The organism is Brucella sp. NBRC 113783, assembly GCF_040372265.1.
Taxonomy (GTDB): Bacteria; Pseudomonadota; Alphaproteobacteria; order Rhizobiales; family Rhizobiaceae; genus Brucella; species Brucella teleogrylli.
Genome location: NZ_BAABRX010000002.1, coordinates 964524 through 1021237, shown reverse-complemented (window position 1 = coordinate 1021237; position 56714 = coordinate 964524). Strand labels below are relative to the sequence as shown.

The window sequence follows — 56714 nt, the reverse complement described above, 5'->3', positions numbered from 1 at the left end:
TCTGGCCGAGCAGGGTACAATCTCGCCAGCCGATATCGAGCTTCTGAATTTTGTCGAAACGGCGGACGAAGCCTGGGAGCAAATCAAGGATTTTTACAAGCTCTGATCGAAGGTTAGACAGAGTTTTAAGGCAAATAGAAGGCCCGATCTGTTTTCAGGTTGGGCCTTTTTGTAATGAAAGAATGCTGCCGTAGATGTGTATATTATTTAAAAGTAATTATAAATAATAATCATATGTTCTAATATGGAACAATTGATATTGCCGGAGTTAAAAATATATTTATAATAAAAATACATGGTTTTGTGAGGGGTATCATGTATTCTAATATTATAATTAAAAGATCTATTCCCGTAATATATCCTATTTTTATTTAAGAGGTCGCTATGAAAGCGATCCTTAAGAATGTTTCCGGGTTGCTGCTCGGGATGATGGTCTTTGTTTGCCCGGCGCATGCCGCTGATGTGAAACAATCGGGTCTGCCGCTTGATTTCGGTGCACTTGCTGGCGATGCCTTCGCCACTGCCGTATCTGCGAATGGGGCGGTCATAGCGGGCAGGGCGCAGACATCCGGTGGCATTTCGGCGGTATCGTGGGCCGGGGGGATCGCCACGCCGACCGTCCTTTCTGTGACGGGCGGCAGCAATTCCGTCGTCAATGCCGTCTCGGCGGATGGCACATTCATTATCGGGCGGGCGACGATTGGCGCTGCGCAACACGCTGTGTCGTGGGCGGATGGCGCGACAATGGCCACCGACCTTGGAACGCTGGGGGGCGATTTTTCAGATGCTGTTGCCTTGTCCGCTGACGGCAGCATCATTGTCGGCAATTCCACAACGTCTGCCGGCAAGAACCGGGCGGTGAAGTGGACGAACGGTGTAACATCTCCAGTCGATCTTGGAACGCTCAACAACAACACATCCTATGCCAAGGCCGTTTCCGCCGATGGGATGGTAATTGTCGGTTATGCGGAATATGCGCCCAATGTTTCTCATGCCGTGTCCTGGATGAACGGGGCGCTGACGCCGACCGATTTGGGAACGCTTGGTGGTGCAACGTCGACCGCAAATGTCGTATCTGCGAACGGGCGCGTCATCGCAGGACAGTCGGAGACGGGCAACGGAGAACTCCACGCCGCGTCATGGACTGATGGTGCCTTGTCGCCGTCTGATCTCGGCACGCTTGGCGGCTACTATTCTGATGTTCTCACCCTGTCAGCTGACGGTTCCGTGCTTGCGGGCGTATCCAACAATGAGTTCGGCGAATTCCGTGCGGTATCCTGGCGGAACGGCGCGACCACGCCGACCGATCTTGGCACGCTCGGCGGGTATTCATCCGACGTTGCGTCTATCTCGGCTGACGGTTCAATCATCGTCGGGTCTTCGACCACAAGGAAGGGCAATTCCCACGCGGTTTACTGGGCGAATGGCGCCACCGTACCAACCGATCTCGGCACACTTGGCGGTGTGTCGTCGACGGCCATGGCCATGTCGGCTGATGGCACGGTCGTGGTGGGCACCTCGACGCTGGCATCCGGAGTGTCGCATGCGGCAGTCTGGAAACTGCTGATTTCGTCTCCGCCGGTGACGACACCAAAGCCCGATCCAGACCCGGGCGAGACGGGGCCGCCGCCTGTTACCGGAACGCCAACACCGGAGCCGGGTTCGGGCGGAACCGAGCCGGAGACCCCGGGGTCGGAAACCGGGTCCGGCTCTCAACCGGGATCGCCGCCCGATGGGCAAAATCCTCCGCCACCAGTTATCGAAACGCCTGCGCCAGAGACCGGTGCGGGAAGTCCCGAACAGGAGGTCCCGGGTACAGGAACCGGGTCGCCGCCGCCGATACAATCGGTCGCCGTCGATGTGACCAACACGACGAAAACTGTTGCTGCGCTGGCCGGGGATACATTTTCGGTGATGGAATCGCAGCGTGGAAAACTGGGGCGGTTGCAGCGTTCTTGCGACGTCGCGAAGGCGGGAGAGAGCTGCTACTCGCTTTCAGCGGATATCGGACGTTCAGGCGAGACGACCGATGCACTCGGCTGGATTTCCATGGCGCATGCCTTTACCGATAATTTTCTGGCAGGCATCACTGTGGCGCACTCCTTCTGGCGCGATATGCCGGATAGTTTCGACCGGGATAATGACAATATTGGCGGCGGTTTCTATGCCCGCTGGCGTGCGCCGACGACGACGGGCCACTGGTATCTGCAAGGTTCCGTTGCCGCCAGTCGCTACGATGTCGAGCGCACGCGCCAGATGCTGGACTATACCGAGGCTGGCATGGGCGAGAGCACGATCAAAGGCTGGGGCGCGTCGCTGGAAGCCGGGCGGTCGCACGAACTCTCCAGCGGTTCCGTCTTCGGCTATTATGCCGGGCTGCGTCACAGCGATCTGAAGATGGACGATTATACGGAAACCAACGCTTATTTCCCGTTCACCTATTCGAATGTGAAGTCGCGCCGCACTGCGGTCTATCTCGGGGCAAACTATGCCATGCCGTTGAGCGACAAGGTGCGGTGGCTGATCAATGCAGAGATCGAACAAGACATCGCGCATGATGATCCGAGCGTGACGGCAAGTGCCGAATATATCGGGGCGCTCAGCTTCGATGCTGATGTGGCGCATACGCGTGGCAGCCTGTCGACCACTTTATCCTATGCGTTCAGCGAGGTTTTGAGTGTGGGCGTGACGCCTTATCTCGCGCGCACCGTAAACCGGGATATGGCCTATGGTGCGAACATCGATGTTACGGGCAGATTCTAACCGGGAGGCAGGGGCTATGCTTCCGCCTTTTCCGGAACGGGAGACCGGGCGTCCTCCTCTTCCTGATAGGGGCGAGGGTGATGAACGAGCGTGACCAGCACGACCGAGATGATCATCAAAAGATACCATGAGCCGAGCTTGCCGAGCGAAACCGGCACCCAGCCATTATGCTGGTTGGGGTAGAGCCAGGCCTTCGACCATGTGCCGATATTTTCCGCAAACCAGATGAAGAACGAGGTCAGCAGGAACGCGACGAGCAGAGGCATTTTGTGCCGAAAACGAAACACGCGATAATGCATGCTGGTGCGCCAGAACAAGGCGAATGTCAGCGCAAACAGCGGCCAGCGAATATCCCAGATGAAATGATGGGCGAAGAAATTGACGTAGATCGCGGCTGCCAGCACCAGCGTTGTCCAGAGCGGCGGATAATGGTTCAGTCTGATATCGAAGATACGGTTGATGCGCGCCATATAGGAGCCGACCGCCGCATACATGAAGCCTGAAAACAGCGGTACGCCGCCAATACGGAAGAAGTTTTCTTCAGGATAGACCCATGAACCCGCATGGGTCTTGAACACTTCCATCGCCGTGCCGACAACGTGGAAAATCAGGATGACCTTGGCTTCCTCCCATGCCTCCAGCTTGAAGACCAGCATGGCAAGCTGGATGGCGACAGCGGAAAGGAACAGAAAGTCATAGCGGGTGACGATATTGGCGATACCGCCGATGCCGCTTTCCGGCCAAAGCCAGCGGGTGAGGATGATAAGGCCGAGCATGGCACCGCCGAACAGGCATGCCCATGCCTGTTTCAGCCCGAAGACCAGAAATTCGATCAGCCCGTCGGTCAGGTGATTGCGCGGCAGCCGGTCGAGGACGCGGTGGGCCGCCGCATCGATTGATTTTTCGAGGCCGGTAAAATGCCTATCTGCCTGCAATAATTTGTTCCAGAAATTGGGTCAGGTTATCCGTCACATAATCGACCTGATCGGTAAATTCCGGGTCGCTTTCCCATATTTCCGAGAAGGTTGGCTCAAAATTGTTCGGCACCACCAGGACGGTTTTCATGCCAAGCGCTTTCGGCACGACGAGATTGCGCGCCAGATCCTCGAACATCACGGCCTTGCTGGCATTGATGCCGAAAGCGCCGAGGAAGCGGTCATAGGTGACGCGCTCGGGTTTTGGCATCAGCCCCGCAGCGACAATGTCGAAGATATCGTCGAAATTATCCAGAATGCCGAGCTGGCGCGCCGCGCGTTCCGCATGGCCGCGATCGCCATTGGTGAAGATGAAGCGACGGCCCGGCAGCGACTTGATCGCTTCGCCGAGCGCCGGATCGGGCTTCAGCCAGCTATAGTCGATATCGTGAACCTTTTGCAGAAAGTCGTCCGGGTCGATCTGGTGGCATTCCATCAGGCCTTTCAGCGTGGTGCCATAGTCGAGATAGAACTGTTTCTGGATGCGGCGAGCTTCCTCGCGTGGCAATTGCAGCAGGTTTTCGACATAGCTCGTCATCTTCACGTCGATCTGCGAGAATAGATTGGCGGCGTGGGGATAGAGCGTGTTGTCGAGGTCGAACACCCAGTCAGTGACGTGCTCAAAGGCTGGGGTGAAGGCCGAAGGATTGGAACTATTGGTCATGGGTCTTTATGGCACGATGAGCGTGCCGGCACCATGTTCGGTGAAGAGTTCCAGCAGGACGGAATGCGGCGTCTTGCCATTCAGGATGACAACGCCTTCCACGCCACGGCGGATTGCTTCGATGCAGGTTTCGACCTTCGGGATCATGCCACCGGAAATCGTGCCGTCCTTGATGAGCGCCTGCGCATCGGCAACGGAGAGTTCCTTGATCAGCTTCTTGTCCTTGTCCAGCACGCCGGGAACGTCGGTCAGGAACAGAAGACGGGTTGCGGCCAGCGCGCCTGCGATAGCGCCTGCAAAAGTGTCGGCATTGATGTTGTAGGTATGGCCGTCACGGCCCGGAGCGACCGGTGCGATGACCGGGATCATTTCGGAACGCGCCAGAAGATCGAGCAGGGTGCGGTCGACTTCCGCCGGCTCGCCGACAAAGCCCAGATCAAGCACTTTCTCGATATTGGAATCGGGGTCGATGACGGTCTTGTGCGCCTTCTGCGCGAAGACCATGTTACCGTCCTTGCCGCACAGGCCGATGGCCCATTCGCCTTCGGCATTGATCAGAGCGACGATTTCCTTGTTGATGGAACCGGCCAGAACCATTTCCACCACTTCGACGGTCTTTTCGTCGGTGACGCGCAGGCCGCCCTCAAAACGGGATTCGATGCCAAGCTTGGTTAGCATGGCCTGAATCTGTGGGCCGCCGCCATGCACCACAATCGGGTTGATGCCCGATTGCTTCAAAAGCGCGATATCGCGAGCAAAGGCCTTGCCGAGCTCCGGATTGCCCATGGCGTGGCCGCCATATTTCACGACGACATGCTTGTTCTCGTAGCGCTGCATATAGGGCAGGGCGGCGGAGAGGAGTTGTGCTTGCATTTCGGGATTATCAAGGGTCGTCATCGCGGGCTCCATGGCTGGCGACAGGGCAGAAGAGGCAGGCTTTTCTAGACCGGTTTTGATTCAAATGGAATCCGCGAAAACGGTCTCGCTGCTTATTTTTCACGAATAGTTTGCTGGAAACGGCTTCTTATGTATGTGCCTATGTTCTATCCAAAATATGATTTTATAGTTTCACGGTTCCATGAAGAAAGTTGTTTCGATGCGCCGGTTTATTTTGACCGCTGTGGGGTCACTCCTTGCCCTCAATGCCGCCCAGAATTTTGCGATGGCGGCATCCTCCACTCAAACCGTGGTCTTTGTTAGACACGGCGAAAAGCCGGAAAACGGGTTGGGCCAGCTAAGCTGCCGTGGACTGAATCGCGCGCTGAAACTGCCCGCGATCATCGCAAAACAGTTCGGCAAACCGGCTGCGATTTTCGCGCCCAATCCGTCGGAGGAGAAGGACGACAAGGGCGGAACCTATGCCTATGTGCGTCCGCTCGCCACGGTCGAACCGACCGCGATTTCGCTTGGCCTGCCGGTGGATACGCGCTTCGGTTTCGAAGATATCGACAAGCTGGAAGAAGCGCTGGAAGCGCCTGCCTATCGCAATGCAACTGTTCTGGTTGGCTGGGAGCATAAGCAGATCGTCAAGCTGGTGCGCGACATCGTCAAGGAGAACAGCGGCGACAAGCATAGCGTGCCCAAATGGTCGGGCGACGATTTTGACAGCATCTATGTGCTGCGCATTACCCGCGACGGGGCAAAGACCAATGTACAGTTCGAGCGCCGCAATCAGGGACTGAACAACCTGCCGGAAACCTGTCCTCTCTGAGGACAGGTCAGGCTGAAATCATGACTCTTTGATCACCAGAGCCACAGCTGCGCGCAAATCGTCGAGGCCGAGGCCCTTTTCCGACGAGGTGGCGATAATGCCGGGGAAGCAGGCTGCACGACGGAAGGTGAGCTTGTGCGTATCCGCCATCAGGCGCGGCACGCCTGCCGGTTTGATCTTGTCGATCTTGGTCAGCACAATCTGATAGGACACGGCGGCCTTGTCGAGAAGGTCAAGCACTTCGGCGTCGTTCTTCTTAATGCCGTGGCGCGCATCGATCAGCACATAGACGCGCTTCAGTGTGGTACGTCCGCGCAGATAGTCGAAAACGAGTCGCGTCCAGGCATCGACATGGGCTTTTGGCGCTTCGGCAAATCCGTAGCCCGGCATATCCACGAGGGCGAGCGGCGGCAGGTCGCCGTTTTCGCCGGAATAACCGTCCGGCACGAAATAGTTCAGTTCCTGCGTGCGGCCCGGCGTATTGGACGTGCGCGCAAGGCCCTTCTTGTTGACCAGAGCATTGATCAGCGATGACTTGCCGACATTGGAGCGTCCCGCAAAGGCGATCTCCACCGGACCTTCCGGCGGCAGGAATTGCATCGACGGCACGCCACGGATGAAGATCCATGACTTCTTGAACAGCGCACGGCCTTGCTCGACCAGTGCCGCCTGCGCCGCGCGGGTCGCATCTGCCGCTGCCTGAGCCGCATTGATTGCCGCCTGCTTCTTATCCTGCTCGCTCAATGTTCTTATCCTGGTCGCTTTATTCTGTCAGTGACACGCATCAATGGTATGGGCCGCATTGTCAACATGACGGCATAAAAAACCCCGCCTAAGCGGGGTTTTTCAGATTTTACTTTTTGGCCTCTTTCGGCTTTCGCTTGAAGAGGTCCCTCAGATTGTCCCAAAGCTCGATCTTGACGCCCTGACGCTTCATGATGATGCCCTGCTGGGTGATCGAGAGCAGGTTGTTCCATGCCCAGTAGATCACGAGACCAGCCGGGAACGAAGCCAGCATGAAGGTGAAGATAATCGGCATCCAGGTGAAGATCGCAGCCTGCGTCGGGTCTGGCGGCGTCGGGTTCATGCGCATCTGCAGGAACATTGTGATGCCCATCAGCAGCGGCCAGACGCCGATCATCAGGAAGTGCGGTACTGCGAAAGGCAGAAGGCCGAACAGGTTGAAGAGCGATGTCGGATCGGGCGCTGCAAGATCCTGAATCCAGCCAAAGAACGGCGCATGGCGCATTTCGATGGTGACGTAGAGAACCTTATACAAGGCGAAGAACACCGGAATCTGCACCAGCACCGGCCAGCAGCCTGCAAGCGGATTGATCTTCTCTTCCTTGTAGAGCCGCATCATTTCCTGCTGCTGCTTCATCTTGTCGTCCGCGTATTTCTCGCGGATTTCCGTCATCTTCGGCTGAACCAGCTTCATGCGCGCCATCGACTTGTACGACTTGTTGGCGAGCGGGAAGAACAGGCCCTTGAGCAGAACGGTGACAACCAGAATGGCGACGCCGAAATTGCCCGAGAACTTGTAGATCCAGTCGATGAGGTAGAACATCGGCTTGGTGATGAAGTAGAACCAGCCCCAGTCGATCAGCAGTTCGAACTGCTTGATGCTGAGCTGCTTTTCGTAAGCCTGAATCTGCGTGACGACCTTTGCACCGGCGAAGACCTGGTTCTTCAGCAAATGCGACTGGCCGGCCTCAATGGTCATCGGCGCGCCGAGGAAATCGGTCTGGTAGCGCGGGCGATCATTGGTGAAGTGCGAGAAGCGGCCGGTGAACTTTTCGTCCTGCGGCGGTACGAGCGTTGCAGCCCAATACTTGTCGGTGATGCCGAGCCAGCCGCCCATGACGTCCTTGAACGAGATGTCCTTGTCGTCTTCGACCTTGGAATATTTGATTTCCTGTAGGCCGTCCTGACCCATAACGCCGATCAGGCCTTCATGCAGAACATAGGTAGCGCTGGCATGTTCCGGCTGGTTGAAGCGGGTTACGCGGCCATAAGAGGCCAGCGAAATCGGTGCGCCGGTATTGTTTGTGATCGTGTCGTCAACGGAGAACATATAGGCGTCGTCAACCGAGATGACGCGCTTGAAGGTGATGTTCTTCTCGTTGGTATAGCTCAGCGTGACCGGCGTGGATGGAGTCAGCTTGTTGTTGCCTTCCACGGACCAGACCGTGTTCGGACCCGGAACCGGGCCGGTCGTGTCATTGCCGGTGAAGCCGAGCTCAACGAAATAGCCCTGCTTCAGCGCCGATGGCGCGAGCAGTTCGATATTCGGAGAATTGTTGTCGACGGTTTCGTGATAATTTTTGAGGAAGAGATCGTCGAGACGCGCGCCGGTCAGGTTGATCGAACCGCGCAGCGAAGGCGTGTCGATCTGAACGCGCTCAGTCTGAGCGATTGCGGCTTCGCGGGTCAGCGTGCCGCCTGCGGCTGCCACATCACCATGGCCGGGAATTGTGCCCGAAGCGGCTGGCGCCTGTGGCGTATCGCCCGCACCGTTGCCTGCCTGGCCACCCTGGGCTGCCTGCTGGGCCTGCCGCTGCTGCTCCTCAATGCGTGCCTGCTCCCGCTGGGCTTCCGTTTTCGGACCCAGATAAAACACTTGCCACAGCGTCAGTATGAGGATGGACAGGGCAATGGTGATGAAGAAATTGCGTTTATTTTCCATTGACGGGTCCTGATTCCGGTCTTTCCGTTCGGCGTTTCCCTTCGCCTTTCCGCTCGCCCTTCGCCTTGATGCGGCGGGTGAGTTCATCGGTCAGTCGCGAAAAGGGCGCAGTGAGAGCTTGCTCGCGCGCTACGATCACATAGTCGGTCGAAGGCGCCATGTCACGCCCTGCGTGACAACGTACCGCTTCTCTCAGCCTGCGGCGGATGCGATTTCGTATCACGGCGTTGCCGTTCTTCTTGGTGACGGTGAAGCCGGCGCGGGGCTTGTCGCCAATTTTGGCGGCTGCCGATTCCTCTTCCGTCCGCACGCTGACTTCGAGAAGAAACAGCGGGCCACGCCGCTTTTCACCGTTCCTTAAAGCCAAAAACTCCGCTCTCTTACGAAGGCGGAGTATTTGTTTCGGCTTTTTCATATCTTTATTCACCGCGCAGCTGCGCGGGCAAAGATTAAGCGGAAAGCCGCTTACGGCCGCGCGAACGGCGAGCGGCGAGAACCTTGCGGCCGCCGGTGGTAGCCATGCGTGCACGGAAACCGTGACGACGCTTGCGGACGATCTTGGATGGCTGATAAGTGCGCTTCATTTTTTTAATACCGCGGTGTGCGGCCCTTCTTAATTCTGTTTTTCAGTGGAACATGATCTGGCCCGAAACCGGTTACCCTTATTCGGGATCATGCTCTATTGAACAGGAGCTGGTTCTTTTCCCTGCGGCGGACAGCATAAACCATCCGTAGACCCGCGCGGGCGAACGTGACGCGGCTTATAGGGGGAGGGGCCTCAAGAGTCAATCCGCAGATGCGATCAAAGCTGTGCTTCGATAGAAGCTTTGTCGATGATCGACCAGACCCCTTTAATCAGTCCATTGTCAAAGGTGTAAAAGACGTTTTCGGCGAACTGGATTTTGCGGCCATTGACCGGCAAGCCGAGAAAGACGCCAACGGGCGTGCAATCGAAAGCCAGACGGGCTGCAACTGTCGGTGGTTCGCAGACCAGCAGGTCTATACTGAATTGGAGATCGGGGATCGCCTTGAAATCCTGCTCCAACATGGCGCGATAGCCCGCCAGTCCGAAAGCTCTGCCATTATGCGAGACCGCCTGATGGACAAAGTGGCCGAGATTTTCCCAGTCCTGTCCGTTCAGGCAGGCGATGTAATCGCGGTAGATGTCGGCAAGCGGCTTCTCCATGGTCGGTCCTCCTGTTTTCGAATTTAAGCGATCACGCATGGCAACGCCATTGCCAAACGGCACTTGGGCTTCCATAAGAGAGCGCACATTTTTTCCAATGCGGAACACTTTCCGCAGCAGCATTCAGAGGAGTTCACCATGAGCATCCGTCGCATCGGAGTTGGTCCACGCATGAGCCAGGCCGTGGTCCACGGCAACACCGTTTATCTCGCCGGTCAAGTGGGTGTGCCCGGCGCCAGCGTGACCGATCAGACCAAGGCCGTTCTGGCCGAAGTGGACCGCCTGCTCAAGGAAGCCGGTTCGGACAAGTCGAAGATTCTTCAGGCGATCATCTGGCTCGCCGACATGAAGGATTTCGCCGAAATGAACGCTGTCTGGGATGCCTGGGTCGATCCGGCCAACACGCCAGCTCGTGCAACCGGTGAAGCAGCCCTTGCAACGCCGGACTACAAGGTCGAAATCATCATCACCGCTGCGATCTGATCCCAGCGCGAATGCTTGAGAAAGCCCCGCTGCGAAGCGGGGTTTTTTATTCGCGGATGCGTTGCGAGAAGCCGTCGCGTCCGCCTGCCTGCGCTTTTGCGTCGATGGATGCGCGCTGGCGTATTTCTTCCAGCGAACCGCCATTCTCGATCCAGCCATTGTCGAAAAGATAGCCGGGCAGAAAGCCTGACAGCAGAATGCGATAGTCGAACGGGAATGTTGGATCGAGCAGCCGCGCCATGTCGAAGATCATGGTCGTGCAGTTGGTGGTCAGCGTGTTGTAGAATTCCGCCTTTGCGGCCAGCTGGTTGCCGCGCTCGACATAGGACAGGAACAATTGTCTGGCCGGGCCGGGCGGCAGTTTGACCTGATAGCGGTAGACGTCTTCCTTGCGGATATTGGTGCGCAGATAGATGATGTCCCGTTCCTCGGCGGCGATCATCGCCAGCTCGAATTCCCGGAAAAAGCCGCCAATAGACGAGAAGACCTCATGATGCTCGCGGCGGATTTCGCCGGAGAAGACCACATGACGCCCATCCGCAAAGCCGAATGAAAGCAGCGTGTGAGCGATGGCCGGGCTCGACCAGTAGGACAGGTAGATATCAACCGAAGTAATCTTGCTGAGATCGTAGGTTTCGTCTTTCCAATTTTCGGTAAAGTCTTCCGTCGTGCGCCATTCGAAATCGCGAACATTGGTGAGCGTGACGATATCGCCATCCACCTTGCCGGTAACGATGCGCGCGACGTCCGGCGCCCACATGCGGTCGAGGGAAGGGCGGATGGTCGTCCACCAGCCGAGGATGATGAGCGCGAGGAGGCAGAAGAACAGCCGTTTGCGCCAGCAGGAGAAGCGCCTTTCCCCGGCTATGGTCCAGAGGGTGAAGAGCAACCACAGCGCGATGATCGCCTGGCGAACAACGCTGCCGAAGGGCAACTGATACCACATCGCCAAACTCGCCCAGATCGCAAAGATAAGAGCGAAAAGGATGAAGATAAACTTGCCTGCGATGCGAACGGGCGCCGATTTCAAAATAGACGTCATGGGCCTCAGTGCTCGCCAGTTGTGGTAATCAATGTGGAATTGGCGGCGATACTGACATGATTTGCGGCGCAATGTCATTGCTTATCCAAAAAATGGATAAATTTAGTTCAGTACATTGGAATCTGTAAAAAGAAGCTCTTCTATTAGCCGTTACTTCTTTAAGGCGACAGCCTCTCCACGCGGGCGCGGCGCGGATGTCTTTCGATTGCGCCTGTAGGGACGCACCAGCCGCCACAGCAGCAGCGCTGCGACGATGGCGGCATAGATGATCGGCTCTGCGGGCCAGCTTTTCACGGATAGGATGAAATGGATCGCACCGCCTGCAATGGCCACATAGACGAGCTTGTGCAGGCTGGTCCAGCGGCGTCCGAGCCGACGGATCGACCAGTTGTTGGAGGTCAGCGCCAAAGGCACAAGCAGCACGAGACTGATCATGCCGATGGTGATGAAGGGGCGGCGGAGAATATCGGCGATGATAACCGGAAAATTCAGCGCCTGATCGAGCACCATATAGGTCGCGAAATGCATAAGCGCATAATAGAAGGCGAGAAGACCGAGCGCCCGGCGATAGCGCAGCAGGCTGATGCCGGTCAGGTCGCGGATCGGGGTGACGAGCAATGTCAGGATCAGCAAGCGCAGCGCCCAGAGACCGAGCGTATGTTCGAACGTCTTGACCGGATCGGCACCAAGGCCGCCGGTCGCGCCGAGATAGAAGGTCCAGACAGCCGGAACAAACCCCGCCGCATAGAGCAGCCAGACCTTCCAGCCATCAGTCTGGCGACGCGTCGGCTTTTTCGCGCCCCCTTCGGTTGCACCCATTCTCTCGGCTGCCATGTCAGTAATTCGCCTTCAGGTCCATGCCGGTATAAAGCGACGCGACTTCGTCCGCATAGCCGTTGAAGGGCAGGGTCGGGCGGCGGCTGGAAGCGAAGAAACTGTCCTCGCCGATGCGCCGTTCTGTCGCCTGGCTCCAGCGGGGATGATCGACCGCCGGGTTCACATTGGCATAGAAGCCATATTCATTGGCGGCCTGCTGCTGCCACGAGGTGGGCGGCTGCTTCTCGACAAAGGAGATACGGGTAATGGCCTTGATGCCTTTGAAACCATATTTCCACGGCACCACGAGCCGGATCGGCGCGCCATTGGCGTTGGGAAGCGTCTCGCCGTAAAGGCCAACCGCCAGGATGGTCAGCGGATGCCGGGCTTCGTCCAGTCGTAACCCTTCGACATAGGGCCAGTCCAGCACCTGAAACAGCCCCTTCTGGCCGGGCATTTCCTCCGGGCGCACGACACCGGTGAAGGCGATATATTTGGCAGAGCCGAGTGGCTCCACCTGTGACAGCAGGCTTGCCAGCGGAAAGCCGATCCACGGGATTACCATCGACCACGCCTCGACACAGCGCATACGATAGATGCGCTCTTCCAGCGGCATCTTGTCGATCAACTCGCGCATGTCGAATTCTTTCGGCTGCTTCACCAGCCCATCGATGGTCAGCTTCCAGGGCAGCGGCTTGTAATCGCTGGAATTGGCGGCTGGGTCGCTCTTGTCTGTGCCGAATTCATAGAAATTATTGTAGCTGGTGACATCGGCCTTCGGGGTCAGCTTTTCATCGACCTTATAGGCGGATGCGACAGCCTTGAGCGGGTCTGCAAAAGCCGACGACGCAAAACCTGCGGTAGCGAGCGCGCCGAGGCCCGCCATAAACTGCCGACGGTGCAGATAGAGGTTCTTCGGTGTCACCGCATCATAAGTGAGACGGGCATGCGAAAGACGGCTGAATTTAAAGCTGCTCATGGGCGTTGATCTCTTTCTCCCGCATAATAGCTGATTTTCTCGCCAAACACGTCAAAAGCAAGGAGTTTTCATCGCTTCGGTGTGGCTCACGCTTTAGTGATGGCGAATAAGTCTCGCAATGGAGATGTAACAGAATTGTAACAGGTCGTAATTTTTCGTGCATTTCGCCACATTCCTGCTAAATCTCTGCTGTTAAGAGAGTTCCATTCGCCGCGAAGGCCGTGCTCAATCGCCTTGTTGAGGGGCCGCTTTCAAACCTTCGTTAACGTCTCGTTGGCTATGTAGAGATCATGGTAAAGAAGATGTTTATTGCCGCTTTGGCGGCTGCGCTTATGGTATCGACCGGCTCGGCTTTTGCTGAGGGGCAGCCTGTGGCTGTTTCCACGAAAGGTCAGGGCAAGGCACTGAGCGGTATTGCCGCTTCAATGAAAGAAGAAGAAGGCGCCCCGAAGCTCGGCGAAGGCGTCACCATGCGCGAGAAGAAGATGGATACGGAAATTACGCCGGAACAGAATTTCTCCCGCAGCAGGCAGTTCATCCACCGCTTCTATACGCCGGAAAAAGCGTCCAACGAACTGGTTATCCTGCTGCACGGTTCGGGCGGCAATGAAACCAGCCTTGTCCCGCTGGCGTCGAAAATCTGGCCGCGCGCGACACTGCTCGGCATTCGTGGTCGTGTCATGCAGGACGGCGGCACGCGCTGGTACAAGCGCATCACGCCGGTCAAGTTCGACCAGAAGGATATCAAGCTCGAAGCCAATGCCTTCGTGACGTTCCTGACGCGGCTTGCCGACGACAAGGACCTCGACCTTACGCACGCGACTTTCGTGGGCTATTCGAACGGCGCCAATCTCCTGGCGGCAACCATGATGCTGCATCCTGATCTGGTGAAGCGTGCCGTGCTGATGCGCTCGATGCCGGTGCTGGACAATGCGCCGGTTGCCAATCTGAGCAAGACGCGCGTGCTGACGATCACCGGCGAGGAAGACAAGCTCTACTCACCCTTTGCGCCCGCGCTTTCCGCGCTTCTGCGCTCCAGCGGCGCGCGCGTCGATGCGCGCACGATTGATGCCGATCACATGCTCGGCGACAAGGATGCCGCCGCAATCAGCCAGTGGGTCGCGTCGCTTGGACCAGACGGTGCGCCTGCGGTGTCGATGCGCAGACCGTGAGTTAGGGGAGTAGGGGAATAAGGGAATAGGGGAGTATGTTGGGCGAGAAGCGCCTGACACTCTTTTAAAACCTACTCCCTTATTCCCCTAATCCCTTAAAGAGACGATGCCACAATCCCCCACTTCCGAACCGAAAGCGAGGCGGTGGCCCTGATCGTCCCAGCCCATGCTGGAGATGGCGCCCTTGCCGGGGCGGCGCAGCAGAACTTCCTTTTGATCGGCAAAACGAACCAGCATGATCATGCCGTCATTATAACCAATGGCGACGATATCCTCGACCGGATGGCAGGCAACCGTCGTCACCATGCTGTCGCCGCGCAGGCCAAGCTCAAGCGGGGCCTTACCCATCGGGCCGTCCTTGCCCGCAAAAGGCCAGACGATGGCCGCAGGCGCGCCGGATGTTGCAAGCCACTTGGCCTTCACGCTCCACGACCAGTCCTTCACCTTTGCCGGATAGCCGGTCATGCGCATGTGCTTGGCGTCTTCCAGACGCCAGCCATGCAAGGCATTTTCCTGCATCGAGGTGATGAGAAAGCGGCCATCGGGCGAGAAAATGACGCCGATATGCGCGCCTTTCCATTCCAGTTCGACGGGCTTGGCGGCGGTGCCGGTCCAAATCAGCGTCGCCCCGTTGTAGCGGGCAATCGCAAGCCGCTGGCCCTTCGGCGCAAAGGCAATGCCTTCAATGCTGCGTTCCTGCGTGTATTCCTGCACCTTGCCGTCAGAGTTGCGCACCCATGCCGAACGGCCCGAGGCAAAGCCGACCGTACCGCCGGGACCGGCTGCAACAGCCGTCATCCATTTGCGCGGGACCTTGGCGAGTTCGGTCACCGTGCCGCTGGCATCGGTGCGGCAGACGCGACCGTCTTCGCCGCCGGTGATGAGCGACTTGCCGTCAACGGCAACCACAGCGCTCAACAGTCCGTCATGGGCCGTCGAACTCTGGTTGCCGTTATCCAGCCGATGGATCGTCCCATCAGCCATGGCAAAGAAAGGAACGTCGCCGATGAAGCGCGCATGAAGACAATGACCTTCGAGGTCAAACGGGGCAACTGTAGGCATCAGTGTCCAGTATTTCTTATTTGACTTGGCAGTTTTCGAAACCGGCTTTCAATTCAGCCGGGTCGAGTTCGCGTCCGATGAAGACAAGACGGCTTTCCCGCTTTTCTTCCGGCTTCCATGCGCGCTGGTGATCGCCTTCGATGATCATGTGAACGCCCTGAACCACATAGCGGTCCGGATCGTCCTTGAAAGCGATAATGCCCTTGAGGCGCAGAATGTTCGGCCCCTGCGTCTGGGTGATGTTCTGAATCCACGGGAAGAATTTTGCCGGATCGATATCACCGGCCCGCAACGAAACAGACTTAACCGTCACATCGTGGATTGGCGAGGCATGATCGTGGTGGTGATGATCGTGGTCACAGTCCGGGCCGCAGACATGATCGTGGTCATGGTGATGATGATCATGGTCGTGATCATGCGCATGGTGGTGGTGCCCGTGGTGGTCATGATGATGGTCGTCATGCCCATGATCATGGTCGCAATCCGGGCCACAGACATGATCGGGATGATCATGGTCGAGGAAATGCGGATCGTTTTCCAGCACGCGCTTCAGGTCGAAGGCGCCACGGTCCAAAACGCGCTCAAGCGGGATCGAGGCGCGCTCGGTGCGGTGGATGATGGCATGCGGGTTGATGGCGCGAACCGTGGCTTCGATGGTGGCCAGTTCTTGCGGCGTCACCAGATCGGTCTTGTTGATCAGCACGACATCGGCAAAGGCAATCTGGTCTTCGGCTTCGCGGCTGTCCTTGAGGCGCAGCGGCAGATGCTTGGCATCCACGAGGGCGACAACGGCGTCGAGGCCGGTCTTGGCGCGCACGTCGTCATCCATGAAGAAGGTCTGCGCGACCGGAACCGGATCGGCAAGGCCGGTGGTTTCCACGACGATGGCGTCGAAACGGCCTGGACGGCGCATCAGACCTTCCACCACGCGGATCAGGTCGCCGCGCACGGTGCAGCAGATGCAGCCATTGTTCATTTCGTAGATTTCTTCATCCGACTCGACGATCAGGTCGTTGTCGATGCCGATCTCGCCGAATTCATTGACGATAACGGCATAACGCTTGCCGTGATTCTCGGTCAGAATGCGGTTGAGAAGGGTGGTTTTGCCCGAGCCCAGATAGCCGGTCAGAACGGTAACGGGAATGCGGCCAGCTTCAGTGGTCGCCTCTGCTGTGGTTTGGGCTTCAGCCTGGCTCATGATCATGCCTCTAGACGTTGCGGCCCCGGATCGGTCGGTGCGCAAAGGCGCATGCCGGGACTTCGGATCGGACATTTCATATAAGGGAACGACGACAGTAATGCCATATGCAATGCTATATTATTACATATGCCCCTTCACATTCGCGCCATCGGTATGAACCCTAGGATTTGAACCGCGCCAGATCGAAGCGATGGACATCGCGCAGCAGTTCGACAAAGCCGGATACGGCATTGGCGATCAGCTTTTCGCCTGCTTCCGCCGTTGCTGCGGCAGCGTTGCCTGCAACGCCTTCCGGGTTGAGATCGTGCATCTTCCAGCCAAATGCGTGCGGACCATAGGCGCGCAGGAACTTGAATTCCTCGGCGTAGCGTGACTGGGCGTTGCTGAAATTGCGTGCTTTCGACATATCCACCAGATCGGGCCGCAGCGCTAGCATCACCGAGGTTTCGATAAAGCCGCCATGAATATCGAGCGCCTTTTCTTCCGGCGTGATCAGGCCGTCCGGCAGGCCGAAGCGGGTCCAGCTCGTCGCGACTGCGAGCATGCCGAGCCGGACGCGCAATTCGGTCGCCACGATGGTCATCAATGGCGAGTTGCCGCCATGGGCGTTCAGCATCACCAGCTTGCGGATGCCGCCCGCATGCAGGTTTTCGCCGATGCCGATCCACTGGTTGACCGCTTCCGAAAAGGCGAGGCTCTGTGTGCCTTCGGTATCCATGTGTTCGATGGAATAGCCGACTGGCTGCACCGGCAGGAAATTGACGTTCAGACCAGCCGGTATCGCCTCGCCAACCCGCGCGGCAATGCTTTCCGCGATGATCGTGTCCGTCTCGAACGGCAGGTGAGGGCCATGCTGTTCGTGTGCGCCAAGGGGCAGGACGACAATCATATCGCTGTTCTGATCGCGCAGTTCCGTCATATTTTCCTCACTGTTTTTTCTGGTGGTCGAACCTAACGTCGGTTCGCCGGGGGGGCAACCCAAGCGGTAAAAACACCGCCCCTCACTTCAGCGAAATGTTTTTAACCTTGTTGTTTCATAAGTCGGACAATATTTTACGCTATAAACATCTCCGGCAATGTCGATCGAGCGACAGAATGAAGTCGCAACAAAGGGTGAGGTGGCGATGAACAAGGACAATAAAGCGGTTGTACTTTATCGGCTGCAATCCGTGGCGCGTCTTTCAAGAACAGTTCTGGCCACAAGGCTTCTGGAACAGGGACTTTATGCCGGACAGGATGCAGTCATGCTGCAACTGGCCGCTGAAGACGGTCTCACGCCCGGCGTGCTTGCGCAGCGGCTTGGCGTGCGCCCGCCAACCATCACCAAGACGATTGCCCGTCTGCAAGGGCAGGGTTTTGTCGCCAAGCGTGCATCCGATACCGACCAGCGCCAGTCGCATGTTTATCTGACGCAGGCGGGACTTGAGACGATCAAGGCCATCGAGAAATCCATTCGCAAGACCGACAAGGACATGCTGAAGGGCCTCGACAAGAAGGAGCGCAAGACGTTCCTGAAAATGCTGGGTCGAATGGAAGGCAATCTGGCGCTGCGCGGTCTGTCGCGTGTGGCGGAAGAATCGTCCGCCGATGCCATTGACGACGACGAAGCTGAATAAGCGGCGGCGGTTTCAGCTTGATGCCAAAAATACTTTCAATTCAATAATTGCAATGGCATAACCGTTTTAATGATGACGCCCTTGTGACATGTGACGCGGGGCTTTCGTGGCATGGACCGTTGGGGAGGCGACTTGGCCCAGAAAATCAAGCTTTCGACCATCGCTGATGCGCTGGGTGTTTCGACGGCTACCGTTTCGCTTGCGCTGCGCGACAGTCCGCTTGTTGCCGACCAGACCCGTGAGAAGATCAAGGAACATGCCCGCGCCATCGGTTATATCTATAACCGCAGGGCAGCGAGCCTGCGCACGTCGCGGTCGGGGATTGTCGGTGTCGTGGTGCACGACATCATGAACCCGTTTTTCGCGGAAATTCTGAAATCCATCGAATCGGAACTCGACCGGTCCCGCCAGACCTTCATTTTGTCCAACCATTACGACCAGCTGGAAAAGCAGCGCACCTTCATGGACACGCTTTTGCAGCTTGGCGCCGACGGGGTGATCATGTCGCCCGCCATCGGTACGCCGCCGGAAGATATCCAGATCGCCGAGGATAACGGCCTGCCGGTCGTTTTCATCGCGCGCAGTGTCGAGGGCGTGCATGCGCCCGTGTTTCGGGGCGACGATGCTTATGGCGTCGGCCTTGCCACCAATCACCTGATTTCGCTTGGTCACAAGCGCATCGCAATGATCGGCGGCACTGACCAGACCTCGACCGGTCGCGACCGTTATCGCGGTTATGTTCAGGCGATGGAGAAGGCCGGGCTTGAAGTGCGCGACGACTGGCGCATCGCGGGTCCGCGCACCAAACAGGGCGGGTTTGAAGTCGCGCCGCAGTTCCTCGCCTTGAAGGACAAGCCGACGGCTGCCGTGTGCTGGAACGACCTGACCGCAATCGGCCTGATGAATGGCATCGCGCGCGCCGGGCTTGTGCCGGGCGACGACATATCCGTGACCGGCTATGACGATCTGGAAGAGGCGGCGATTGCAACGCCTGCGCTTACGACCGTCTGGAACGGCCAGCGCGAGGTCGGACGCCGCGCCGCCCGCGCTTTGCTCGATCAGCTGAACGGTGTCGAGGTTGCCTCGACGCAGGAACTCATCAAGCCGGAACTGCATATAAGGCAATCGACGTCCAAGCCTAAACAGCCCTGATTTCCACGCTCCGGGTCCGGTTCAAGCTGACCGGCTACCGGTCTCCCACGAACTGCGAAATGCCCAGAGGAATATTGTCATGACCAAGCGCGACGCAACCGTTCTGGTGCTCGGTAACTTCAACGATTATGCCGTCGAACGCCTGTCGGGTGAGTTTTCGGTACGCCGCATCCCGCGCGGCGACGCGGCGCTCGTTGATGCGGCCTGGGCTGGCGATGTGCAGGGCATTGCCAGCATGTCCACCGTGGATGCCGCGCTCATCGACGCTTTGCCCAATCTGAAGATCATCGGCAATTTCGGCGTCGGTTATGATGCCGTCGATGCCAAACATGCCGCCACCCGCAACGTGATGGTCACCAACACGCCGGACGTACTGACCGACGAAGTGGCCGACACGGCGCTCGGCCTTTTGATCGATACGGTGCGCGAATTGTCGAAGTCGCAGGAATTCCTGCGTGCGGGCCGCTGGGAAAAGGAAGGCCGCTATCCGCTGTCGAAGCTTTCGCTGCGCGGACGCAAGGTCGGCATTTTCGGCCTTGGCCGTATCGGCAAGGCGGTCGCCCATCGTGTGGAAGCGTTTGGCCTGCCGGTTTCCTACCATAACCGCCGCAAGGCGGAAGGTGTCGCTTACGATTATTATCCAAGCCTGCTTGAGCTGGCCAAGGCGGTCGACACGCTTATTCTGGTTGCGCCGGGTGGTGCGGAAACGGCCAAGGCGGTCAATGCTGACGTGCTGCAAGCACTCGGTTCCGATGGCGTTCTGATCAATGTCGGTCGCGGCTCGCTGGTCGATGAAGACGCGCTGGCCAAGGCTTTGAATGACGGCACGATTGCGGCTGCGGGACTGGATGTTTTCTCCAACGAACCATCGGTGCCGCAGGGCCTGCTCGATGCACCGAATACGGTTTTGCTGCCGCATATCGCATCCGCATCGCACAAGACCCGTCAGGCCATGGCCGATCTGGTGATCGATAATCTCATTGCGTGGTTCGATACCGGCAAGGCGATCACGCCGGTGCCGGAGACGGCGGAGGTAAGGCAGTAGGGCAGTATGGGAATAAGGCAGTATGTTTTGGTTGCGGACGGCCGAAACGACCATAATCTTCTACTGCCCTACTGCCCTACTGCCCTACTGCCCTACTGCCCTACTGCCCTACTGCCCTACTGCCCTACTGCCCTACTGCCCTATCTTATGCTCCCGCACCGCCTCGCCAAACGCCTCGAATATCTTCCGCGAGGGGGCATCGGACTGGACCCAATATTCCGGGTGCCATTGGACGCCGACGACAAAACCCTTGGCGTCCTTGACGGAGACGGCTTCCACGGTGCCGTCTTCGGCCACGGCTTCCACTTCAAGGCGCGGCGCAAGCCGGTCGATGGCCTGACGGTGCACCGAGTTCACCTTTACGCTGTCTTCTTTCAAAATTGCGCCAAGGCATGAATCCGGCTTGATCCGGATCGGGTGCTGGATCGCGAAACGCTCGGCCTGACTTTCGGATTGCGGCGCACGATGGTCCATCCGGCCCTGCAATTCCTGAATTTCGGTGGCCAGCGTGCCACCCAGCGCCACATTCAATTCCTGAATGCCGCGGCAGATCGCCAGTACCGGCACGCCTTTTTCAATGGCCGCGCGGATCAGTGGCAGCGAGGTCGCGTCACGCGCATCGTCATAGGGTTCGAAGGCCGCACTCGGCTCGACACCGTAGAGGGCAGGGTTGACGTTGGATTTCGAGCCGGTGATCAGCACGCCATCCACCGCGTCGAGAATGGCGTCAAGATCCATCTTGTCGCCGAAGCTTGGCACCAGAAGCGGCGTCACTTGCGCGACATCGATGGCCGCAGCCAGATATTGATCCGGCGCTGCATGCCAGGTGTAATTCTCGAAAGGTTTGACGTCAGTCGGTACGGCAATGAGGGGGCGGGACTTCGACATAGCACTCAAATCCATGAATTTGGCTCTCAGCCTTCTGCAATAGAGCACATCCTCAAAACTGTGAAACAGTTTTCGGATAAGATGTGCGTGAATGAAGGCTTCTGCAATTGGCAGGAAGTGTCGTCTTTTCATCACGCTCGTGCGGCTTTTGTGTATTGTCTTGATTTGAAGCGTTTTTTGCCTCTATGCACGGGTTAAATGCCGTTATGAATGTCCTGGAGCGGTTCCGGTTAAGACGATTTGTGGAACCGCTCTATCTATTTGTTTTTGAGCATTATCCTACGCATCGAAGCGGGATAAGAAATCAGTCCAGCGAATTGATTTCCCCGCGCAGACGCTACGCACTTTTGCTGGAAATGCTCTAATAGGGGTGAAAATGGATTGGCAGTTGAGGGGATGCATGACTGACGATCAGCTTTTTTCCGTCCGGGGCAAGGTCATTGCCGTGACGGGAGGTTCCTCGGGTCTGGGCCTGCGCATGGTGCATGTGCTGGCGGGCCATGGAGCAAAAGTGATCTCCATTTCGCGCACGCATGCCGGTGAAAGCCTGTGTCCGTCGGGCGGCGAAGTTTTGGAAATCATGGCTGATGTAACCCATCCTGACGAAATCATACGCGCCTTCGATGAAGCCGAGCAGCGTTTCGGGCCGATTACGACCCTGTTCAATAATGCCGGTGTGGCCCATATGGCGCGGGCGCTTGATACGACACGCGATATGCTGGAGCATATTTTCGAGGTCAATGTGGCTGGCGCTTTCTTCGTGGCGCAGGAAGCCGCGCGCCGCATGATCGCTCATGGCGCAGGCGGTTGCATTATCAATACGACCAGCATTCTGGGCGACAGGCCGCAGAAGGGTGCGGCGGCTTATTCCATGTCCAAAGCCTGCATTACCCAGATGACGCGCGCGCTCGCGCTTGAATGGGCCGGGCACGATATCCGCGTCAATGCGATCTCTCCGGGCTGGTTTCCGACCCGAATCAACGAGGAACAGCTCAGCGGACCCGCCGCAGGCTACTTCAAAGGGCGTAATCCACTGCGCCGCCTTGGCGAACCGCAGGATCTTGACGGCGTGGTGCTGATGCTGGCCTCGGATGCCAGCCGCTATATGACCGGCACAATCGTCAATGTGGATGGTGGGCACAGCCTTTGAATGTGTCCATCCGAGCTAGCGATTTATCCGGCTCTGGCAGGCTTTCATCCGGGTTTCCTCCAGTGGTTGTGAAATCCCGGCGATATTCTCTAGTTTTGCTGTAGATCACCCGTGAAGAGCTGATGCCGGGGAAGGCGAAATACAGCCCGTTTTCGCGCTCTGCTTTCGCGGTCAAATTGTTTGAGGTGCTTCGCTTTAAAAGCTTATGGTTGTATTGCTGTTCTCCAGCTTGCAGATAAGTTGTTCCCGTAAAAATAGTTGGGATACATCTTATGGTGGCGGTGGTAACAGCTTGTGGTTTCATTTCGCGAAAGATATTTTTAAGTCATTAGTGCAATAATCGCCCTCACGATAGGGACACAAGCAAGGACATGTGGCGAAGCCGTAAACCTGACATACCTGCAGACGTGCGGCTTTCTTTCATGCGATCACTTTATGGTAATCGCACTACGCTCTGGTTTGGCTTGCTGGCCCATGTGGTGGCCTGTGTCGTCATTTATGTAAAAACACTCGACTGGCATTTCATCGGCTTTGCCGGGCTTTTTGCTGTGGTCGCTCTCGGTCGTCTCTACGACATGCGGCAGTTCGATCGCGCCAGGCTTACCCAACTCACATCCGCCGATCTCGACCGCTGGGAATTGCGCTATCTCATAGGCGCTTCACTGGTCTGCGCAACGCTCGGCATGTTGTGCTTCTTCTCGATCTTCGTGCTGCGCGATCCCTTTGCCGAACTGGCGAGCCTGACCATTTTGCTGGCTTCCGTCGTTTCCATCGTCGGGCGCAATTATGCCTCGGCGAAGGCGGTCGTTCTGATGTCGATCTGCACGCTCATTCCGGTTCTGGCCGGGCTCGTGCTTGCGGGGACTCCCTTTCACATCATTATCGGCCTGCTGCTGATCCCGTATTTCCTGTCCAATATCGAGATGGCGAACGGCCTGCGCGAATTTCTCTTCGCTGCCGTCATGGGCAAGCGGCGCCTGTCGATTGTGGCGGGGCGGTTCGATGCCGCGCTCAATAATATGCCGCAGGGCCTTCTCATGCTCGACGGCCAGAGCCGCATTGCGGTGATCAACAACAAGGCCAAGGCGATGCTGCGGATCGCCGAACACACCAAGCTGCACGGGCGCAGGCTGGAAGTGCTGCTGCGCTATTGCGCGCGGGAAGGGCTGTTTCCGCACAACGACATGACCAATGTGCGCGCCCGCATGACCGATCTCGTTGCCGGGCGCAAGACACGCGACATTTTTCAACTTTCCGGCGAGCGCTATATAGAATGTATCGGCAACCAGACTGTTGGCGACGGCGCGGTTCTCATGTTCGAGGACGTGACGCAGCGTGTCGAGGCAGAAGCCCGCATTCAGCATATGGCGCGGTTCGATGGTCTGACCGGCCTTCCGAACCGTAATTATTTCGAGACCATGGTGCGCACGCTGCGCGCCCACCAGCCGTCGGACAGTTTTGCCGCTCTGGTCGTCATCGACATCAACCACTTCAAGCATGTCAACGATACGCTTGGCCATCACACGGGCGATGTGTTGTTGCGGCTGTTTGCGGAGCGGCTTTATTCGCTCGACCAGCAGCGCTTTGTGGTGTCACGTTTCGGCGGCGACGAGTTCGTGGTGTTTGTGTTCAATCTTCAGACGCAAGCCGAAATTACCGGCGTGATGGATCATATCACCTCGGTCGTGTCCGGCGTTTATGATCTCGATGGCGATCATGTGCATATCGAGATCAGCGCCGGTATCGCGATTGAGAATATCGCGAGCTGCGATGTCGGCAATATGCATATCAATGCCGATCTGGCGCTTTACGAAGCAAAAGGTCATGAAGACCGGCAATGGGCAGTTTTCGTCGGCGCGATGGATACCAAATATCGCAGCCGCCAGAAGCTCAAGGCCGATCTCCGACAGGCCATCGGCAATAATGAAATCAAGGTCGTCTATCAGCCCATCGTCAGTGCGCAGTCTCTGCGCATTGTTGCTTGTGAAGCACTGGCGCGCTGGGAGCATCCGGAGCTGGGCAATGTGCCGCCTGCGGAATTCATCCCGCTGGCTGAGGAAATGGGGATTATCACCGATATCACCCGCTTCATGCTGGAACAGGCCTGCATGGATTGCCTGACCTGGGGGGACCGTATCGGTGTTTCCGTCAATCTGTCGGCCATCGACCTGAAAAGCAGCGAGATTGCCCGTGATATCGCCGCAGCCTTGCAGAAATCCGGGTTGCCTGCACACCGTCTCGAAGTCGAGGTGACGGAAAGCGCGATCATTGCCGACCGCAACAAGACATCCATGGTTCTGCAGCGGCTGAAGAATGCGGGCATCAACATTGCGCTCGACGATTTCGGCACGGGCTATTCCAGCCTGAGCTATCTCAACACGCTGCCGCTGACCAAGGTGAAGGTGGACCGTTCCTTTGTGCGCGACATCACCACCGACCGCCGGTCGCTGATGCTATTGCGCGGTGTGACGCAGCTTTCGCACGAGCTTGGTCTCGGCGTGACCGTCGAAGGCGTGGAAACCGAAGAACAGCTGGCGCTGATCCGCGTTGCCGCCGGTGCCGATCTGGTGCAGGGTTATCTTCTCGGCATGCCGCTGCCCGCCGACACGATCGGCTCGATGACGACGAAATCCGTCACATGGCGCGAGGGCGGCCGTACGGTTGCCTGATCCTTTTTAGGTCGGGACCGTGCGCCCCGTGACAATTGCGCGCGACGGATGCGCTGAACTTCGCTTCAAGAATGAAAAACAGGTTGCCGGGACCGGTCATCGAATTATGGCAAACACGGCAAGAGGCCCTGAAATGCGCTTCAACGCGCATTTATCATCCGGTGGCCCACAAAAACGCTGTCTCGATGTGGCGAATCTGTGGCAATATTATGTCTCAAAAATGGCGCGGGGGCGTATATGCGGTTGAACTTATACCTTTACATGAAGGGAAAGCTGCTTATTCTGCGCGCTGAATTGAAGTGCATGATTTGCATGATTTGGTGGTGCGGAAATCGCTTATATGACTGATTCAGCTGTTTCGGGGGAGAAGCCGCCGCTATCCAATTTTGCGCGACAGCTGCTGCATTTTCTGGATCGTGTCGAGTATCGGCGAATTGTCCATGCGGAGGATCTGGAAGAGATCGGTCGGCTTCGTTATCGTTCCTATCGTACCCGCAATGTGATGGACGAGGCCGAAGTACCGTCCATCATCGACGATATCGACCGGGACAGCCACGCTTTCGTCTATGGCGTGCATGTCGACGGGCAGCTTGTCAGCACATTGCGCATTCATCACATCACGCCCGATCATCGCAAGGGAACGAGCTATGCTCTGTTTCCCGATATTCTCGATCCGCTGCTCAATAGCGGCATGCACTTTGTCGATCCGACCCGCTTTGCCGCCGATCCCGAATTGCTGAGTGAATATCCGGCCATCCCCTATATCACATTGCGCATTGCGGCGATGGCGTCAGAATTCTTCGTGGCAGATCAATGCCTTGCCTCGGTGAAGCCTGAGCATATGGCCTTTTACAAACGCATCTTCGGCACGACGATGATGGCCGATGCGCGCGAACATGCGGGCTATGGCATCAAGGTCGGGCTGGGTGCAGCGCCGATCCGCAATATTCGCGATGCGGTTGCGGTGCGCTTCCCGTTCTTCAAGTCATTACCGCGCGAGCGGCAGGCGATGTTTGCCGATATGCGGGGCGGCTCCGTGCCGCTGACCATCATGGCGACCGCGAAATATACCGGCCTCGGCGCATAAACTGTTCTAAACATTTAAATGTAGCGCATCGCGTGAATTCGATTTACGAACACTGCGGAACCGCTTCATGCGGAGAGAGGGTTGGCTGCGACGAAAAGACTTGCCGTATAGGCCGGGCTTTTGTTGCGGACACGTTGAAGATTGCAGGTGTTTTCGCTTAACATCATGGATGTTGGGTGGAAAATCTGAATGGGTGGAACGAAAATGGCAGAACATCATACGACGGCTCCGGCTGAACTTGGCGCACCGATGGACTATGCTGAGCATGAGAAAACTTATGCCGGTTTCACGGGCCTGGTTAAATGGGGCACGGTGGCGCTCGTCGCCCTTATGATTGCCATGGCGTTCGGCTTTTTCGCTGGTGGTTTCTTTTCCGCGACCATTCTATTTGTCCTAGTCTGCGTCGCCGCCTGGTTCATCCTTTAGCGCATTGACGCGGGCTGGATGACGACATCCGGCCTTGCGAAAATGCAGCAAGATCTAAGAGAGAACCGGGATTAACCCCGCATGATTTGATCGAATGCCTTGGCGTGGGTTACCATGCCGAGGTTTTATGCATGTCTTAGCACTACAGTCGCATTCTTCGCCATGCCGGGCTGCAACCCGCAATTTCCTGCGCACCGGTGCTCGCGTACCCAAAAGTACGCTCCGCTCCGGTGCTCGAAAATCACTCGTTTCGCCACGGCCTGACGAATTTGCAACTGTCGCGTCAATATCAGTTCTTATGAAAGAGCCTCATTTGAGAGGCTCGCAATTCTGCCCGACCGCAAGGCCGGATCAAGCCCGGATCAAGACCATGAAAGGGAAACCAGCTTGGCCCAGACGTTATTTATCCCGCTAGAGAGTGACCCCAACGAGACACGCGTTGCGGCATCGGCGGAGACGGTGAAGAAATTCATCGCGCTCGGCTTCGATGTCGTTGTGGAAAAAGGCGCCGGTGAGAAATCGCGCATCCCCGATGCCGAGTTTACGGCAGCGGGCGCCCGCATCGGCACGGCGGCGGATGCCAAAACGGCAGACGTTGTCCTCAAAGTGCGCCGTCCTACGGATACGGAACTCAAAGGGTATAAATCGGGCGCGGCGCTTTTTGCCATGCTGGACCCTTATGGTCATGAAGACGCGGTGGCAGCACTTGCCAAGGCTGGCATTTCGGCTTTCACGATGGAATTCATGCCGCGCATCACCCGTGCGCAGGTGATGGACGTGCTATCGAGCCAAGCGAACCTTGCCGGTTACCAGGCGGTGATCGACGCGGCGAAAGTCTATGACCGCGCCATGCCGATGATGATGACGGCAGCCGGTACGGTTCCAGCCGCCAAGGTGTTCGTGATGGGGGCAGGCGTTGCGGGTCTTCAGGCCATCGCAACGGCACGACGTCTCGGTGCGGTCGTGACGGCAACCGACGTTCGCCCGGCCGCCAAGGAACAGGTCGCCTCGCTCGGCGCGAAATTCATCGCGGTCGAGGATGATGAGTTCAAGGCTGCCGAAACCTCTGGCGGTTATGCCAAGGAAATGTCGAAGGAATATCAGGCGAAGCAGGCCGCACTCGTCGCCGACCATATCGCCAAGCAGGATATCGTCATCACCACGGCGCTCATTCCGGGCCGTCCGGCCCCGCGTCTGGTGTCCAAGGAAATGGTTGCTTCCATGCGTCCGGGTTCCGTGCTGGTCGATCTCGCGGTCGAGCGCGGCGGCAATGTCGAAGGCGCTGTCGCCGGTCAGATCGCCGAGGTCAATGGCGTCCGGATTGTTGGTCATCTCAACGTTTCGGGCCGCATTGCCGCGAGTGCCTCGCAGCTTTATGCACGCAACCTGATCGCTTTCGTGGAAACGCTGGTCGACAAGGAAACCAAGCTTCTCAAGATCGATCCGGAAGAAGAACTGGTCAAGGCGACGCTTCTGACCCATCAGGGCAAGATCCTGCACCCGGCTTTCGCCAAGGCCGATGCCGCGCCTGCTGTTGTCGCTGAAAAACCGGCTGCAAAGCCGAAAGCCGCACCAAAGCCGAAGGTCGCCAAGGCAGAAGTCGTTGGCGATGCAGCGAAACCTGCTGCGCCGAAAGCGGCGAAAAAAGCGCCTGCAAAAGCACCGAAGGCCGCTGCAAAGTCTTCGTCTTCCCCCAAGTCTCCAGTTGATGGAGGAGAGGCATAATGGCCGAAACTAGTCTCGATAAAGCTCTTGAGAGCTTGAACCAGGCCGCGGATGCCGTCCGTCAGGCTGCGGAAAATGCCGGTGGTCTGGGTGACGCTGCGGCGGCTGCCGCGCATGCCGCATCGGGCGGCGCGATCGATCCGTTCGTGTTCCGCTTTGCGATTTTCATCCTGTCGATTTTCGTCGGCTATTACGTGGTCTGGTCGGTTACGCCTGCACTGCATACGCCGCTGATGGCCGTGACCAATGCCATTTCCTCGGTGATCGTGGTGGGTGCGCTTCTGGCGGTTGGCCTTTCTCTTTCGGGCTGGGCAACCGGCTTCGGTTTCATTGCGCTCATTCTGGCGAGCGTCAACATTTTTGGCGGCTTTCTGGTCACCCAGCGCATGCTCGCCATGTACAAGAAAAAAGAAAAGTGAGGCTGAACCATTATGAGCGTTAATCTCGCAGCCTTCCTTTATCTCGTGTCCGGCGTGCTGTTCATTCTGGCGCTGCGCGGCCTGTCGCATCCGACGACCAGCCGTCAGGGCAATATGTACGGCATGATCGGTATGGCGATTTCCATCGTCACCACGCTTCTGCTAGCGCGTCCAAGCTTCGGCGGTCTGGCACTCATCGTCGTCGGCATCGCCATTGGCGGCGGTATCGGTGCGGTCATCGCGCGCCGGATCGCCATGACGGCCATGCCGCAGCTTGTGGCCGCGTTCCACTCGCTGATCGGTCTTGCCGCCGTTCTGGTGGCCGCTGCCGCACTTTACTCGCCGCATTCCTTCGGTATCGGCGAAGTGGGCCAGATCCACGGTCAGGCGCTGATCGAAATGTCGCTGGGCGTCGCCATTGGCGCGATCACCTTCACCGGCTCGATCATCGCCTTCCTCAAGCTTGACGGTCGCATGTCGGGCAAGCCGATCATGCTGCCGGGACGCCATGTCATCAACGCGGCTCTTGCCGCAGCCATCGTGCTGCTGGTTGTTGTGCTGGTGAATACCGAAAGCCATTTCGTGTTCTGGCTGATCGTGCTTCTGTCGCTGGTGTTCGGCGTGCTGATCATCGTGCCAATCGGTGGCGCGGATATGCCGGTCGTGGTCTCCATGCTCAATTCCTATTCGGGCTGGGCAGCGGCAGGCATTGGTTTCACGCTTGGCAACCTGGCGCTGATCATCACCGGCGCGCTGGTCGGCTCTTCGGGCGCGATCCTGTCCTACATCATGTGCAAGGGCATGAACCGTTCGTTCATCTCGGTCATTCTCGGCGGCTTTGGCGGCGATACGTCTGGCGGCCCGGCTGGCGAGGTTGAACAGCGTCCGGTCAAGCAGGGTTCTGCCGACGATGCGGCCTTCATCATGAAGAACGCTTCCAAGGTCATCATCGTGCCGGGCTATGGCATGGCGGTGGCGCAGGCCCAGCACGCGCTGCGTGAAATGGCTGACAAGCTCAAGGCGGAAGGCGTGGAAGTCAAATACGCCATCCATCCCGTGGCTGGTCGTATGCCGGGCCATATGAACGTGCTTCTGGCCGAGGCCAACGTGCCTTACGATGAAGTGTTCGAGCTGGAAGACATCAATTCGGAATTCGCGCAGGCCGATGTGGCTTTCGTGATCGGCGCCAATGACGTCACCAATCCGGCGGCGAAGACCGATCCGAAGTCACCGATCTTCGGCATGCCGATCCTCGATGTCGACAAGGCTGGCACGGTTCTGTTCATCAAGCGCGGCATGGGCTCCGGCTATGCAGGCGTGGAAAACGAACTGTTCTTCCGCGACAACACCATGATGCTCTTCGCCGATGCGAAGAAGATGGTGGAGAGTATTGTGAAGGCGTTGGATCATTAAGAAGGGAATAGGGGAGTAGGGGAATAGGGGAGTATGTTTGACTTGCAAATATACGGACCGTATTGCCTTACTCCCTTACTCCCTTACTCCCTTACTCCCTTACTCCCTTACTCCCTTAACATCGCATCCTGCAAAGCGCGCAGTTCGGCGATCTTCGATCCGGGCTGCGGCGCGGCGTTGGCATAGGTGATGAGTTCGCCCTTCTTAATGGGCGCGATGACCGAGCCGTTCTGGAGCAGGCCGCAGGGAATGGCCTTTGCCGCACGTGCTTCCGGCGTCGTCATGATCCACGAGCGATAGCAATATTGGCCAATGGCATCGAGACGGTCGCCGGGCCGCAATTCCTTCTTGGCAACCGCGCAGACTTCCGCCACCGGCTTCGGCAGCGGCACCATGTCGGTTTTGCCGTGCAACACCACGCGCGCCACGGTTAGCGGCACTTCCAGCGAGGTGAGGTGGAAAGGGCGGTGGAAGGTGAAATACGGGCCTTTTCCCATTTTCAAATCTTCCAGACGCTCGACGAGACGGGGATGCTCCATCTTGGCAATGACGAAGACGCCGGGCGATACGCCGCGCCCGATGGAATAATCGACCACGCCGGATTTGTTGAGAACGCCGCCGTCTTCCTTCGGGATCAGGGTGCGATTCAACTCGTCGATTGCGGCCTTGGGGCCGTGCATGCCCGCAATGTCCGGCACAAGCCCGGTGGCGTTGGCGATGGCCGCCATTTCAACCATGGTCTTGGAACCGTCGACGAATTCGACCAGCAGGCGGACATTCATGTTCCGGCGGTCGGCCTCTTCCTGATAATCGTCGGGGATCGCATCGAAATTAAGCGGATTGTTCTTGCCCTTGCCAGCCGCGACAACCTTGTGACCCATGGCGGAAACGAATTCGATCAGTTCCATGCAGGAAGAGGGTTCGTCGCCGGCGCCCAGCGAATAAATCACGCCCTGCTTGTCGGCCTCGGCCTTGAGATAGGGGCCGATGGTGACATCGGCCTCGACATTCATCATCACGAGATGCTTGCCGTTGCGAATGGCCTTTATGCCGGTTTCAGCGCCCACTTCCGGAATGCCGGTGGCGTCGATGACGACATCAATCAGCGGGTTGGAGAGGATCAGGTCATTGTCGCCGGTGACGGCAATCTTGCCGCTCTCAATGGCGCGGGTCATCGCGGCTTCGCTGTTGGCTTCCTGCGCATTGTCTTCATCGCCATAGGCGGTGCGCACGGCCTTGAATGTGTTGGGCAGCCTGCGGGCGGAAAGTGCGCCGACTTCGATGCCCTGCATCCGCGCCACCTGCGTGACGATATCGGTGCCCATTTCGCCAGCGCCAATCAGACCGATGCGGATCGGCTTGCCGGTTTCAGCCCGCGCTGCAAGATCGCGTGCCAGTCCAACCAGTGCCACATTTGTCGTCATGAAACTCTCCGCAAAATGTCAAAGCCACACAGGCGAGATAAATTTGTCACGCTTGTGTTGATATAGGTGCGTAATAGACGAACAGTCTCTATATCAACACCGACAGGCGCGCACCCCCAATCAGCGCGACAAAATATGCATCCCTTTATAGGGCCACTGGAGCCAAAATGAGCAGTGTATCCCCCTTTGATCTTGTGATCTTCGATTGCGACGGCGTTCTCGTCGATAGCGAAGTTCTGTCCTGCCTCGCTTTCGAGCGGGTCTATGCCAGCCACGGCATGGAGCTGCCGCAGGGCACGGTGGCCAAGGGCATCGGCATGAAACAGGCCGATATCATGAAGATGATCGAGGATATGACCGGCCATCGCCTGCCAGATGGCGTCGATGGCGAGTTCTGGCCAGCAACGCGCACACTTTTTGCGGAATCGCTGGAGCCGACCGTGGGTATCGCCAATTTCTTGCGCGAACTGCCGCAGAAGCGTTGCGTGGCATCGTCCTCGCACCCGGAGCGTATTGCGTTCAGTCTGGAGAAGACCGGCATCAGCCATTATTTCGGCGATGCGGTTTATTCGTCCAGCATGGTGAAGCGCGGCAAGCCTGCGCCCGACCTGTTCCTGTTTGCCGCCGACAAGATGGGCGTCGATCCGGCGCGCTGCGTGGTGATCGAGGATTCGCCCTTCGGTGTCGAAGGCGCGATTGCAGCGGGCATGACCGCCTTTGGTTACACCGGCGGCGCGCATACCTATGACGGTCATGCCGAGCGTCTGTCGTCCAAGGGTGCGCATCAGGTTTTCACGCATTGGGATGATATCGCCCGGGAAATTCTGGTTGCTGCCTGAAGTTTATAAGGTAAACAAAGGGCAAATCAGTTCAGCAGGAATAGCCAGCCAATGAAAGACGCAATCACGCTCGACCAGTTGCGCGAAGCAATCGGCACGGAAATCGGATGTTCCGAGTGGCGCGAAGTCACGCAGGAAATGATCAACCAGTTTGCGGATGCAACCGACGATCATCAGTTCATCCATGTCGATCCGGAACGCGCGGCCAAGGAAACGCCTTTTGGCGGCACCATTGCGCATGGCTTTCTGACGCTGTCGCTTTTGTCGACGCTGGCTTATGAAGCGCTGCCGATGCTGGAAGGCGCGACCATGGGCATCAATTACGGCTTCGACAAGCTGCGCTTCCAGTCGCCGGTCAAGACCGGCGCACGGGTGCGCGCGCGCTTCAAGCTGGCCGATGCGGATATTCGCCCATCGGGCCGCGTCGTGAATTATTACGACGTGACGCTTGAAATCGAAAACTCGCTCAAGCCTGCGTTGACGGCCACCTGGCTGACGATAGCCGTCGTGGAGCCGCCGCAAGACTGAGCATCAGGCCGCTTCGCGATATTGCACCGGCAGCCGTCCTTCTTCATCGAGAGGGGCGGCTTTATCTTTATAGGCGGTCATCAGCTCGCGAAAGAAAAACGGGCCATGCAGGAACATGCCCAGGTCGTAAAAATTCTTCTTCTCGGCGCCGCGCACATAGAGAAGGTGCATAAGGAAGAAGTTGCCCTTGGAGCGCTTGTAGCGGTTTTCGCTGTGCACATTCTTGAAGCGGATGCGATGAATGAGCGGCGGGTTTGCCGTCTTGATCTTCAGGGCGCTGGCCGGGTCTGAACCGTAGAAATGGATGATATCCGTCAGCACCTGAAATTCCGACCACAGGACCGGGCTATCTTGAAGCACGACGCGCACATCTTCACGCAGCGCCTTCGCTCGTGGATGCAGCGCGATCATCATCAGGCAGGAGCCGACGGCCAGAAGCGACACGGGTTGCCGTGTCAGAAGCTCGGGGCGGTGGCGTTGAACGGCGGCAAGCGCCTCGACAGCTGGCACGGTGCCGAGACTATGCGCGACGATGATGACCTCGTCGGCCTGACTTTCTTCGATCTTGCGCATCAGCGCGTCAGCGAAGGCCGTCCGACGCTGGTTCAGCTTCGCATTGCGGTCGTAAATGCGATCATAGGCTGCCGACCAGTCGTCGAGCAGATAGGACATGAAGAACTTGTCGCCGGGTTTTCGCACCAGAAGCGTTGCAAGGAAGGCGGCAAGCGGCGCGGACCAGAGAAGATGCAGTACCGAAAAGCCAGCCACCACCGGCGCAGTGGCGATAAGGGCTGCAACAGCCAAAATGGCAAGCGACAGCAGGAAGGGCCACAGGAAGAACAGCACGAAGCGCCAGCTCGTTGTCAGGTAGCGCCAGAGCGTGCCCGTAAACAGGATGTTCATGAAGGCGAAGAAGCCGGTCAGCATTCTCTTCGGTGTCGAGCGCGCGGCATAATCATCGAAAATATCTGCGGTGCCGAACTGGCAGAACTCGGTCTTCGTACGCCAGCCATTGCCTTGTGTCACGGCCATTGTCGTGCCGCTATCGTTTGGTTCGTCCGTCATGGGCGGCAGCTTGGTCTTGGCGTTCCACAGCCGGTCGAAATCTTTCAACACTTGCGCGTGGCGCACACGGACGGCTTTGGGGTGCAGGCCTTCATAGCCTGTGAACTGGATAACGAGTCGCTTGCGGAGGGACATGAAACAAACAAATGGAATCAGAAAAGGGAAACGCCGCCGAAAGATCGGCAGCGCCGTACAATGTCTCCTTCTGGACGACTAATGAGGCCGAATTACGCGGGAAACAGCGGGTCCATTAGCGCATTCGGCCCGCGCGAACCATAGTGAATTGGTGTAAGGACGGTATTTCCTAACAGCGGTGGGCAAAGTTGCATGTTGAGGTGGACAGCCGGGGCTCTTTCTGGTATTAGCCAGCACCAATTTGCAGCGTTTCCGTTGCGAAGCTTGGGAGCCTTAGGGCGTTGCTCGGCCGGTCAGACCGGCTGAAATCGTTAAAAGACCCCCGAACGGCCTCAGGCTTAACCGAAATTCTAACCGATACGGGAATACACGTGCAGGTACTCGTCCGCGATAATAATGTTGATCAGGCTCTCCGCGCTCTCAAGAAAAAGATGCAGCGCGAAGGTATCTTCCGCGAAATGAAGATGCGCGGCCACTACGAAAAGCCATCTGAAAAGCGCGCTCGCGAAAAGGCAGAAGCCGTTCGTCGCGCTCGCAAGCTCGCTCGCAAGCGTGCGCAGCGTGAAGGCCTCGTTGGCGGCGCCCGCGGCGCTCGCTGATCGACCTCAAAACAGGCGCCGCTTTTGTGGCGCCTTTTTGTTTTCCGGTGTGGCTTAAGGCTGCGCCGGATTTTGCGCGTTTTGATTTCAAAGTTTTTGTTGCTGAAACAACTCGGTTTCATCCTTTTATTAAAGTTTAGCGTCGGCCCCAAAAAAGTTTCTAGACTTTGCCGGGCCAGTTATGTGTAAAAACATATAATTAGGATATTCAGCTTTCGGGCCGGGTATCGAAAGGCGATACAGACTTTTTGCTGCCGCCTTTTCGCTGTCTTTATCTGACAGTTGAAGCGCTCATGCGCCGAAACCGGAGCCGGGGCGGGATGGAGAGAAACGGGTCGTCAATGCCCGGTTCGATGGAACTAAAAGGAACACTGTCGTTGCCAACACGCTTCAAGGTGATGCAATCGTCCGGGACAAAGGTTTCGGGTTTCGAGACATTGGGTGGAAACCCCGCGGCTGGAATCGGTCGTCACGGTTTTTTGATTGCCGCCACGCTGTTGGCTCTGGCTGTGGCCGGTTGCCAAAGCTCGACCACAACGGCGCTGAGCACAGTTGATCGGGCACAGGGTTCGAGCGAGAATATCAGCTCGCTTACGAGTGTGATCCAGTCCAATCCGCGTGATCCCGAAGGCTACAATGTTCGCGGCTCCGCCTATGGCAAGGCCGGGCGCTACAAGGAAGCGATCCGCGATTTCGATCAGGCGATTGCGCTCAATCCGAATTTCTATCAGGCCTATTCCAACCGCGCGCTGGTCTATCGCTATATGGGCGATACCAACAAGGCTGCGCAGGATTACAGCAAGGCGATCCAGCTCAATGGACAATATGACGCCGCCTATATCGGTCGCGGCAATGTTTACCGTCAGGCGGGCCGTCTCGATCAGGCGCTGAGCGATTTCAATCAGGCCATCGCCTTGCAGACGACTGACGGTCGCGCCTATCACAATCGCGGCCTGATCTATCAGGCCAAGGGCCAGCACAAGCAGGCCATCGAGGATTTCTCCAAGGCGATTTCGCTCAACTCCACGGCCCCGGAGCCATATAATGGCCGCGGCCTTTCCTATGTGGCGTTGAACGACTTCGACAATGCTTTCGATGATTTCAACACCGCGATTACGCTGGATCAGGGCGTTGCGGAAAGCTGGGCCAATCAGGCGCTGGTTTATGAGCATCGCGGCGAGAAGGCGAAGGCTGCCAGCTCCTATGCAAAGGCGGTGCAGCTCGATCCGAAATACCAGCCGGCGAAGGACGGTTTGTCACGCACACGCGGATAATTCGCAAAAACATTTCCAAATGAAAGGCGGCGCGTCCCAAAATGGGGTGCGCCGCTTTTCTTTATACAAGCCCGCGATATATTACTGACTATGTCGCTCTTCGATCACATAGGCTTCAAAGCCAAAGATATTCGCCGTAGCCTTTCATTCTATGAAAGCTGCATGCCCGAACTTGGGCTGGAAGTTATTGCGCGTTCGGGCAGTGGCTTCTTCGTTAGCGGCGGGGAGAGGGCGCCCGTGCCCTTCCTCTGGATACATGGCGCGGAAGCCGGTGCGGCTACGGACGCTGCCGACACGAAGCCGGGCGATCGTCTGCATCTCATGTTCACGGCTGGAAGTCGCGATGCGGTGGAGGCGTTTCATCGCGTGGCGTTGAACGCTGGTGGCAGCGACAGCGGCGGCCCCGCTTATCAGGGGCCGGAAGAGATGGGCTATTTTGCCGCTTTGGTCTTCGACCCCGACGGAAACACGCTGGAAGCGGGTTTCCGTGAGAGGAGGCGATAAGCAAGATTGATTTGATCAGGCGCGCAGGTTGCGCTTGTCGAGGCGGCTGACCAGACGGTCGCCGATCCACTGGATGCCGCAGACCATGATGATCAGGATGATCACCACGGCGATCATGATCTGCGTTTCAAACCGCTGATATCCGTACCGGATGGCAAGATCGCCCAGACCGCCCGCGCCGATGGCGCCAGCCATGGCCGAAGCGCCCACCAGCGTGATGATCGTCACGGTGAAACCCGCAATGATGCCGGGCAGGGCTTCCGGCACCAGCACTTCGCGCACGATTGTCCAGCGACTTGCACCCATGGAGCGCGCAGCTTCGACCAGACCATTGTCCACCTCGCGCAGCGATACTTCCGCGATGCGCGCATAATAGGGGATGGCCGCAATTGAGAGCGGCACGATGGAGGCCCATGTGCCGATAGACGTGCCGACGATGAAGCGGGTCACCGGGATAAGCGCCACCAGAAGAATGATGAACGGAACCGAGCGGAAGCCGTTGATGATCGCGCCCAACACGGTGTTGACTGTCAGGTTCTGGGCAAGGCCGCCGCGCTCGGTCAGGATCATGATGAGGGCAAGCGGCAGACCGACGACGAGCGAAATCAGGCTCGAAAAGCCGGTCATGATGATGGTCTCCCAGAAGGAGCGCCAGAGAAGATCAAGCATTGCCTGAGACATAGCCGAGTACCTCCGTGGCGTCTGCATGGGTGTTGAGATAGCCGATAGCGGCTTCGAATTTCGCTTTGTCCTGAGCGGGCAGGCTGATGAAGAGCGTGCCGACCGGCTCACCCTGGATCGTATCCATGCCGCCATGGATCAGCTGCGGCACAAGGCCGGTGGCCGCTGCCACATCGTTGAAGAAAGCGCCGCGCGCAGCTTCGCCTGAAAGCTTGACGCGAAGGATGGCCCGATCTCCCGCCTTGTCGGTTAGGCGTGCGCGCCACGAGGCAGGCAGTTCCGGCGTCAGCACCTGCAACATGCTCTGCGTGACGGGCGACTGCGGATTGGCGAAAACTTTCCAGACCGGACCCTCTTCGGCAATCGCGCCGTGATCGAGCACGATGACGCGGTCGGCGATGCGGCGGATGACCTCCATCTCGTGGGTGATGAGCAGGATGGTCAGGCCAAGTTTGGTATTGATGTCCTTCAGCAGCGCCAGAATGGACTGGGTGGTTTCGGGGTCGAGCGCCGAGGTCGCTTCATCGGAGAGCAGAACGGCAGGCTCTGCGGCAAGCGCGCGCGCAATGCCGACGCGCTGCTTCTGGCCGCCGGAAAGCTGCGCCGGATAATGGTTCGCCTTGTCGGAGAGGCCGACGAGTTCGAGCAGTTCGGCGACGCGGCGGGCGCGCTCGGCTTTGGGCTTACCTGCGATCTTCAGCGGCAATGCAATGTTTTGGGCAACAGTCTTGGCCGAGAGCAAGTTGAAATGCTGGAACACCATGCCGATGCGACGGCGCAGCGGGCGCAGTTCGGTTTCGCCGAGGCCGGTGATTTCGCGGCCCTCGATGCGGATCGAACCGGAGTCGGGCTTTTCGAGGCCGTTGACGCAGCGGATCAGCGTGGACTTGCCCGCGCCGCTGCGACCGATAATGCCAAGGATTTCGCCGCGCGCGACGGAGAGCGACACGCCATTGATGGCTGCCGTGTTACCGAACATTCGGCGCACGTCTTTCATATCGACGATGGGCGCTGATGCGGTGGAGGGCGGTTCAATGGTCACGGCGGGGGTCAAGGGGGTCACATTCGTTTCTTCTATAGTTTGATGCGCTGCTGCGAACAGCGGCAAACTGCAATCGGATAAGGCGTCAATGACGGATGATGCCTGTTCAGGCTAAGGCCTGTTCTGGCCAAGCTTGGCCTCTTGCCGATGCTTTTGGGCAATTTTTTTCCATACGTCAATAAAAGCCGCGCCGGAAACACGTTCCGGCGCGGTGTATTGAAAATGAAAAGCTTAGTTCCAGGCCGGGATGCCGGTGCCCTTATAGGCGCGGTCGAGTTCGGCCTTCACGGCGTCGTTCTGGAACGAAGCGACCAGGTTCTTCACCCATTCGGCGTTTTCGTCTTCAGTGCGAACAGCGATGAAGTTGTTGTAAGGATTGTTTTCCTTCGACTCCCAGCCGATGGCTTCTTCCTTCTTCAGATCCGCCTTGGCAGCCCAGTCATTGTTGACGATGGCAGCGTCGAGATCGTCGATGGAACGACCGACCACACCGGCGTCGAGTTCCTTGATCTCAAGCTTCTTCGGGTTTTCGACAATGTCGATCGGGGTGGCCAGAATGCCTGCATCCGGCTTCAGCTTGATCAGGCCCTTTTCTTCGAGAACGCGAAGCGCACGGCCTTCGTTCGACGGATCGTTCGGCACGCCGACGACGGCGCCTTCCTTCAGTTCGTCGAGGCTCTTGTGCTTGCGCGAATAGATGCCGATTGGCCAGACGGCAGTGTAGCCAGCAACGCTGATCTTGTAGCCGTGCTGCTTGATCTGCTCATCGAGATAAGGCTTGTGCTGGAAGGCGTTGGCGTCGATTTCCTTGCGCTCCAGAGCTTCATTCGGCTGGTTATAGTCGTTGAAGGTCACGCGCTCAATATTGAGGCCGTGCTTCTTGCCTTCTTCGGCAACGACTTTCCAGACGTCTTCGTCTTCGCCGCCCATGATGCCGACCTTGATGGTCTTGTCTTCTGCATGGCTCGGAGCCGAGGCGAAGCCAACGGTCAGCGCGGCTGCGGTGAAAAGAAGGGCTTTCAGACCGGCGCGGCGGGTCAAAGCGTAACGGGAAAGGGCTGACGACATCTTTGTTTTCCTTAGCTGAACATTTTGGAAAGCCGGTCCCGGATTGCGATCATTAGATGATCATTCTCCCCAGCCCTCCCTGATGCCGATAATTCCCGTTTGCATGGGAATAAACAAGGAAAATTTTTTCTGAAAACCGTGCGGCTGCAAATCTGAAATTGCGTTCACAGACGCGTGAGCGGATTGCCATTTCCGCTCACTGTTCTCTCAGGATTCTCGTTCTATCGATTATCCGCGATAATCATCTGTGCAGCCTTCTCGGCGATCATCAGCGTCGGCGAATTGGTGTTGCCGGACGTGATGGTGGGCATGATGGACGCATCGGCAATGCGGAGACCCGCAATGCCATTGACCCGCAGGCGCGGATCGACAATCGCTTCGCTGTCCTGCCCCATGCGGCAGGTGCCGACCGGGTGGAATATCGTCGTGCCGATATCACCTGCGGCCTTTTCCAGCTGTTCCTGCGTTTCGTAAGCAGGGCCGGGCTTGAACTCCTCCGGGCGATATTGCTGCAAGGGTGCCTGCGCCACGATATTGCGGGTGAGGCGGATTGCATCGGCGGCGACGCGACGGTCGCTTTCCGCCGCCAGATAGTTCGGCCGGATGGCGGGTTGCGCACGGTGATCCGGTGACTTGACGTGGATCGAGCCGCGACTGTCGGGGCGCAGATTGCACACGCTGGCCGTGAAGGCGGGGAAGGGGTGAACGTTTTCGCCGAATTTTTCGAGGCTGAGTGGCTGCACATGATATTGCAGATTGGCGGTTTCATAAGACGGGTCCGACCGGGTGAACACGCCAAGCTGGCTCGGTGCCATCGACATGGGGCCGGACTGGCGCAGCAGATATTCCAGCCCGATCATCGCCTTGCCAGAAAGCTTGTTGGCCTTTTCATTGAGGGTCGGAATGCCCGTGACCTTATAGGCGCAGCGCAATTGCAGGTGATCCTGCAGGTTTTCGCCGACCTGTTTGCGCTCCAGCGCAACCGGAATGCCTGCCTGTTGCAGCACGTCACCGCGTCCGACGCCCGACAGTTCCAGCACATGCGGAGAGCCGACGGCACCCGCGGCCAGTATCACTTCGCGCCTTGCCTTGACGGTACGGGTCGCGCCGTTCTGGTCGAAGGTCACGCCATTGGCGCGCATTTCCGCAATCTCGATGCGGCGCACCTGCGCGCCGGTTTCGACGCGCAGGTTTTTGCGGTTCAGTGCCGGGCGCAGAAAGGCCTTGGCGGAATTCCAGCGAATGCCACGCTTCTGGTTGACCTTGAAATAGGACACGCCTTCATTGTCACCGCGATTGAAGTCGTCGGTGGCGGGAATGCCCGCCGCAACGGCGGCATCGCGAAAAGCGTCGAGAATATCCCAATGCAGGCGGGCATTTTCGACGCGCCATTCGCCGCCCGCGCCGTGCAACGCGCTGGCACCGGCGTAATAGTCTTCGGATTTCTTGAAGAGAGGCAGCACGTCGTCCCAGCCCCAGCCTTCGCAACCGGCTTGTCGCCACAGATCGTAATCGCGGGCCTGACCGCGCATATAGATCATGCCGTTGATCGACGAGCAGCCGCCCAGCACCTTGCCGCGCGGATAGCCGAGCGCGCGACCGTTCAGGCCGGGTTCGGCTTCCGTGGTGAAGCACCAGTCGGTGCGCGGATTGCCGATACAATAGAGATAGCCGACCGGGATATGAATCCACGCATAATTGTCCTTGCCGCCCGCTTCGAGCAGCAGGACGGAACGGTCCGGTTTCTCGGATAGTCGGTTCGCCAGCGCACAGCCTGCCGTGCCCGCGCCAACCACGATGTAATCGTAGGTGTCGGTCATGATTGTATATCCAGTAAAATGTGGAGCCGCGATCAGCGGATACAGCGACTCATTGAGTAGTGTTTACCCGAACAGTTTCTTTCCCAAACGCGAGGCATAGAACTCTCCGACGATACCTTTACGGAAGAGGATGACGCATGCCATGAAGATGATGCCGGTGACGATTGTGACGGGGAAGTCGGACGTTGCGAGATAGTTCTGCAAGGCGACGACGAAGGCAGCGCCAACGATGGGCCCGATCAGCGTGCCGATCCCGCCAAGCAGCGTCATCAGGATCACTTCACCCGACATTTGCCAGCCGACATCGGTGAGCGTTGCAAACTGGAAGACGAGCGCCTTCAGACCGCCTGCAAGGCCCGCAAGAGCAGCCGACATCACGAAGGCGGCCAGCTTGTAGCGATTGACGGAGTAGCCGAGCGATATGGCGCGGTTTTCATTCTCGCGCACCGATTTCAGGATCATGCCGAAGGGCGAGTTGATGATGCGCCAGATGGCAAACACGCCGAGCACGAACAGCGCCAGCACAAAGTAATACATGTTCATCGGATTGTTGAGATCGATGAAGCCAAACAGATATCCGCGCGGCACGCCCTGCAAGCCGTCTTCGCCATGGGTGAAGGCAGCCTGCAGGCAGAAGAAGAAGAACATCTGCGACAGTGCAAGCGTGATCATGGTCGAATAGATGCCCTGACGGCGAATGGCCAGATAGCCGATGACGAGGCCAAGCGCTGCGGCGGCAAGAATGCCGAGGATCAGGCCCACTTCCGGCGTCACGCCCCATTCCTTCACCGTATGCGCGGTGATATAGGCCGCGCCGCCGAAGAAGGCTGCATGGCCAAACGAGAGAATGCCGGTATAGCCGAGCAGCAGGTTGAACGCCGAAGCGAACAGCGCAAAGCACAGCATCTTCATCAGAAAGATCGGATAGACCACGAAGGGTGCTGCGGCCAGTGCGACGATGGCGATGATGAGGATGGTGGCCGACAGGCTGTTGATCGCCGGTTTGCGGGTCGGGGTGGCGCCATGGCTTGCAGCCGTTGCTTTAAGAGCGGTATCAGCCATATCAGGCCTCCTTCCCGAACAGTCCGGCGGGTCGCACCAGAAGGACGATAGCCATGATGACGAAGATGACGATGCTGGAGGCTTCCGGGTAGAAGACCTTGGTGAGCCCTTCGGCCAGTCCCAGCACATAGCCGGTGATGATGGCGCCGAGGATCGATCCCATGCCGCCGACAACCACCACGGCAAAGACCACGATGATGATGTTCGAACCCATCAGCGGGCTGACCTGATAGATCGGGGCGGCCATGATGCCGGCAACGCCCGCAAGGCCAGCACCCAGCGCATAGGTGAAGGTGAGAAGCAGCGGCACATTGATGCCGAAGGCCTTGACCAGTGTCGGGTTTTCGGTGGCGGCGCGCAGATAAGCGCCAAGCTTGGTCTTTTCGATCAAAAGCCAGGTGCCAAGGCAGATGATCAGCGAAGCCACCACCACCCAGGCGCGATAATTCGGCAGGAACATGAAGCCGAGATTATTGCCGCCTGCAAGCGACGGGGGCACCGCATAGGGCTGTCCGGCAGCGCCATAATAATAGCGGAACGTGCCTTCGATCACGAGCGCCAGGCCGAAGGTGAAGAGCAGGCCGTAAAGCGGATCGAGATTATAAAGCCGTGACAGCGCCACGCGCTCGACAATCGCGCCGCCGAGACCGACGATGATCGGAGCCAGAATAAGCGCTGGCCAATAGCCGATGCCAAGCCAGCTCAACAGCAGATAGCCGACAAAAGCGCCCAGCATATATTGCGCGCCATGGGCAAAATTGATGATGCGCAACAGGCCGAAGATGATGGCAAGGCCAAGGCTCAGCATGGCATAGAAGGAGCCGTTGATGAGGCCGACCAGCAACTGGCCGAGAAGCGCTTGCAGGGGGATTCCAAAAATCATTGTCATGTCAGACTCCCAGCGCTTCGTTCAGGGCCGCCATGCGGTCGGGCAGCTCGGCGGTTGGGAAGTTCTCCGTCACCACGCCATGATCCATCAGATAGAAGCGGTCTGCGACCTTGGCGGCAAAGCGGAAGTTCTGCTCGACCAGAAGGATGGTCATGCCGCGCTTCTTCAGTTCCACCAGCACATCGCCGATGCGCTGCACGATGACAGGCGCCAGACCTTCGGTCGGCTCGTCCAGCAGCAGCACCTTGACGCCGGTGCGCAGGATGCGCGCAATGGCCAGCATCTGCTGTTCGCCGCCCGACAGCTTGGTGCCGGGGCTGTTGCGCCGTTCATGCAGGTTCGGGAAAAGCGCGTAAATCTCGTCCAGAGACATCAGGCTCTGCCCACCTCCCTGGCCAACTTTGGCGACAACCGGCGGCAAAAGCAGGTTCTCATGCACGCTGAGCGTGGCGAAGATGCCGCGCTCTTCCGGCACGAAGCCAAGACCCGCATGGGCGATGCGATGCAAAGGCACGCGCATGATGTCTTTGCCCTCCAGCGTGATCGTGCCGGTGCGCTTGCGGATGATACCCATGATGGCGCGCAAGGTTGTCGTCTTGCCGACGCCGTTGCGGCCCAGAAGCGTGATGGTTTCGCCCGGCCAGATGTCGAGATCGACGCCATGCAGGGCATGGCTTTCGCCATACCAGGCATTCAGCCCGCGCACAGACAGGAGCGGTTGGCCTTTATTCATGTTCGGTTCCCATATAGGCGGTGCGCACGCGCTCGTCCTTCGAGACGTCGGCATAGCTGCCGGAGGCGAGGATCTCGCCGCGTTGCAGCACCGTGACATGGTGGGCGATATCGGCCACCACCTTGAGATTGTGTTCCACCATCAAAACGGCGCGGTCCTTCGCGACATCGGCAATGAGGGCGGCAATGGTGTGAACGTCTTCATGGCCCATGCCAGCCATCGGCTCATCCAGCAGCAGCACTTTCGGATCAAGCGCCAGCGTGGTGGCGATTTCGAGCGCCCGCTTGCGGCCATAGGACAGATCGGCAGCCAGTGCATGACGGGCATCGGCAAGGCCGACGCGCTCCAGAAGCTCGACGGTTCTCGCATCCAGCCGGTCCAGCGCGGAAAGCGAACGCCAGAATTGCGTGGCAAGACCGTTCGGGCGTTGCAGCGCCACCTTGACGTTTTCCAGAACCGTCAGATGCGGGAAGGTGGCCGAAATCTGGAACGAACGCACCAGTCCCATCCGCGCCACTTTGGCCGGGTCGGTTTTGGTGATGGTTTCGCCCAGAAGCGTGATCTCGCCGCTTGTCGGCTGCAAAAACTTGGTCAGAAGATTGAACACCGTCGTCTTGCCAGCCCCGTTCGGGCCGATCAGCGCATGAACGCGGGCATGTTCCACATCAAGATCGACATTCTTCACCGCATAAAAGCCGCCAAACGACTTGCCCAAGCCGCGCGCCGACAAAACAGGACGCGCAGCGGTCCGCGATAGAGAAGTCGAGGTCGCCGGCCCTGCTTCACGCAGAGCCGTCACATTGCCAGTCGAAGCTGTCATCCAAAAAGCCTCTTTACTGCGTGACCAAAGGGCAGCCGCTTTCCGAAGGCTTCATGTAAGCCTGATCGCCGGGGATGGTTGCCAGCACCTTATAATAATCCCAAGGCGCCTTGCTTTCATCCGGCTTCTTCACTTCCATCAGATACATGTCATAGATCATGCGTCCATTGGCGCCGACCTTGCCGTGACGGGCAAAGACGTCTTCAACCGGCATTTCATGCAGCTTCTTGGCGACGGCTTCGGTTTCATCCGTGCCTGCTTCCTTGATCGCCTTCAGATATTGTGTGACGGCAGAGTAGGTGCCCGCCTGGATCATATTCGGCATACGGCCGGTGCGGTCGAAGAAGCGCTTGCCGAAGGCGCGCGATTCATCGTCGCGATCCCAGTAGAAGCCTTCGGTGAGCGTCAGGCCCTGTGCGGCTTCGAGGCCGAGACCGTGCACTTCCGACAGGGTGAAGAGCAGGGCGGCGAGGCGCTGGCCGCCGGCCACGATGCCGAATTCTGCGGCTTGCTTGATGGTGTTCGACGTGTCGAGACCCGCATTGGCAAGGCCGACAACCTTGGCGCCTGAAGCCTGGGCCTGCAGCAGGAAGGAGGAATAATCCGTGTTGGACAGCGGATGGCGGACGGAACCGAGCACCTTGCCGCCCTTCGATTCCACGAATTTCGTGGTCTGCTCTTCCAGCGAATAGCCGAAGGCGTAATCGGCGGTCAGGAAGAACCAGGTATCGCCGCCCTGCTGCACGAGCGAACCGCCGGTGCCAACCGCAAGCGCGTGGGTGTCATAGGCCCAATGGAAGCCATAAGGCGTGCACTGCTTGCCGGTCAGTTCCGAAGTGGCGGCACCTGTATTGATGGTGATCTTCTTCTTGTCCTTGGACAAGGCCTGTACGGCGAGGCCGACGGACGAGGTCGTCAGTTCCATGATGGAATCGACCTGTTCGGTGTCGTACCACTGGCGCGCGATGTTCGATGCGACGTCCGGTTTGTTCTGATGGTCGGCGGTGATGATTTCAATCGGCGCATCCAGCACCTTGCCGCCGAAATCCTCGGCGGCCATCTTCGCCGCTTCATAAGACCATTTGCCACCGAAATCGGCATAGACGCCCGACTGGTCGTTCAAGATGCCGATCTTGACTTTACCATCGGAAATTTCCGCAGCCGACGCGATGGCGGTTGCAGCCAGCAGTGCTGCCGTTGCGAGTGCAAGACGCTTCATAAAATACTCCTCCCAATAATTCCCTTGACCCCTCGACAAAATCGAACGGTATCCTCCAGAGAAGCGGCCTTTTCCAGACAGGATGACCGACCTCCTCAGATCGATCATCTTTGTGCTTCCGCCCGATATGTTCCTCCATTCGGGTTTTCGATTGGAACGGTAGCATTGACAAATGCGTACAAGAACAACAATTTTTGAACAGCGTCTGTTCATAAATGTACAGATGCCATAGGGAAAATGCGGGCAGACTATAGGGAGCAGTATGTGCGGCAGTTTACATGGGACGATCTGCAATATTTTCTGGCTGTTGCGCGCACGGGGCAGCTCTCCACCGCGGCGCGGCAATTGCGCACCAGCCACGTGACGGTGCTGCGCCGTATCGACCGGCTGGAACAGGCGCTGGCCACCAAATTATTCGAGCGCAACCCGCGTGGTTATCTGCTGACGCCGATGGGCGAACGTCTGGTCGAGCCTGCGGAAATCATGGAACGCGAGGCCATGAAGTTCCAGACCGAAGCCACCGGCAATCTCGCGGCGCTGTCGGGCGTTGTGCGTCTTTCGACGCTTGAGGGTTTCGGCAATTTCTTTCTGGCCGACCGCCTGCCGGTTCTGGCGCAATCCTATCCGAGCCTGTTCGTGGAAGTGGTGACGATCCAGCAGATCATGTCGCTTTCGCGCCGCGAGGCGGAACTGTCGATTACGCTGCATATGCCGCGCAACGGGCCTTATCACAGCGAGAAGCTCACATCCTACCGGTTGTTCATCTATGGCCATCGCGACTATCTGGCCCGGCATCCGCCGATCCGCAGCAGGGACGATTTGGCGCGCCATCCCTTCATCGGCTATATCGAGGACATGGTGTTCACGCCCGGCCTTGATTACATGCGCGAGATCCTGCCGGGCCAGCGCTGCACGTATCAAAGCTCCAGCATTCACGCGCAGCTTGTCGCCACGCAGACCGGCTATGGCCTGTGCGTTCTGCCGTTTTTCATAGCCAGCAAGCATCCCGAACTGGTGCCTGTTCTGCCGCACGAAATGCATCTGGAGCGCGAATACTGGATGAGCTGCCACGTGGATGTCATGGCAGCGCCGCGTATCCGGGTCATCAGCGATTTCATGGTTCGCGCCGTGCGGGACTTCTCAGGTGATTTTCTCGGCGAAAGTCTTTTGCCTGCGGTCAGAGATTGACGCCCGTAAAGGCGATAAAACACGCCACGGCGAGAGCGATGCAACCAAACAAAATAATGGATAGACTGAGCGTGTTCATGGTCCCCCTCCACTTTACGCAACGTAAAGTGGGTATGCGGGGCTTCGACGTTCGAGTCCAGCTGGAATATCTGCCAGTCAGACGAAAGTCGTAGGCGCAAAATGAAAGCCCCGGACGAACCGGGGCTTTGGATTATTTCTGCTTGGCGAGGCCTTGTTCCCGCATCTGGCTCAGTGACATTTTTGGCGAAAGCGCTTCGGGATCGATGCGGATCTCGATCAAGGCGGGCTTGCCGGATTGTTCGCAACGCTCGAAAGCGGCTGCAAAATCGGCTGTCGCTTCGACCGTTTCGCCGTGCAGGCCGTATGCCCGGGCGAGGGCTGCGAAATCGGGATTGGCGAGGCCTGTGCCGGAAACGCGGCCCGGATAGGTGCGCTCCTGATGCATGCGGATGGTGCCGTACATGCCGTTATTGACCACGACGAAAATCGCCTTCGCATTATATTGCGCGGCGGTCGCCAGTTCCTGACCGTTCATGAGGAAGCAGCCATCACCGGCAAAGGCCACGACGGTGCGCTCCGGCGCCGCCAGCTTGGCGGACACGGCAGCGGGAACGCCATAGCCCATGGAACCGTTGGTGGGTGCCAACTGGCTGCGATAGGTGCGGTACTGATAAAATCGATGCGGCCAGGCGGAATAGTTGCCAGCCCCATTAGTGATGATGGCATCGGCTGGCAGATGCGCGCGCAGCCATTCCATGATTTCGCCCATCTGCACCGCGCCCGGTATGACCGGCGTTTTCATGTTGTCGCGATAATCGGCATTGGCCGTCTCAGCCCATGCCTTGCTGCGCGGTGCGGCGATGGGGGCAAGCTTTGATGCAGCGCGGGCAAAGGCCGGCATGCTGGCATTGATCGGCAGATCGGCGTGATAGACGCGGCCCAGTTCTTCGGCACCCGGATGGATGTGGATCAGCTTTTGCTGCGGCACCGGAATGCTGACAAGCTCATAGCCCTGCGTGGTCATTTCGCCAAGCCGCGCGCCGACCACCACGAGAAGGTCGCTGTCGCGCACGCGCTGCGCAAGCTTCGGGCTGATCGATGTGCCCATTTCGCCCGCGTAAAGCGGATGGGTGTTGTCGAACATGTCCTGACAGCGGAACGAAGCCGCCACCGGCAGATGCATGTTTTCAGCGAATGTTTGCAGGTCGCGCACAGCTTGCCTGTCCCAACCGCCACCGCCGACGATCATCAGCGGGCGCTCGGCCTTTTCGATCAGTTGCACCATGTCCTGCAACTGGTCCTGACCCGGATGCATTTCGACCTTCTTATAGGCCGGGGCATCGCTGACGGCGGCATAAGATGTCAGCATATCTTCCGGCAGGGCAATCACCACCGGGCCGGGGCGTCCGTTGACGGCGCGATGAAAGGCCTGACTGACCAGTTCAGGAATGCGGGCGGCATCGTCGATCTGCACCACCCATTTGGCCATCTGGCCGAACATGCGGCGGTAATCGACTTCCTGAAAGGCTTCGCGTTCCACCTGATCGCTGGCCACCTGACCAATGAACAGCAGCATCGGTGTCGAATCCTGAAACGCGGTGTGCACGCCGACAGAGGCATTGGTCGCGCCCGGTCCGCGGGTGACAAAGCAGATGCCGGGCTTACCCGTCAGTTTGCCATGGGCGTCGGCCATATAGGCAGCACCGCCTTCCTGACGGCAGACGATCAGTTCGATTTCATCCTGCACATCGTGAAAAGCGTCGAGCGCGGCGAGATAGCTTTCTCCGGGAACGCAGAAAACACGGTCCACGCCGTGAATGCGCAACGCGTCTACCAATATCTGGCCCCCGTTACGCGTATTGGGTTTGCTGGTCATCTGATGCATTTCCTCACTCTCAAAATGCGGACGATTGTTCGTCTCTTGTTTGGATGGCATGCGATCCGTAGGTTACTGACATAACAGCATAGCCCCCGGCGCGAATACAGACTAAACATGATGACCAAAACGGATGATCTCATGTCGGGAGGACAAGATGGCGCAAGCAAACTCTGGCAAGATTCGTGTCGGCATTGGCGGCTGGGCGTTCGAGCCGTGGGATGAAAGCTTTTATCCCGAAAAACTGGCGAAGAAGCGCCAGCTGGAATACGCATCCAGCAAGATGACCTCGATCGAGATCAACTCCACCTATTACGGCCCGCAAAAGCCGACGACTTTCGCCAAATGGCACGACGAAACACCGGAAGGCTTTGTCTTTTCGCTGAAGGCGCCCCGCTTTTCGACCAATCGCCGCGTGCTGGCGGAAGCGGGCGAAAGCATCGAGCGCTTTCTCACCGGCGGCGTGATGGAGCTGAAGGAGAAGCTTGGCGTCGTCAACTGGCAGTTCATGGGCACGAAGAAATTCGATCCCAAGGATTTCGAGGCCTTCCTGAAACTCCTGCCGAAACGTCTCGATGGGCGCGATCTGCGCCATGCGGTGGAAGTGCGCCACGACAGTTTCAATGTGCCGGAATTTACAGCGCTTCTGCGGGAATATGGCGTTGCGGTGGTTATTGCAGGCGATAGCGCATTTCCGCAATTTGCCGATATGACGGCACCTTTCGCCTATCTGCGCATCATGGGCACCAAGGAAAGCGAGCCGCTTGGCTATAGCGAGGCCGAACTCGACCAGTGGGCGAAGCGGGCAAAAGCGATTGCCGAAGGCCAGAAGCCGGACGGGCTGAAAACCGTCACGCCGCCGGTGGCCGATAATATAGCGCGCGATGTCTATCTCTATGTCATCAGCGGCTATAAGGCGCATAATCCGCACGCGGCCATGGCCTTGATTGATCGGCTGAAATGATGCCTCCTGACGGCTGTTGATTTTCATCTGAGTCGTCCGAGTTCCATCATGCCGCATCTCGATCTTCCCGCCCTTCGCGCCTTCGTCGATACTATTCCGCAGAACTATAAGGGGCCGGGCGGTGTCGTCGCCGTCGTCAAGGATGGCGAAGTTGTCATCAGCCATGCGTGGGGCTTTGCCGATCTGCGCACGCGCCAGCCGATGACGGCGCAAACGCGGATGCCGATCTGTTCGGTCAGCAAGCAATTCACCTGCGGCGTGCTTCTCGACAGCGTGGGCGAGCCGGAAGCGCTGGACGATGCGCTTCGCACTTATCTTGCCGATTTCGTGGGTGAACGCCCGCGCGCGCGGGACCTGTGCAACAACCAGTCGGGCCTGCGTGATTACTGGGCGCTAACAGTGCTGTGCGGCGGCGACCCGGAAGGCGTGTTTCTGGCCGAAGATGCCCAGAAACTGCTGCGCGGCCTGAAAACCACGCATTTTGCGCCGGGCAGCCATTATTCCTACTGCAATGGCAATTTCCGCATTCTGGCCGATCTGATCGAAAGCCATACGGGCCGTTCACTGGTCGAGCTTCTGGCAGCGCGGATTTTCCAACCGGCTGGCATGAAGACGGCGGAACTCATTCCCGATACGGCGCTTTTCACCGAATGCACCGGCTATGAGGGCGATACGGTGCGCGGGTTTCTGCCCGCCACCAACCGCATTCACTGGATGGGCGATGCGGGCATTTGCGCCTCGCTGGACGACATGATCGCCTGGGAAAAGTTCATCGACGCGACACGCGATGACGCGAACGGACTTTATCGCCGTTTGAGCGGACCGCAGACGTTCAACGATGGCGCAGCCGCCCCTTATGGCTTCGGCCTGAAATTCGAAGAGGTGGGCGGCAAGCGGCTGACCGGCCATGGCGGCGCTTTACGCGGTTGGCGCTGCCAGCGCTGGCATTGCGCCGATGAGCGGATTTCCACCATCGCCATGTTCAATTTTGAAGGCGGTGCATCCGATCTTGCAGCGAAGCTGATGAAGCTCGCGCTCGGTGTGTCATCGGCGGAATCGCAACCCGTTGAGGCCGATGCGGGCTGGTTCGGCTCATGGTTAGATGCCGAAACCGGTCTGGTGCTGAGCCTTGACGATGCCGGGCGTGGGCGCATGAAGGCGCGTTTTGGAACCAGCCCGGAAGTGATGGATGTGGTGAGCAAGGATGAAGCGCGTTCATCCACGACGGCTATCCGTCGCGAAGGCGATGTGGTCCATCTCACTCGTGCGGATGAAAATCTCTCCCTCACCATGCATCGTGTGACGGGCGAGGCCAAACGTGACATTCTTGGACGTTTCCGCAGTGAGGAGCTTGGCGCAAGTCTTCTTCTCGTGGCCGAAGGTGGCGCGATTTATGGCGCTTTCGAAGGGTTCCTTGGCAAAAGTGACATGTATCCGCTTTATGCGGTCGGTTCCGATGTCTGGCTTTTGCCGGTACAGCGTTCGATGGATGCGCCGTCGCCGGGCGAATGGAAGCTGGTCTTCCGTCGTGATGACAAGGGCGATATTTTCGCAGTTTCGGTCAGCTGCTGGCTGGCGCGGGCTATTGATTATCTGAAGGTTTTCGACTGAACGAGGAAATTCATGAGCGAGCTCAAGGTCAGAACCCGCGAGACGGGAGCGGTTGCCGCAATGCCGGATGGCCGGTTGCCGGTGATCACCACGCCGACGGGCGGCAAGGTCGAGCTTGTGACGAGCGTCAGCCAGCCGGGCTTCAACCCGCTTGATCTACTCTATGCATCAGTCGCCGCCTGCATGGCGCTGAGCGCGCGGATCGCTGCGGGCAAGCTTGGCCTGCGCGAAAAGCTGGGTGATGTCCGTGTCGAGGTCACAGGCGACAAGACGCATGAAAGCCCGTCGCGGATCGAGCGGTTCCATATTGCGTTTCACTTCGACGGCGATCTTTCAGCCGAAGAGAAACAACACATCGCCGAACTGGCTGAGGAAATCTGCACCGTCAGCAATACGTTGCGCAGCAATCCCGCCTTTGACCTGAAGGTCGAGTAGCAAAAAGCCCGGTCGGAACCGGGCTTTTCCTTGAGGTGGTTGGCTATCAGACCGCTTCGTCGTTCGCGGGCTTTTCCCAGAGGTTCACGCCGCCTTCGACCGCATATTTATCGATCTCTTTCAGCTCGTCTGCCGAGAAGGAGAGATTTTCCAGCGCCTTGACGTTTTCGACAATCTGCTCTGGCGAGCTGGCGCCGATCAGCGCCGAGGTCACGCGTGGATCGCGCAGCACCCAGGCCAGCGCCATCTGAGCGAGGCTCTGTCCGCGCTTCTTGGCGATTTCATTGAGACTGCGGGCGCGCTCGATATTGTCATCGCTCAGATGGACCGGACGCAGCGATTTATTGCCCGGCTGGTTGATGCGCGCATCCGCCGGAATGCCGTTGAGGTAGCGATTGGTCAGCAGACCCTGCGCCAGTGGCGTGAAGGCGATGACCCCTGCGCCGACATCGTCGGTGGCCGACAGAAGATCTTTTTCGATCCAGCGGTTGAACAGGTTGTAGGACGGCTGGTGGATCAAGAGCGGCACGTTGCGCGCAGCGAGGATTTTGGCGATTTCGCGTGTCTTGCCTGCAGAATAGGACGAGATGCCGACATAAAGCGCCTTGCCCTGTTCGACCGCGCTTGCAAGCGCGCCAGCCGTTTCTTCCAGCGGCGTATTGGCGTCAAAACGGTGTGAATAGAAAATATCCACATAGTCGAGGCCGAGGCGCGACAGGCTCTGGTCGAGGCTCGCAAGGATCGCCTTGCGCGAACCGCCGCCGCGCCCATAGGGGCCGGACCACATTTCCCAACCGGCCTTGCTGGAAATGATCAGTTCGTCGCGATAACGACCAAGATCGCTTTTCAGGATCTGGCCGAAATTGCGTTCTGCCGAGCCGGGAGGCGGGCCGTAATTATTGGCAAGATCGAAATGGGTGATGCCAAGATCGAAAGCCTTGAAAAGCATTGCCTTTTGACGGTCGAGCGGAATTCCGTCGCCGAAATTGTGCCAGAGGCCAAGCGAAATGGCAGGCAGGACGAGACCACTGCGCCCGACGCGGCGAAAGGTGGCGTTGTCGTAGCGATCGGAAGCGGCGAGATAGGACATGAAAAACCCTGTCGTGCATGAGGTGCGTTCGGTGCACCTTGTAGGAATTGTCGGAAGGAATCAGGTTTCTTTCCGGCGGCAAGTTAAGCTCAAACGAATTATAGGTCGAGGCCGTGGCGGATTTCTTTCAAAATCCGCACGACTCTTCTCCTTCGTCAGATCACGTTGCGGATGCGTTCCACCCCGAGCTTGATGACGCTTTCCATCGCGGCGCGGGCTTTTTGCGGATCGCGGGAGGCGATGGCGTGGGCAATGCGCAGATGATTGGCCGCACATTCGGCGATGCCTTCATGCGATGCAGCGGGAGAAGAGAGCTGGAAGGACACGGCGAGCGCCGCCTCGATCAGCCCGCTGACCGAGCGCATGAACGGATTTCCTGACATGCGGGCGACCGCGAGGTGAAACTCCAGATCGACCTTGGCGATCGTTTCCGGCGTGTGCTGCGGATTGTCGAACTTGGCGGCGAGCGCATAGAGTTCCACGATTTCGTCGCTGGTGGCACGCTCGGCTGCGGCTGCGGCTGCAGCGGGTTCGAGCGCCATGCGCATTTCGGCCAGATGATCGACGAAGACCTCGTCGAAGCCGGCCTCGAAGCGCCATGTCAGGACATCGGGATCGAAGAAGTTCCAGCTGGCATGGCCCAGGACACGGGTGCCGACCTTGGCCTTGGGTTCGATCAGGCGTTTGGCGGCGAGCGTCTTCATCGCCTCGCGCAGGACCGTGCGGGAAACGCCGAAGCGCAGCGACAATTCGTTGTCGCCGGGCAGGATCGAACCTTCGGGAATGGTGCCCGCGACGATGCCGCGCCCGAGTTCCCCCACGACGACAGCGTGGCTGTTATGCCGCTTGCGTCCGGTTATGGCCGTTTCCAGCAATCCCAATTCAGGCCTCCTTCATGCGTTGACGCGCCAGTCTTAAGTCGGAGAACCACAGGAGTCCTCGTTGCAGAGCGATGAACAGGAACAGCAATATACCGATTGCGATTTTCGTCCACCAGGAAGACAGCGTGCCGTCGAAAACAATATAGGTCTGTATCAGCCCCTGTATCAGAATGCCGACAAATGTTCCCGCAACCAGTCCCGCGCCGCCGGTCAGAAGCGTTCCGCCGATGACCACCGATGCGATGGCATCCAGTTCCACGCCCACCGTCGCCAGCGAATAGCCGGACGAGGTATAGAGCGTATAGACGATACCGGCGAGGCCGGAAAGCACGCCCGACATGGTATAGATGCCGATGGTCGTGCGACCGATGGGAACGCCCATCAGTTCCGCCGATTGCTGATTGCCGCCAAGTGCATAGATGTTTGCACCAAAGCGCGTGCGATGGGCAATAATGCTGCCGACGATGAACACGGCCAGCATAAGCATGGCGATGAACGTCAGCCTGCCGCCGCCCGGCAGCCGGAAATAAAGCCCCTGCAACGTGTCGATGAAGGGGTGTGAGATCGGCACCGATTCCGTCGAGATCAGGAAGGCCGCGCCGCGCGCGAGGAACATGCCGGCCAGCGTCGCGACGAAAGGCGGAATGCCGAGATAATGGATCATCATGCCCATCCACGCGCCAAAAAGCGCGGCGATGGCGAGAACAAGCGCGAATGCGAGCAGAGGATGCACGCCGAGTTTACCCACGAGAACCGCGACGAAAACGCTGGTGAAGGCGATGACCGAGCCGACCGAAAGATCAATGCCGCCGGAAATGATCACGAAGGTCATGCCGACCGCGGCAATGCCGAGAAAGGCATTGTCGGTCAGGAGATTGCCGATCACCCGTGTCGACAGCATGTTCGGGAATTGCACTGCGCAGATCGCATAGGCGATCAGGAAAATCGCCACAGTGGTCAGAAAGGGCAGGTTGCGAAGAATTCTCATTGTCCTGCTCCTTGATGAGTGTGTCGGGTGCCGTTGACGGCGGCGCCCTTGCGCTGCGAGCGCAGGAAGCCGATCAGGTTGACGATGGCCGCCGACTGGAAGGTGAGCACCACGATGATGATGCCAGCCTTGATGATGAGGTTGAATTCCGGCGGAAAGCCCGCCATCAGAATGCCGGTATTGATCGACTGGATGATCAGTGCGCCGAGCAGCGAGGCGGTGATCGAAAAGCGTCCGCCATTGAGCGATGTGCCGCCGATGACGACCGCCAGAATGGCGTCGAGTTCAAGCCACAGACCGGCATTGTTGGCGTCCGCGCCACGAATGTCGGCGGTGGCGATCAGGCCTGCCAGGGCTGCGCCAACGCCGGAAACGGCATAGACGCTGAACAGCAGGAACCGCGCCTTGACGCCCGCCAGCATAGCGGCGCGCCGATTGATACCGGTTGCCTCGATCAGGAAACCGAGCGCGCTGGAGCGCACCGCAATGCCGACGACCAGCCCGGCCAAAAGCCAGATCAGCACCGGAATGGGTATGCCGAGAAACGAGCCGGAGCCGAGCGCGGCGAAGGCGTCATTGTTGAAGGTGAGGATGGCGCCTTCGGTGATAAGCTGGGCGATGCCGCGCCCCGCCACCATCAGGATCAAGGTGGCGATGATCGGCTGGATATCGAAGACGGCGACCAGAAAGCCGTTCCACAGCCCACACAACAGGCCGACACCGAGTGCTGCGGGAATGACGACAGCCAGCGGATAGCCCGCAACGATCAGCGATGCGGCGAAAGCGCCGCTGATCGCCATGACGGCGCCGACCGAAAGGTCGATGCCGCGAGTGGCGATCACCAGCGTCATGCCGACGGCCAGAATGGCGACCGGTGCTGCGCGCACCAGAATGTCGATCAGGCTGCCATAGAGGCGACCGTTCTGGAACGAAATGTCGAGAAAGCCGGGCGAGATGACGGTGTTTGCGGCAAGAATCAGAATGAGGGCTGCGAGCTGCGGCGCCAGTCTTTTGAATTTTCTGGATATGCGGGCAATCATGCTGCAGCTTCCTTCTGGCTTGCAGAAGCAGTTTTCGGACCGGTCTCCGCAATGGCGCGCACGATATTGTCGGCGGTGATTTCTTCACCGTGCAATTCGGCGACATGGCGACGGTCCGACAGAACCACCACGCGATTGGCGACGGCGGCCAGTTCCTCGAATTCGGATGAGATGATGACGAGCGCCATGCCTTGTCCGCAGAGTTCGCCGATGAGTTTCAGGATTTCGGCATGCGCCCCGATGTCAATGCCGCGTGTCGGTTCATCGAGAATCAGCAGGCGGGGATCGGTGGCGAGCCAGCGCGCCAGAATGGCCTTTTGCTGGTTGCCGCCGGATAGAAACTTGATCGGCTTGTGCGGATCGGGCGGACGGATATCGAGCGCCTTGATGTAGCGGTCCGCGAGCGCGGCTTTTTCGCGCGAGGACAGCGGCTTCGACCAGCCGCGTTTGCCTTGCACGGCAAGCGCGATATTTTCCGCCACCGAAAAATCGCCGATGATGCCATCGGTCTTGCGCTCTTCCGGACAGAAGGCGAAGCGCTCTGAAATGGCGGCAACGGGCGAGGGCAGCTTGATCTCCTTGCCATCGA

Annotated in this window: 56 protein-coding genes (2 of these 56 cut by a window edge); 24 read left to right on the top strand and 32 right to left on the bottom strand. The window is 58.2% G+C overall.

Annotation, left to right across the window (positions count from 1 at the left end; genetic code table 11):
• Together ABWW11_RS10205 and ABWW11_RS10200 are read left to right on the top strand one after the other, a co-directional pair.
• A protein-coding gene (locus ABWW11_RS10205; RefSeq protein WP_109369641.1) for an LOG family protein crosses the window boundary here: on the top strand, positions 1-106 show its final stretch. It extends 734 nt beyond the left edge of the window; only the last 106 of its 840 coding nucleotides appear in the window; its start codon lies beyond the left edge, outside the window; its stop codon occupies positions 104-106.
• A 278-nt stretch (positions 107-384) separates the two neighbouring features.
• Positions 385-2763, top strand: coding sequence for an autotransporter domain-containing protein (locus ABWW11_RS10200; RefSeq protein WP_319081077.1), 2379 nt, complete (start codon positions 385-387; stop codon positions 2761-2763).
• A 14-nt stretch (positions 2764-2777) separates the two neighbouring features.
• Here the strand turns inward: ABWW11_RS10200 and ABWW11_RS10195 are convergent, their stop codons facing one another.
• From ABWW11_RS10195 to argB, 3 genes are read right to left on the bottom strand one after another with little or no spacing between them, the layout of a single operon-like run.
• Positions 2778-3698 carry a DUF817 domain-containing protein gene (locus tag ABWW11_RS10195; RefSeq protein ID WP_109369638.1) on the bottom strand — a complete coding sequence of 307 codons (921 nt, stop codon included), beginning with the start codon at positions 3696-3698 and terminating at the stop codon, positions 2778-2780.
• On the bottom strand, positions 3685-4401 hold the full coding sequence (locus tag ABWW11_RS10190) for a pyrimidine 5'-nucleotidase (protein ID WP_109369637.1): 717 nt from the start codon (positions 4399-4401) through the stop codon (positions 3685-3687). The genes ABWW11_RS10195 and ABWW11_RS10190 overlap by 14 nt, the downstream gene beginning before the upstream one ends.
• 6 nt (positions 4402-4407) lie before the next feature.
• Positions 4408-5298, bottom strand: coding sequence for an acetylglutamate kinase (gene argB, locus ABWW11_RS10185; protein WP_109369636.1), 891 nt, complete (start codon positions 5296-5298; stop codon positions 4408-4410).
• 199 nt (positions 5299-5497) lie between these two features.
• Here argB and ABWW11_RS10180 point away from each other — a divergent pair, with 199 nt between their 5' ends.
• The gene (locus tag ABWW11_RS10180) at positions 5498-6112 is read left to right on the top strand and encodes a hypothetical protein (RefSeq protein WP_109369635.1); all 615 of its coding nucleotides are present in this window, start codon (positions 5498-5500) and stop codon (positions 6110-6112) included.
• 18 nt (positions 6113-6130) lie between these two features.
• Here ABWW11_RS10180 and yihA read toward each other — a convergent pair whose 3' ends face one another.
• The 5 genes from yihA to ABWW11_RS10155 all read right to left on the bottom strand — a co-directional run bounded on the left by yihA (position 6131) and on the right by ABWW11_RS10155 (position 9984).
• Positions 6131-6775, bottom strand: coding sequence for a ribosome biogenesis GTP-binding protein YihA/YsxC (yihA, locus tag ABWW11_RS10175; RefSeq protein WP_235858999.1), 645 nt, complete (start codon positions 6773-6775; stop codon positions 6131-6133).
• 190 nt (positions 6776-6965) lie between these two features.
• Positions 6966-8798, bottom strand: a complete 1833-nt coding sequence (gene yidC / locus ABWW11_RS10170) for a membrane protein insertase YidC (RefSeq protein WP_109369633.1) — start codon at positions 8796-8798, stop codon at positions 6966-6968.
• Complete coding sequence (gene rnpA, locus ABWW11_RS10165; RefSeq protein WP_109369632.1) at positions 8788-9213, bottom strand: ribonuclease P protein component; 426 nt, start codon at positions 9211-9213, stop codon at positions 8788-8790. Before rnpA ends, yidC begins: the two co-directional genes overlap by 11 nt.
• Positions 9214-9247: 34 nt before the next feature.
• Complete coding sequence (gene rpmH / locus ABWW11_RS10160; protein ID WP_006467565.1) at positions 9248-9382, bottom strand: 50S ribosomal protein L34; 135 nt, start codon at positions 9380-9382, stop codon at positions 9248-9250.
• A 218-nt stretch (positions 9383-9600) separates the two neighbouring features.
• Positions 9601-9984: an ester cyclase gene (locus tag ABWW11_RS10155; protein WP_109370292.1), complete on the bottom strand. Its 384-nt coding sequence runs from the start codon at positions 9982-9984 to the stop codon at positions 9601-9603.
• 138 nt (positions 9985-10122) lie between these two features.
• Between ABWW11_RS10155 and ABWW11_RS10150 the strand changes: the two genes are divergently transcribed.
• Positions 10123-10467: a RidA family protein gene (locus tag ABWW11_RS10150; protein ID WP_109369631.1), complete on the top strand. Its 345-nt coding sequence runs from the start codon at positions 10123-10125 to the stop codon at positions 10465-10467.
• A gap of 46 nt (positions 10468-10513) precedes the next feature.
• Here ABWW11_RS10150 and ABWW11_RS10145 read toward each other — a convergent pair whose 3' ends face one another.
• From ABWW11_RS10145 to msrP, 3 genes are all read right to left on the bottom strand, one after another.
• On the bottom strand, positions 10514-11509 hold the full coding sequence (locus ABWW11_RS10145) for an Lnb N-terminal periplasmic domain-containing protein (protein ID WP_109369630.1): 996 nt from the start codon (positions 11507-11509) through the stop codon (positions 10514-10516).
• 150 nt (positions 11510-11659) lie between these two features.
• Positions 11660-12328, bottom strand: coding sequence for a protein-methionine-sulfoxide reductase heme-binding subunit MsrQ (gene msrQ, locus ABWW11_RS10140; protein WP_109370291.1), 669 nt, complete (start codon positions 12326-12328; stop codon positions 11660-11662).
• Positions 12329-12344: 16 nt separating this feature from the next.
• Complete coding sequence (gene msrP, locus ABWW11_RS10135; RefSeq protein ID WP_121538853.1) at positions 12345-13304, bottom strand: protein-methionine-sulfoxide reductase catalytic subunit MsrP; 960 nt, start codon at positions 13302-13304, stop codon at positions 12345-12347.
• Positions 13305-13594: 290 nt separating this feature from the next.
• Here msrP and ABWW11_RS10130 point away from each other — a divergent pair, with 290 nt between their 5' ends.
• Positions 13595-14476, top strand: coding sequence for an alpha/beta hydrolase (locus ABWW11_RS10130; RefSeq protein ID WP_109369629.1), 882 nt, complete (start codon positions 13595-13597; stop codon positions 14474-14476).
• Between the two features lie 87 nt (positions 14477-14563).
• On the opposite strand, the gene ABWW11_RS10125 is transcribed toward ABWW11_RS10130, so the two are convergent.
• The 3 genes from ABWW11_RS10125 to ABWW11_RS10115 form a co-directional block, all read right to left on the bottom strand.
• Entirely contained in the window at positions 14564-15538 is a 975-nt protein-coding gene (locus ABWW11_RS10125) for a WD40 repeat domain-containing protein (RefSeq protein WP_319081263.1), read from the bottom strand.
• A gap of 16 nt (positions 15539-15554) precedes the next feature.
• Entirely contained in the window at positions 15555-16736 is a 1182-nt protein-coding gene (locus ABWW11_RS10120) for a CobW family GTP-binding protein (protein WP_181376101.1), read from the bottom strand.
• A gap of 163 nt (positions 16737-16899) precedes the next feature.
• A complete protein-coding gene (locus ABWW11_RS10115) occupies positions 16900-17658 on the bottom strand; it encodes a creatininase family protein (protein WP_109369626.1) in 759 nt (252 codons plus the stop codon).
• 205 nt (positions 17659-17863) lie between these two features.
• Between ABWW11_RS10115 and ABWW11_RS10110 the strand changes: the two genes are divergently transcribed.
• The 3 genes from ABWW11_RS10110 (at position 17864) to ABWW11_RS10100 (ending at position 20552) form a co-directional block, all read left to right on the top strand.
• Entirely contained in the window at positions 17864-18355 is a 492-nt protein-coding gene (locus tag ABWW11_RS10110; RefSeq protein WP_109370290.1) for a MarR family winged helix-turn-helix transcriptional regulator, read from the top strand.
• Between the two features lie 132 nt (positions 18356-18487).
• A complete protein-coding gene (locus ABWW11_RS10105; RefSeq protein WP_109369625.1) occupies positions 18488-19507 on the top strand; it encodes a LacI family DNA-binding transcriptional regulator in 1020 nt (339 codons plus the stop codon).
• 79 nt (positions 19508-19586) lie between these two features.
• On the top strand, positions 19587-20552 hold the full coding sequence (locus ABWW11_RS10100; protein WP_109369624.1) for a 2-hydroxyacid dehydrogenase: 966 nt from the start codon (positions 19587-19589) through the stop codon (positions 20550-20552).
• 132 nt (positions 20553-20684) lie between these two features.
• On the opposite strand, the gene ABWW11_RS10095 is transcribed toward ABWW11_RS10100, so the two are convergent.
• Positions 20685-21440, bottom strand: coding sequence for a gamma-glutamyl-gamma-aminobutyrate hydrolase family protein (locus ABWW11_RS10095; RefSeq protein WP_109369623.1), 756 nt, complete (start codon positions 21438-21440; stop codon positions 20685-20687).
• 400 nt (positions 21441-21840) lie between these two features.
• Here ABWW11_RS10095 and ABWW11_RS10090 point away from each other — a divergent pair, with 400 nt between their 5' ends.
• The 7 genes from ABWW11_RS10090 to ABWW11_RS10060 all read left to right on the top strand — a co-directional run bounded on the left by ABWW11_RS10090 (position 21841) and on the right by ABWW11_RS10060 (position 30329).
• Positions 21841-22590, top strand: coding sequence for an SDR family NAD(P)-dependent oxidoreductase (locus ABWW11_RS10090; RefSeq protein ID WP_109369621.1), 750 nt, complete (start codon positions 21841-21843; stop codon positions 22588-22590).
• Between the two features lie 371 nt (positions 22591-22961).
• Entirely contained in the window at positions 22962-25259 is a 2298-nt protein-coding gene (locus tag ABWW11_RS10085) for a putative bifunctional diguanylate cyclase/phosphodiesterase (protein WP_109369620.1), read from the top strand.
• 340 nt (positions 25260-25599) lie between these two features.
• Positions 25600-26346, top strand: a complete 747-nt coding sequence (locus tag ABWW11_RS10080) for an N-acyl amino acid synthase FeeM domain-containing protein (RefSeq protein WP_109369619.1) — start codon at positions 25600-25602, stop codon at positions 26344-26346.
• Between the two features lie 204 nt (positions 26347-26550).
• Complete coding sequence (locus ABWW11_RS10075; RefSeq protein ID WP_109370289.1) at positions 26551-26772, top strand: aa3-type cytochrome c oxidase subunit IV; 222 nt, start codon at positions 26551-26553, stop codon at positions 26770-26772.
• A gap of 387 nt (positions 26773-27159) precedes the next feature.
• On the top strand, positions 27160-28497 hold the full coding sequence (locus ABWW11_RS10070) for a Re/Si-specific NAD(P)(+) transhydrogenase subunit alpha (RefSeq protein ID WP_109369618.1): 1338 nt from the start codon (positions 27160-27162) through the stop codon (positions 28495-28497).
• Positions 28497-28916, top strand: coding sequence for a proton-translocating transhydrogenase family protein (locus tag ABWW11_RS10065; RefSeq protein ID WP_021587083.1), 420 nt, complete (start codon positions 28497-28499; stop codon positions 28914-28916). Before ABWW11_RS10070 ends, ABWW11_RS10065 begins: the two co-directional genes overlap by 1 nt.
• A gap of 12 nt (positions 28917-28928) precedes the next feature.
• A complete protein-coding gene (locus ABWW11_RS10060; protein WP_109369617.1) occupies positions 28929-30329 on the top strand; it encodes an NAD(P)(+) transhydrogenase (Re/Si-specific) subunit beta in 1401 nt (466 codons plus the stop codon).
• 107 nt (positions 30330-30436) lie between these two features.
• On the opposite strand, the gene ABWW11_RS10055 is transcribed toward ABWW11_RS10060, so the two are convergent.
• A complete protein-coding gene (locus tag ABWW11_RS10055) occupies positions 30437-31753 on the bottom strand; it encodes a 1-deoxy-D-ribulose 5-phosphate reductoisomerase (RefSeq protein ID WP_109369616.1) in 1317 nt (438 codons plus the stop codon).
• Positions 31754-31920: 167 nt separating this feature from the next.
• On the opposite strand from ABWW11_RS10055, the gene ABWW11_RS10050 reads away from it, so the two are divergent.
• A complete protein-coding gene (locus tag ABWW11_RS10050) occupies positions 31921-32592 on the top strand; it encodes an HAD family hydrolase (RefSeq protein WP_109369615.1) in 672 nt (223 codons plus the stop codon).
• A gap of 51 nt (positions 32593-32643) precedes the next feature.
• A complete protein-coding gene (locus tag ABWW11_RS10045) occupies positions 32644-33120 on the top strand; it encodes a MaoC family dehydratase (protein WP_109369614.1) in 477 nt (158 codons plus the stop codon).
• Between the two features lie 3 nt (positions 33121-33123).
• Here ABWW11_RS10045 and ABWW11_RS10040 read toward each other — a convergent pair whose 3' ends face one another.
• A complete protein-coding gene (locus tag ABWW11_RS10040; protein WP_109369613.1) occupies positions 33124-34320 on the bottom strand; it encodes an alpha/beta hydrolase in 1197 nt (398 codons plus the stop codon).
• 371 nt (positions 34321-34691) lie between these two features.
• Between ABWW11_RS10040 and rpsU the strand changes: the two genes are divergently transcribed.
• From rpsU to ABWW11_RS10025, 3 genes are all read left to right on the top strand, one after another.
• On the top strand, positions 34692-34919 hold the full coding sequence (gene rpsU, locus ABWW11_RS10035; protein ID WP_078341232.1) for a 30S ribosomal protein S21: 228 nt from the start codon (positions 34692-34694) through the stop codon (positions 34917-34919).
• A gap of 353 nt (positions 34920-35272) precedes the next feature.
• Positions 35273-36193 carry a tetratricopeptide repeat protein gene (locus ABWW11_RS10030; protein ID WP_109370288.1) on the top strand — a complete coding sequence of 307 codons (921 nt, stop codon included), beginning with the start codon at positions 35273-35275 and terminating at the stop codon, positions 36191-36193.
• A 90-nt stretch (positions 36194-36283) separates the two neighbouring features.
• Positions 36284-36697: a VOC family protein gene (locus tag ABWW11_RS10025; RefSeq protein ID WP_109369612.1), complete on the top strand. Its 414-nt coding sequence runs from the start codon at positions 36284-36286 to the stop codon at positions 36695-36697.
• 15 nt (positions 36698-36712) lie between these two features.
• Here ABWW11_RS10025 and ABWW11_RS10020 read toward each other — a convergent pair whose 3' ends face one another.
• From ABWW11_RS10020 to ABWW11_RS09980, 9 genes are all read right to left on the bottom strand, one after another.
• Positions 36713-37378: a methionine ABC transporter permease gene (locus ABWW11_RS10020; protein WP_109369611.1), complete on the bottom strand. Its 666-nt coding sequence runs from the start codon at positions 37376-37378 to the stop codon at positions 36713-36715.
• Positions 37359-38420: a methionine ABC transporter ATP-binding protein gene (locus ABWW11_RS10015; protein WP_121538882.1), complete on the bottom strand. Its 1062-nt coding sequence runs from the start codon at positions 38418-38420 to the stop codon at positions 37359-37361. Before ABWW11_RS10015 ends, ABWW11_RS10020 begins: the two co-directional genes overlap by 20 nt.
• A 231-nt stretch (positions 38421-38651) precedes the next feature.
• Positions 38652-39488, bottom strand: coding sequence for a MetQ/NlpA family ABC transporter substrate-binding protein (locus ABWW11_RS10010; RefSeq protein ID WP_109369609.1), 837 nt, complete (start codon positions 39486-39488; stop codon positions 38652-38654).
• Between the two features lie 221 nt (positions 39489-39709).
• Entirely contained in the window at positions 39710-41308 is a 1599-nt protein-coding gene (locus tag ABWW11_RS10005; RefSeq protein ID WP_319081230.1) for a GMC family oxidoreductase, read from the bottom strand.
• Between the two features lie 63 nt (positions 41309-41371).
• The gene (locus ABWW11_RS10000) at positions 41372-42370 is read right to left on the bottom strand and encodes a branched-chain amino acid ABC transporter permease (protein ID WP_109369607.1); all 999 of its coding nucleotides are present in this window, start codon (positions 42368-42370) and stop codon (positions 41372-41374) included.
• A gap of 1 nt (position 42371) precedes the next feature.
• The gene (locus ABWW11_RS09995) at positions 42372-43259 is read right to left on the bottom strand and encodes a branched-chain amino acid ABC transporter permease (RefSeq protein ID WP_094513372.1); all 888 of its coding nucleotides are present in this window, start codon (positions 43257-43259) and stop codon (positions 42372-42374) included.
• 1 nt (position 43260) lies between these two features.
• Positions 43261-43992, bottom strand: a complete 732-nt coding sequence (locus ABWW11_RS09990; protein WP_109369606.1) for an ABC transporter ATP-binding protein — start codon at positions 43990-43992, stop codon at positions 43261-43263.
• Positions 43985-44812, bottom strand: coding sequence for an ABC transporter ATP-binding protein (locus ABWW11_RS09985; protein WP_353409935.1), 828 nt, complete (start codon positions 44810-44812; stop codon positions 43985-43987). The genes ABWW11_RS09990 and ABWW11_RS09985 overlap by 8 nt, the downstream gene beginning before the upstream one ends.
• Positions 44813-44825: 13 nt before the next feature.
• Positions 44826-46031: an ABC transporter substrate-binding protein gene (locus tag ABWW11_RS09980; RefSeq protein ID WP_109369604.1), complete on the bottom strand. Its 1206-nt coding sequence runs from the start codon at positions 46029-46031 to the stop codon at positions 44826-44828.
• Positions 46032-46295: 264 nt separating this feature from the next.
• Here ABWW11_RS09980 and ABWW11_RS09975 point away from each other — a divergent pair, with 264 nt between their 5' ends.
• Positions 46296-47219, top strand: a complete 924-nt coding sequence (locus tag ABWW11_RS09975) for a LysR family transcriptional regulator (RefSeq protein WP_121536616.1) — start codon at positions 46296-46298, stop codon at positions 47217-47219.
• A 211-nt stretch (positions 47220-47430) separates the two neighbouring features.
• On the opposite strand, the gene ABWW11_RS09970 is transcribed toward ABWW11_RS09975, so the two are convergent.
• The gene (locus tag ABWW11_RS09970; RefSeq protein ID WP_109370287.1) at positions 47431-49116 is read right to left on the bottom strand and encodes a thiamine pyrophosphate-binding protein; all 1686 of its coding nucleotides are present in this window, start codon (positions 49114-49116) and stop codon (positions 47431-47433) included.
• Positions 49117-49273: 157 nt separating this feature from the next.
• Between ABWW11_RS09970 and ABWW11_RS09965 the strand changes: the two genes are divergently transcribed.
• Genes ABWW11_RS09965 through ABWW11_RS09955 form a run of 3 tightly spaced genes read left to right on the top strand, consistent with a single transcriptional unit; the run spans position 49274 to position 52126 of the window.
• Positions 49274-50080: a DUF72 domain-containing protein gene (locus ABWW11_RS09965; RefSeq protein WP_109369602.1), complete on the top strand. Its 807-nt coding sequence runs from the start codon at positions 49274-49276 to the stop codon at positions 50078-50080.
• Positions 50081-50128: 48 nt separating this feature from the next.
• Complete coding sequence (locus ABWW11_RS09960) at positions 50129-51691, top strand: D-aminopeptidase (RefSeq protein ID WP_109369601.1); 1563 nt, start codon at positions 50129-50131, stop codon at positions 51689-51691.
• Positions 51692-51703: 12 nt separating this feature from the next.
• Positions 51704-52126, top strand: coding sequence for an OsmC family protein (locus tag ABWW11_RS09955; RefSeq protein ID WP_109369600.1), 423 nt, complete (start codon positions 51704-51706; stop codon positions 52124-52126).
• Positions 52127-52172: 46 nt separating this feature from the next.
• Here ABWW11_RS09955 and mgrA read toward each other — a convergent pair whose 3' ends face one another.
• From mgrA to ABWW11_RS09930, 5 genes are all read right to left on the bottom strand, one after another.
• Entirely contained in the window at positions 52173-53216 is a 1044-nt protein-coding gene (mgrA, locus tag ABWW11_RS09950; RefSeq protein ID WP_109369599.1) for an L-glyceraldehyde 3-phosphate reductase, read from the bottom strand.
• A 155-nt stretch (positions 53217-53371) separates the two neighbouring features.
• Complete coding sequence (locus ABWW11_RS09945) at positions 53372-54097, bottom strand: FadR/GntR family transcriptional regulator (RefSeq protein WP_109369598.1); 726 nt, start codon at positions 54095-54097, stop codon at positions 53372-53374.
• 1 nt (position 54098) lies between these two features.
• Positions 54099-55085: a galactofuranose ABC transporter, permease protein YjfF gene (yjfF, locus tag ABWW11_RS09940; RefSeq protein WP_109369597.1), complete on the bottom strand. Its 987-nt coding sequence runs from the start codon at positions 55083-55085 to the stop codon at positions 54099-54101.
• Complete coding sequence (locus tag ABWW11_RS09935) at positions 55082-56125, bottom strand: ABC transporter permease (RefSeq protein WP_109369596.1); 1044 nt, start codon at positions 56123-56125, stop codon at positions 55082-55084. The genes yjfF and ABWW11_RS09935 overlap by 4 nt, the downstream gene beginning before the upstream one ends.
• Positions 56122-56714: the final stretch of a sugar ABC transporter ATP-binding protein gene (locus tag ABWW11_RS09930; protein ID WP_109369595.1), read on the bottom strand. Its footprint extends 979 nt past the window's final position; only the last 593 of its 1572 coding nucleotides appear in the window; its start codon lies off the right edge, out of view; it ends in the stop codon at positions 56122-56124. Before ABWW11_RS09930 ends, ABWW11_RS09935 begins: the two co-directional genes overlap by 4 nt.

Bases quoted from the DNA above. Each gene is read 5' to 3' on its own strand.
- ABWW11_RS10200 (WP_319081077.1), top strand. From the start codon at position 385: ATGAAAGCGATCCTTAAGAATGTTTCCGGGTTGCTGCTCGGGATGATG.
- ABWW11_RS10190 (WP_109369637.1), bottom strand. From the start codon at position 4,401: ATGACCAATAGTTCCAATCCTTCGGCCTTCACCCCAGCCTTTGAGCAC.
- argB (WP_109369636.1), bottom strand. From the start codon at position 5,298: ATGACGACCCTTGATAATCCCGAAATGCAAGCACAACTCCTCTCCGCC.
- ABWW11_RS10180 (WP_109369635.1), top strand. From the start codon at position 5,498: ATGCGCCGGTTTATTTTGACCGCTGTGGGGTCACTCCTTGCCCTCAAT.
- yidC (WP_109369633.1), bottom strand. From the start codon at position 8,798: ATGGAAAATAAACGCAATTTCTTCATCACCATTGCCCTGTCCATCCTC.
- rnpA (WP_109369632.1), bottom strand. From the start codon at position 9,213: ATGAAAAAGCCGAAACAAATACTCCGCCTTCGTAAGAGAGCGGAGTTT.
- rpmH (WP_006467565.1), bottom strand. From the start codon at position 9,382: ATGAAGCGCACTTATCAGCCATCCAAGATCGTCCGCAAGCGTCGTCAC.
- ABWW11_RS10155 (WP_109370292.1), bottom strand. From the start codon at position 9,984: ATGGAGAAGCCGCTTGCCGACATCTACCGCGATTACATCGCCTGCCTG.
- ABWW11_RS10150 (WP_109369631.1), top strand. From the start codon at position 10,123: ATGAGCATCCGTCGCATCGGAGTTGGTCCACGCATGAGCCAGGCCGTG.
- ABWW11_RS10145 (WP_109369630.1), bottom strand. From the start codon at position 11,509: ATGACGTCTATTTTGAAATCGGCGCCCGTTCGCATCGCAGGCAAGTTT.
- msrQ (WP_109370291.1), bottom strand. From the start codon at position 12,328: ATGGGTGCAACCGAAGGGGGCGCGAAAAAGCCGACGCGTCGCCAGACT.
- msrP (WP_121538853.1), bottom strand. From the start codon at position 13,304: ATGAGCAGCTTTAAATTCAGCCGTCTTTCGCATGCCCGTCTCACTTAT.
- ABWW11_RS10130 (WP_109369629.1), top strand. From the start codon at position 13,595: ATGGTAAAGAAGATGTTTATTGCCGCTTTGGCGGCTGCGCTTATGGTA.
- ABWW11_RS10125 (WP_319081263.1), bottom strand. From the start codon at position 15,538: ATGCCTACAGTTGCCCCGTTTGACCTCGAAGGTCATTGTCTTCATGCG.
- ABWW11_RS10120 (WP_181376101.1), bottom strand. From the start codon at position 16,736: ATGAGCCAGGCTGAAGCCCAAACCACAGCAGAGGCGACCACTGAAGCT.
- ABWW11_RS10115 (WP_109369626.1), bottom strand. From the start codon at position 17,658: ATGACGGAACTGCGCGATCAGAACAGCGATATGATTGTCGTCCTGCCC.
- ABWW11_RS10110 (WP_109370290.1), top strand. From the start codon at position 17,864: ATGAACAAGGACAATAAAGCGGTTGTACTTTATCGGCTGCAATCCGTG.
- ABWW11_RS10100 (WP_109369624.1), top strand. From the start codon at position 19,587: ATGACCAAGCGCGACGCAACCGTTCTGGTGCTCGGTAACTTCAACGAT.
- ABWW11_RS10095 (WP_109369623.1), bottom strand. From the start codon at position 21,440: ATGTCGAAGTCCCGCCCCCTCATTGCCGTACCGACTGACGTCAAACCT.
- ABWW11_RS10090 (WP_109369621.1), top strand. From the start codon at position 21,841: ATGACTGACGATCAGCTTTTTTCCGTCCGGGGCAAGGTCATTGCCGTG.
- ABWW11_RS10085 (WP_109369620.1), top strand. From the start codon at position 22,962: ATGTGGCGAAGCCGTAAACCTGACATACCTGCAGACGTGCGGCTTTCT.
- ABWW11_RS10080 (WP_109369619.1), top strand. From the start codon at position 25,600: ATGACTGATTCAGCTGTTTCGGGGGAGAAGCCGCCGCTATCCAATTTT.
- ABWW11_RS10075 (WP_109370289.1), top strand. From the start codon at position 26,551: ATGGCAGAACATCATACGACGGCTCCGGCTGAACTTGGCGCACCGATG.
- ABWW11_RS10065 (WP_021587083.1), top strand. From the start codon at position 28,497: ATGGCCGAAACTAGTCTCGATAAAGCTCTTGAGAGCTTGAACCAGGCC.
- ABWW11_RS10060 (WP_109369617.1), top strand. From the start codon at position 28,929: ATGAGCGTTAATCTCGCAGCCTTCCTTTATCTCGTGTCCGGCGTGCTG.
- ABWW11_RS10055 (WP_109369616.1), bottom strand. From the start codon at position 31,753: ATGACGACAAATGTGGCACTGGTTGGACTGGCACGCGATCTTGCAGCG.
- ABWW11_RS10050 (WP_109369615.1), top strand. From the start codon at position 31,921: ATGAGCAGTGTATCCCCCTTTGATCTTGTGATCTTCGATTGCGACGGC.
- ABWW11_RS10045 (WP_109369614.1), top strand. From the start codon at position 32,644: ATGAAAGACGCAATCACGCTCGACCAGTTGCGCGAAGCAATCGGCACG.
- ABWW11_RS10040 (WP_109369613.1), bottom strand. From the start codon at position 34,320: ATGTCCCTCCGCAAGCGACTCGTTATCCAGTTCACAGGCTATGAAGGC.
- ABWW11_RS10030 (WP_109370288.1), top strand. From the start codon at position 35,273: ATGGAACTAAAAGGAACACTGTCGTTGCCAACACGCTTCAAGGTGATG.
- ABWW11_RS10025 (WP_109369612.1), top strand. From the start codon at position 36,284: ATGTCGCTCTTCGATCACATAGGCTTCAAAGCCAAAGATATTCGCCGT.
- ABWW11_RS10020 (WP_109369611.1), bottom strand. From the start codon at position 37,378: ATGTCTCAGGCAATGCTTGATCTTCTCTGGCGCTCCTTCTGGGAGACC.
- ABWW11_RS10010 (WP_109369609.1), bottom strand. From the start codon at position 39,488: ATGTCGTCAGCCCTTTCCCGTTACGCTTTGACCCGCCGCGCCGGTCTG.
- ABWW11_RS10005 (WP_319081230.1), bottom strand. From the start codon at position 41,308: ATGACCGACACCTACGATTACATCGTGGTTGGCGCGGGCACGGCAGGC.
- ABWW11_RS10000 (WP_109369607.1), bottom strand. From the start codon at position 42,370: ATGGCTGATACCGCTCTTAAAGCAACGGCTGCAAGCCATGGCGCCACC.
- ABWW11_RS09995 (WP_094513372.1), bottom strand. From the start codon at position 43,259: ATGACAATGATTTTTGGAATCCCCCTGCAAGCGCTTCTCGGCCAGTTG.
- ABWW11_RS09990 (WP_109369606.1), bottom strand. From the start codon at position 43,992: ATGAATAAAGGCCAACCGCTCCTGTCTGTGCGCGGGCTGAATGCCTGG.
- ABWW11_RS09985 (WP_353409935.1), bottom strand. From the start codon at position 44,812: ATGACAGCTTCGACTGGCAATGTGACGGCTCTGCGTGAAGCAGGGCCG.
- ABWW11_RS09980 (WP_109369604.1), bottom strand. From the start codon at position 46,031: ATGAAGCGTCTTGCACTCGCAACGGCAGCACTGCTGGCTGCAACCGCC.
- ABWW11_RS09970 (WP_109370287.1), bottom strand. From the start codon at position 49,116: ATGACCAGCAAACCCAATACGCGTAACGGGGGCCAGATATTGGTAGAC.
- ABWW11_RS09965 (WP_109369602.1), top strand. From the start codon at position 49,274: ATGGCGCAAGCAAACTCTGGCAAGATTCGTGTCGGCATTGGCGGCTGG.
- ABWW11_RS09960 (WP_109369601.1), top strand. From the start codon at position 50,129: ATGCCGCATCTCGATCTTCCCGCCCTTCGCGCCTTCGTCGATACTATT.
- ABWW11_RS09955 (WP_109369600.1), top strand. From the start codon at position 51,704: ATGAGCGAGCTCAAGGTCAGAACCCGCGAGACGGGAGCGGTTGCCGCA.
- mgrA (WP_109369599.1), bottom strand. From the start codon at position 53,216: ATGTCCTATCTCGCCGCTTCCGATCGCTACGACAACGCCACCTTTCGC.
- yjfF (WP_109369597.1), bottom strand. From the start codon at position 55,085: ATGAGAATTCTTCGCAACCTGCCCTTTCTGACCACTGTGGCGATTTTC.
- ABWW11_RS09935 (WP_109369596.1), bottom strand. From the start codon at position 56,125: ATGATTGCCCGCATATCCAGAAAATTCAAAAGACTGGCGCCGCAGCTC.